This is a genomic window from Promicromonospora sp. NPDC050880, assembly GCF_044456525.1.
Lineage (GTDB): Bacteria > Actinomycetota > Actinomycetes > Actinomycetales > Cellulomonadaceae > Promicromonospora.
On sequence record NZ_JBITFV010000006.1, the window covers coordinates 224,669 to 278,738 of the forward strand.

59 protein-coding genes (2 of these 59 cut by a window edge) are annotated in these 54,070 nt (G+C 71.4%); 31 read left to right on the forward strand and 28 right to left on the reverse strand.

Going from position 1 to position 54,070, the window contains the following annotated elements:
* The 13 genes from ACIBBF_RS13260 to ACIBBF_RS13320 form a co-directional block, all read right to left on the reverse strand.
* Window positions 1–611: the 5' portion of a tyrosine-type recombinase/integrase gene (locus ACIBBF_RS13260; protein ID WP_397413808.1), read on the reverse strand. The gene continues 472 nt to the left of window position 1, outside the view; only the first 611 of its 1,083 coding nucleotides appear in the window; the start codon lies at window positions 609–611; its stop codon lies off the left edge, out of view.
* The gene (locus ACIBBF_RS13265) at window positions 608–781 is read right to left on the reverse strand and encodes a helix-turn-helix transcriptional regulator (protein WP_397413810.1); all 174 of its coding nucleotides are present in this window, start codon (window positions 779–781) and stop codon (window positions 608–610) included. Before ACIBBF_RS13265 ends, ACIBBF_RS13260 begins: the two co-directional genes overlap by 4 nt.
* Before the next feature lie 10 nt (window positions 782–791).
* Entirely contained in the window at window positions 792–2,360 is a 1,569-nt protein-coding gene (locus ACIBBF_RS13270; RefSeq protein ID WP_397413812.1) for a replication initiator, read from the reverse strand.
* Window positions 2,357–2,644, reverse strand: coding sequence for a WhiB family transcriptional regulator (locus tag ACIBBF_RS13275; protein ID WP_397413815.1), 288 nt, complete (start codon window positions 2,642–2,644; stop codon window positions 2,357–2,359). The genes ACIBBF_RS13270 and ACIBBF_RS13275 overlap by 4 nt, the downstream gene beginning before the upstream one ends.
* Window positions 2,641–3,333 (reverse strand): DUF2637 domain-containing protein, encoded by a 693-nt coding sequence (locus ACIBBF_RS13280; protein WP_397413817.1) that lies wholly within the window; start codon window positions 3,331–3,333, stop codon window positions 2,641–2,643. Before ACIBBF_RS13280 ends, ACIBBF_RS13275 begins: the two co-directional genes overlap by 4 nt.
* Before the next feature lie 2 nt (window positions 3,334–3,335).
* Entirely contained in the window at window positions 3,336–4,994 is a 1,659-nt protein-coding gene (locus ACIBBF_RS13285) for an FtsK/SpoIIIE domain-containing protein (protein WP_397413820.1), read from the reverse strand.
* The gene (locus tag ACIBBF_RS13290; RefSeq protein WP_397413822.1) at window positions 4,991–5,239 is read right to left on the reverse strand and encodes a hypothetical protein; all 249 of its coding nucleotides are present in this window, start codon (window positions 5,237–5,239) and stop codon (window positions 4,991–4,993) included. The genes ACIBBF_RS13285 and ACIBBF_RS13290 overlap by 4 nt, the downstream gene beginning before the upstream one ends.
* Window positions 5,239–5,454 (reverse strand): hypothetical protein, encoded by a 216-nt coding sequence (locus tag ACIBBF_RS13295; protein ID WP_397413824.1) that lies wholly within the window; start codon window positions 5,452–5,454, stop codon window positions 5,239–5,241. The genes ACIBBF_RS13290 and ACIBBF_RS13295 overlap by 1 nt, the downstream gene beginning before the upstream one ends.
* Window positions 5,454–5,681: a hypothetical protein gene (locus ACIBBF_RS13300; RefSeq protein ID WP_397413826.1), complete on the reverse strand. Its 228-nt coding sequence runs from the start codon at window positions 5,679–5,681 to the stop codon at window positions 5,454–5,456. Before ACIBBF_RS13300 ends, ACIBBF_RS13295 begins: the two co-directional genes overlap by 1 nt.
* Window positions 5,681–5,926, reverse strand: a complete 246-nt coding sequence (locus ACIBBF_RS13305; RefSeq protein ID WP_397413828.1) for a hypothetical protein — start codon at window positions 5,924–5,926, stop codon at window positions 5,681–5,683. The genes ACIBBF_RS13300 and ACIBBF_RS13305 overlap by 1 nt, the downstream gene beginning before the upstream one ends.
* Window positions 5,926–6,135: a hypothetical protein gene (locus ACIBBF_RS13310; RefSeq protein ID WP_397413830.1), complete on the reverse strand. Its 210-nt coding sequence runs from the start codon at window positions 6,133–6,135 to the stop codon at window positions 5,926–5,928. The genes ACIBBF_RS13305 and ACIBBF_RS13310 overlap by 1 nt, the downstream gene beginning before the upstream one ends.
* Before the next feature lie 50 nt (window positions 6,136–6,185).
* Complete coding sequence (locus ACIBBF_RS13315) at window positions 6,186–6,521, reverse strand: hypothetical protein (RefSeq protein WP_397413833.1); 336 nt, start codon at window positions 6,519–6,521, stop codon at window positions 6,186–6,188.
* A gap of 68 nt (window positions 6,522–6,589) precedes the next feature.
* Complete coding sequence (locus tag ACIBBF_RS13320) at window positions 6,590–7,006, reverse strand: plasmid replication, integration and excision activator (protein ID WP_397413835.1); 417 nt, start codon at window positions 7,004–7,006, stop codon at window positions 6,590–6,592.
* A gap of 189 nt (window positions 7,007–7,195) precedes the next feature.
* Between ACIBBF_RS13320 and ACIBBF_RS13325 the strand changes: the two genes are divergently transcribed.
* Both ACIBBF_RS13325 and ACIBBF_RS13330 read left to right on the forward strand, forming a co-directional pair.
* Window positions 7,196–8,026: a hypothetical protein gene (locus ACIBBF_RS13325; protein WP_397413837.1), complete on the forward strand. Its 831-nt coding sequence runs from the start codon at window positions 7,196–7,198 to the stop codon at window positions 8,024–8,026.
* The gene (locus tag ACIBBF_RS13330; RefSeq protein WP_397413840.1) at window positions 8,023–8,847 is read left to right on the forward strand and encodes a PP2C family serine/threonine-protein phosphatase; all 825 of its coding nucleotides are present in this window, start codon (window positions 8,023–8,025) and stop codon (window positions 8,845–8,847) included. Before ACIBBF_RS13325 ends, ACIBBF_RS13330 begins: the two co-directional genes overlap by 4 nt.
* 549 nt (window positions 8,848–9,396) lie before the next feature.
* Here ACIBBF_RS13330 and ACIBBF_RS13335 read toward each other — a convergent pair.
* Complete coding sequence (locus ACIBBF_RS13335) at window positions 9,397–9,843, reverse strand: hypothetical protein (protein WP_397413843.1); 447 nt, start codon at window positions 9,841–9,843, stop codon at window positions 9,397–9,399.
* Between the two features lie 272 nt (window positions 9,844–10,115).
* Between ACIBBF_RS13335 and ACIBBF_RS13340 the strand changes: the two genes are divergently transcribed.
* From ACIBBF_RS13340 to ACIBBF_RS13355, 4 genes are all read left to right on the forward strand, one after another.
* Window positions 10,116–10,421: a hypothetical protein gene (locus ACIBBF_RS13340; RefSeq protein WP_397413845.1), complete on the forward strand. Its 306-nt coding sequence runs from the start codon at window positions 10,116–10,118 to the stop codon at window positions 10,419–10,421.
* Between the two features lie 566 nt (window positions 10,422–10,987).
* Window positions 10,988–11,389: a nuclear transport factor 2 family protein gene (locus ACIBBF_RS13345; RefSeq protein WP_397413847.1), complete on the forward strand. Its 402-nt coding sequence runs from the start codon at window positions 10,988–10,990 to the stop codon at window positions 11,387–11,389.
* Window positions 11,390–11,431: 42 nt separating this feature from the next.
* Entirely contained in the window at window positions 11,432–12,160 is a 729-nt protein-coding gene (locus ACIBBF_RS13350) for a helix-turn-helix transcriptional regulator (RefSeq protein ID WP_397413849.1), read from the forward strand.
* A 40-nt stretch (window positions 12,161–12,200) separates the two neighbouring features.
* Complete coding sequence (locus ACIBBF_RS13355) at window positions 12,201–12,560, forward strand: cupin domain-containing protein (RefSeq protein WP_397413851.1); 360 nt, start codon at window positions 12,201–12,203, stop codon at window positions 12,558–12,560.
* Here the strand turns inward: ACIBBF_RS13355 and ACIBBF_RS13360 are convergent.
* A complete protein-coding gene (locus ACIBBF_RS13360) occupies window positions 12,538–13,005 on the reverse strand; it encodes a DUF2809 domain-containing protein (RefSeq protein WP_397413853.1) in 468 nt (155 codons plus the stop codon). The genes ACIBBF_RS13355 and ACIBBF_RS13360 overlap by 23 nt on opposite strands.
* Entirely contained in the window at window positions 13,002–14,081 is a 1,080-nt protein-coding gene (gene zapE / locus ACIBBF_RS13365) for a cell division protein ZapE (protein WP_397413855.1), read from the reverse strand. Before zapE ends, ACIBBF_RS13360 begins: the two co-directional genes overlap by 4 nt.
* Window positions 14,082–14,104: 23 nt before the next feature.
* Between zapE and def the strand changes: the two genes are divergently transcribed.
* Window positions 14,105–14,794, forward strand: coding sequence for a peptide deformylase (gene def, locus ACIBBF_RS13370; protein WP_397413857.1), 690 nt, complete (start codon window positions 14,105–14,107; stop codon window positions 14,792–14,794).
* 13 nt (window positions 14,795–14,807) lie between these two features.
* On the opposite strand, the gene ACIBBF_RS13375 is transcribed toward def, so the two are convergent.
* The 3 genes from ACIBBF_RS13375 to ACIBBF_RS13385 are packed head-to-tail and all read right to left on the reverse strand — an operon-like array spanning window position 14,808 to window position 16,963.
* Complete coding sequence (locus ACIBBF_RS13375) at window positions 14,808–15,386, reverse strand: alpha/beta family hydrolase (RefSeq protein ID WP_397413859.1); 579 nt, start codon at window positions 15,384–15,386, stop codon at window positions 14,808–14,810.
* Window positions 15,387–15,439: 53 nt separating this feature from the next.
* The gene (locus ACIBBF_RS13380; RefSeq protein ID WP_397413861.1) at window positions 15,440–16,282 is read right to left on the reverse strand and encodes a hypothetical protein; all 843 of its coding nucleotides are present in this window, start codon (window positions 16,280–16,282) and stop codon (window positions 15,440–15,442) included.
* A gap of 60 nt (window positions 16,283–16,342) precedes the next feature.
* Window positions 16,343–16,963: a hypothetical protein gene (locus ACIBBF_RS13385; RefSeq protein WP_397413863.1), complete on the reverse strand. Its 621-nt coding sequence runs from the start codon at window positions 16,961–16,963 to the stop codon at window positions 16,343–16,345.
* Window positions 16,964–17,270: 307 nt separating this feature from the next.
* Between ACIBBF_RS13385 and ACIBBF_RS13390 the strand changes: the two genes are divergently transcribed.
* Window positions 17,271–19,832 (forward strand): ATP-dependent Clp protease ATP-binding subunit, encoded by a 2,562-nt coding sequence (locus tag ACIBBF_RS13390; protein WP_397413866.1) that lies wholly within the window; start codon window positions 17,271–17,273, stop codon window positions 19,830–19,832.
* A 163-nt stretch (window positions 19,833–19,995) separates the two neighbouring features.
* Here the strand turns inward: ACIBBF_RS13390 and ACIBBF_RS13395 are convergent, their stop codons facing one another.
* Entirely contained in the window at window positions 19,996–20,742 is a 747-nt protein-coding gene (locus ACIBBF_RS13395; RefSeq protein ID WP_397413869.1) for an IclR family transcriptional regulator, read from the reverse strand.
* 69 nt (window positions 20,743–20,811) lie between these two features.
* Here ACIBBF_RS13395 and eda point away from each other — a divergent pair, with 69 nt between their 5' ends.
* The 3 genes from eda (at window position 20,812) to ACIBBF_RS13410 (ending at window position 23,671) form a co-directional block, all read left to right on the forward strand.
* Window positions 20,812–21,474, forward strand: a complete 663-nt coding sequence (gene eda, locus ACIBBF_RS13400) for a bifunctional 4-hydroxy-2-oxoglutarate aldolase/2-dehydro-3-deoxy-phosphogluconate aldolase (protein ID WP_397413871.1) — start codon at window positions 20,812–20,814, stop codon at window positions 21,472–21,474.
* Complete coding sequence (locus ACIBBF_RS13405) at window positions 21,471–22,571, forward strand: sugar kinase (protein WP_397413873.1); 1,101 nt, start codon at window positions 21,471–21,473, stop codon at window positions 22,569–22,571. Before eda ends, ACIBBF_RS13405 begins: the two co-directional genes overlap by 4 nt.
* 107 nt (window positions 22,572–22,678) lie before the next feature.
* Window positions 22,679–23,671: an NAD-dependent epimerase/dehydratase family protein gene (locus ACIBBF_RS13410; protein WP_397413875.1), complete on the forward strand. Its 993-nt coding sequence runs from the start codon at window positions 22,679–22,681 to the stop codon at window positions 23,669–23,671.
* A gap of 7 nt (window positions 23,672–23,678) precedes the next feature.
* Here the strand turns inward: ACIBBF_RS13410 and ACIBBF_RS13415 are convergent, their stop codons facing one another.
* Window positions 23,679–24,695 carry a LacI family DNA-binding transcriptional regulator gene (locus ACIBBF_RS13415; protein WP_397413877.1) on the reverse strand — a complete coding sequence of 339 codons (1,017 nt, stop codon included), beginning with the start codon at window positions 24,693–24,695 and terminating at the stop codon, window positions 23,679–23,681.
* 256 nt (window positions 24,696–24,951) lie between these two features.
* Between ACIBBF_RS13415 and ACIBBF_RS13420 the strand changes: the two genes are divergently transcribed.
* The 6 genes from ACIBBF_RS13420 (at window position 24,952) to ACIBBF_RS13445 (ending at window position 31,890) form a co-directional block, all read left to right on the forward strand.
* Window positions 24,952–25,974: an ABC transporter permease gene (locus ACIBBF_RS13420; RefSeq protein ID WP_397413879.1), complete on the forward strand. Its 1,023-nt coding sequence runs from the start codon at window positions 24,952–24,954 to the stop codon at window positions 25,972–25,974.
* Window positions 25,971–26,882: a carbohydrate ABC transporter permease gene (locus tag ACIBBF_RS13425; RefSeq protein ID WP_397413881.1), complete on the forward strand. Its 912-nt coding sequence runs from the start codon at window positions 25,971–25,973 to the stop codon at window positions 26,880–26,882. The genes ACIBBF_RS13420 and ACIBBF_RS13425 overlap by 4 nt, the downstream gene beginning before the upstream one ends.
* A gap of 81 nt (window positions 26,883–26,963) precedes the next feature.
* Complete coding sequence (locus ACIBBF_RS13430) at window positions 26,964–28,607, forward strand: extracellular solute-binding protein (protein ID WP_397413883.1); 1,644 nt, start codon at window positions 26,964–26,966, stop codon at window positions 28,605–28,607.
* 86 nt (window positions 28,608–28,693) lie between these two features.
* Window positions 28,694–30,250 carry a xylan 1,4-beta-xylosidase gene (locus tag ACIBBF_RS13435; RefSeq protein ID WP_397413885.1) on the forward strand — a complete coding sequence of 519 codons (1,557 nt, stop codon included), beginning with the start codon at window positions 28,694–28,696 and terminating at the stop codon, window positions 30,248–30,250.
* The gene (locus tag ACIBBF_RS13440; protein ID WP_397413888.1) at window positions 30,243–30,923 is read left to right on the forward strand and encodes a DUF624 domain-containing protein; all 681 of its coding nucleotides are present in this window, start codon (window positions 30,243–30,245) and stop codon (window positions 30,921–30,923) included. Before ACIBBF_RS13435 ends, ACIBBF_RS13440 begins: the two co-directional genes overlap by 8 nt.
* Before the next feature lie 46 nt (window positions 30,924–30,969).
* Window positions 30,970–31,890, forward strand: coding sequence for a hypothetical protein (locus ACIBBF_RS13445; RefSeq protein ID WP_397413890.1), 921 nt, complete (start codon window positions 30,970–30,972; stop codon window positions 31,888–31,890).
* A 12-nt stretch (window positions 31,891–31,902) separates the two neighbouring features.
* On the opposite strand, the gene ACIBBF_RS13450 is transcribed toward ACIBBF_RS13445, so the two are convergent.
* On the reverse strand, window positions 31,903–32,649 hold the full coding sequence (locus ACIBBF_RS13450; RefSeq protein WP_397413892.1) for a helix-turn-helix domain-containing protein: 747 nt from the start codon (window positions 32,647–32,649) through the stop codon (window positions 31,903–31,905).
* Window positions 32,650–32,883: 234 nt separating this feature from the next.
* On the opposite strand from ACIBBF_RS13450, the gene ACIBBF_RS13455 reads away from it, so the two are divergent.
* Together ACIBBF_RS13455 and ACIBBF_RS13460 are read left to right on the forward strand one after the other, a co-directional pair.
* Entirely contained in the window at window positions 32,884–33,549 is a 666-nt protein-coding gene (locus tag ACIBBF_RS13455; protein ID WP_397413894.1) for a DUF4097 family beta strand repeat-containing protein, read from the forward strand.
* Window positions 33,550–33,627: 78 nt separating this feature from the next.
* The gene (locus tag ACIBBF_RS13460; RefSeq protein ID WP_397413896.1) at window positions 33,628–34,440 is read left to right on the forward strand and encodes an alpha/beta fold hydrolase; all 813 of its coding nucleotides are present in this window, start codon (window positions 33,628–33,630) and stop codon (window positions 34,438–34,440) included.
* Window positions 34,441–34,526: 86 nt separating this feature from the next.
* Here the strand turns inward: ACIBBF_RS13460 and ACIBBF_RS13465 are convergent, their stop codons facing one another.
* Together ACIBBF_RS13465 and ACIBBF_RS13470 are read right to left on the reverse strand one after the other, a co-directional pair.
* On the reverse strand, window positions 34,527–34,925 hold the full coding sequence (locus ACIBBF_RS13465) for a type II toxin-antitoxin system death-on-curing family toxin (RefSeq protein WP_397413899.1): 399 nt from the start codon (window positions 34,923–34,925) through the stop codon (window positions 34,527–34,529).
* The gene (locus ACIBBF_RS13470) at window positions 34,922–35,161 is read right to left on the reverse strand and encodes an AbrB/MazE/SpoVT family DNA-binding domain-containing protein (protein WP_397413901.1); all 240 of its coding nucleotides are present in this window, start codon (window positions 35,159–35,161) and stop codon (window positions 34,922–34,924) included. The genes ACIBBF_RS13465 and ACIBBF_RS13470 overlap by 4 nt, the downstream gene beginning before the upstream one ends.
* A gap of 98 nt (window positions 35,162–35,259) precedes the next feature.
* On the opposite strand from ACIBBF_RS13470, the gene ACIBBF_RS13475 reads away from it, so the two are divergent.
* Both ACIBBF_RS13475 and ACIBBF_RS13480 read left to right on the forward strand, forming a co-directional pair.
* A complete protein-coding gene (locus ACIBBF_RS13475; protein ID WP_397413904.1) occupies window positions 35,260–35,547 on the forward strand; it encodes a serine hydrolase in 288 nt (95 codons plus the stop codon).
* A 10-nt stretch (window positions 35,548–35,557) separates the two neighbouring features.
* The gene (locus tag ACIBBF_RS13480) at window positions 35,558–36,067 is read left to right on the forward strand and encodes a pyridoxamine 5'-phosphate oxidase family protein (RefSeq protein WP_397413906.1); all 510 of its coding nucleotides are present in this window, start codon (window positions 35,558–35,560) and stop codon (window positions 36,065–36,067) included.
* Window positions 36,068–36,077: 10 nt separating this feature from the next.
* Here the strand turns inward: ACIBBF_RS13480 and ACIBBF_RS13485 are convergent, their stop codons facing one another.
* Window positions 36,078–38,207, reverse strand: coding sequence for an alpha-glucuronidase (locus tag ACIBBF_RS13485; RefSeq protein ID WP_397413909.1), 2,130 nt, complete (start codon window positions 38,205–38,207; stop codon window positions 36,078–36,080).
* Window positions 38,208–38,315: 108 nt separating this feature from the next.
* Window positions 38,316–39,749, reverse strand: a complete 1,434-nt coding sequence (uxaC, locus tag ACIBBF_RS13490; protein WP_397413911.1) for a glucuronate isomerase — start codon at window positions 39,747–39,749, stop codon at window positions 38,316–38,318.
* Between the two features lie 183 nt (window positions 39,750–39,932).
* On the opposite strand from uxaC, the gene ACIBBF_RS13495 reads away from it, so the two are divergent.
* Genes ACIBBF_RS13495 through ACIBBF_RS13520 form a run of 6 tightly spaced genes read left to right on the forward strand, consistent with a single transcriptional unit; the run spans window position 39,933 to window position 46,742 of the window.
* Entirely contained in the window at window positions 39,933–40,937 is a 1,005-nt protein-coding gene (locus tag ACIBBF_RS13495) for a LacI family DNA-binding transcriptional regulator (RefSeq protein ID WP_397413913.1), read from the forward strand.
* A 52-nt stretch (window positions 40,938–40,989) separates the two neighbouring features.
* Window positions 40,990–42,219 carry an extracellular solute-binding protein gene (locus ACIBBF_RS13500; RefSeq protein WP_397413915.1) on the forward strand — a complete coding sequence of 410 codons (1,230 nt, stop codon included), beginning with the start codon at window positions 40,990–40,992 and terminating at the stop codon, window positions 42,217–42,219.
* Window positions 42,216–43,418, forward strand: coding sequence for an ABC transporter ATP-binding protein (locus tag ACIBBF_RS13505; protein WP_397413917.1), 1,203 nt, complete (start codon window positions 42,216–42,218; stop codon window positions 43,416–43,418). The genes ACIBBF_RS13500 and ACIBBF_RS13505 overlap by 4 nt, the downstream gene beginning before the upstream one ends.
* A gap of 48 nt (window positions 43,419–43,466) precedes the next feature.
* A complete protein-coding gene (locus tag ACIBBF_RS13510) occupies window positions 43,467–44,396 on the forward strand; it encodes an ABC transporter permease (protein ID WP_397413920.1) in 930 nt (309 codons plus the stop codon).
* Complete coding sequence (locus ACIBBF_RS13515; RefSeq protein WP_397413922.1) at window positions 44,396–45,256, forward strand: ABC transporter permease; 861 nt, start codon at window positions 44,396–44,398, stop codon at window positions 45,254–45,256. The genes ACIBBF_RS13510 and ACIBBF_RS13515 overlap by 1 nt, the downstream gene beginning before the upstream one ends.
* Window positions 45,249–46,742, forward strand: a complete 1,494-nt coding sequence (locus tag ACIBBF_RS13520; RefSeq protein ID WP_397413925.1) for a mannitol dehydrogenase family protein — start codon at window positions 45,249–45,251, stop codon at window positions 46,740–46,742. Before ACIBBF_RS13515 ends, ACIBBF_RS13520 begins: the two co-directional genes overlap by 8 nt.
* Before the next feature lie 647 nt (window positions 46,743–47,389).
* Here the strand turns inward: ACIBBF_RS13520 and ACIBBF_RS13525 are convergent.
* Window positions 47,390–48,406, reverse strand: coding sequence for a LacI family DNA-binding transcriptional regulator (locus ACIBBF_RS13525; protein WP_397413927.1), 1,017 nt, complete (start codon window positions 48,404–48,406; stop codon window positions 47,390–47,392).
* Between the two features lie 66 nt (window positions 48,407–48,472).
* Here ACIBBF_RS13525 and ACIBBF_RS13530 point away from each other — a divergent pair, with 66 nt between their 5' ends.
* Entirely contained in the window at window positions 48,473–48,835 is a 363-nt protein-coding gene (locus ACIBBF_RS13530; RefSeq protein WP_397413930.1) for an L-rhamnose mutarotase, read from the forward strand.
* A 60-nt stretch (window positions 48,836–48,895) separates the two neighbouring features.
* Here ACIBBF_RS13530 and ACIBBF_RS13535 read toward each other — a convergent pair whose 3' ends face one another.
* Window positions 48,896–50,341, reverse strand: coding sequence for an APC family permease (locus ACIBBF_RS13535; protein ID WP_397413932.1), 1,446 nt, complete (start codon window positions 50,339–50,341; stop codon window positions 48,896–48,898).
* Between the two features lie 242 nt (window positions 50,342–50,583).
* Between ACIBBF_RS13535 and ACIBBF_RS13540 the strand changes: the two genes are divergently transcribed.
* The 3 genes in view from ACIBBF_RS13540 to ACIBBF_RS13550 are tightly spaced (each overlapping or abutting the next) and all read left to right on the forward strand, a layout consistent with a single transcriptional unit that may run on beyond the window.
* The gene (locus tag ACIBBF_RS13540) at window positions 50,584–52,188 is read left to right on the forward strand and encodes a sugar ABC transporter ATP-binding protein (protein ID WP_397413934.1); all 1,605 of its coding nucleotides are present in this window, start codon (window positions 50,584–50,586) and stop codon (window positions 52,186–52,188) included.
* Window positions 52,185–53,255 carry an ABC transporter permease gene (locus tag ACIBBF_RS13545; RefSeq protein WP_397413937.1) on the forward strand — a complete coding sequence of 357 codons (1,071 nt, stop codon included), beginning with the start codon at window positions 52,185–52,187 and terminating at the stop codon, window positions 53,253–53,255. The genes ACIBBF_RS13540 and ACIBBF_RS13545 overlap by 4 nt, the downstream gene beginning before the upstream one ends.
* Window positions 53,252–54,070, forward strand: the 5' portion of a protein-coding gene (locus tag ACIBBF_RS13550; RefSeq protein ID WP_397413939.1) for an ABC transporter permease. The gene runs 174 nt beyond the window's last position; 819 of the gene's 993 nt are visible here — the first part of the coding sequence; its start codon is at window positions 53,252–53,254; the stop codon falls past the right edge of the window. Before ACIBBF_RS13545 ends, ACIBBF_RS13550 begins: the two co-directional genes overlap by 4 nt.

Sequence of the window (54,070 nt, forward strand, 5' to 3'; positions counted from 1 at the left end):
TGCATGGAGCGCATCTCGCCCCAGCGCAGACCCGTCCAGCCCATCACGAGCAGGATGTCCGCCAGGCGGGCGTCCTTCATCCGCCAGGTCAGGTACGCGGCCTCCAACCCGTTCTCAGTGAACGGATCCATCTCGTCCACCTCGTCCGAACCCTTCGGCACCTTGACCCCCGTCACCGGGTTCTTCCCGATCAGCCGCTCACGCACACACCAGGCGAAGAACACCGACAGGCTTGCCCGGTACCGGACCACGGAGGAGTCAGCGAGCCCGCTGGCAAGGAGCGTCTCGAAGGACCGGGCAACCTCGCGGTCAGTGACCGACGACAGGTGCACGTTCTGCATGCTGGTGGGGATCAGCCGACGCAGGTCCAGGTCTGCCGTGTAGGTCTTCTTCGCCACGGTGATCTTGCGAACGGCCAGCCACCGGTCCAGCACGAGCCGGAGACGTTCCTTGCCTGCGCGGGGATCGATGCCGCCGTCGAGTGCAGCTCGTTCCCGGGCAAGCCAGTTCTTGGCCTCGGTCTTGGTGTCGAACGTGCGCGACCCGACGAACTGTCGGCCGTTCTTCAACTGGGCGCGGAAGCGCCCCTTCGCAGTCTTGGTGATGCTCACGCCGCCACCGCCTCCAGCCAGACCATCACGTGGTCACGGCGGTAGCGCGGCAGCGACGGGGACAGCCACGTCACGCGCGGACCCTTCCCAGCCATTCGCCACCGGCACACCGTGGACGGCGCGACCTTCAACCAGGCCGCCACTTCCTCAGTCGTCATGTACTCGTCCATCGCTTCCCCCTCACCGTCGTGTTTCACGTGGAGCCTTCTGTCCTGCCTTCCACTGGGCGTATTCGCGGGCGCGAGCTGCGGCAGCCTCGGCGAGCTCCTTTTCGCCGGTGGTGGCCCAGCCGGTTCCGGCGTAGGACCAGGAGCCCTCGACGACGAGGGTGGTTTCTTCGTCGTCGGCAAGCAGGCGGCGTTCCAGGTCGGCCACGTCCAGCGGTTCCCCGGCCCTCTCGGCAGCGGCAGCCAGGCGGGCGTACCGGGCCCGGGCGGTGCGCAGGCGGCCGAGGGTGACGGAGTAGCGGCGTGACTTGCTGGAGAAGTGGCCCCGGAAGCCGAGCATGTGTGCCCACTTGGCCAGCAGCCGGTAGGGCGAGTCGATGCAGGTCCCGCAGACGCACCCGTCTTCGTCCTCTTCGGGTTCGTACCCGTCGGGGCGGCAGGCGGTGGCGGCGCGGTCGGCCAGGCGGCGGCACTGCCGGATCAGGCGGGCCAGGTGCGCGCGGGGCGCGGCGGGGTCGACGTCGGTGGACTTGGTGGCGTACTTGGCCAGGTACCCGGCGACCTGTTCCGGGGTCAGGGTGTCGGTGGAGTGGGCTTCGTCGGTGATGCTGCCCGGTAGGCCAGTGCTCACGATCCGCGTATCGACCTGGACCCCGAAGGCCAGGTTGCGCGGCACGTCGGCACCATCGACCGGGGCAGCGGTGTACTCCACACCCAGCGCAGCGGACACGATCAGTTCTTCCAGTGTGTCCCCGTCGACCGGAGCCATGGACCCGGGACCGTCGGGGCCGTCCAGCCGGATCAGGGCGTGGAAGTGGACGGACCCGCGTGCCTGGTACTCAGCGACCTTGGCGTACTGCACCGACACCACCGACTTGAGCTCGGTGTCCGTGAGGCCGAGATAGCTGGCGAGGGCGCGGCGGAGGGCGATGGTGAAGCGTCGCCAGAGTTCGGGGGCGTGCCACTGCCAGACGATGGCGGTGTCCCAGTCGTAGCAGTCCCAGCACAGGGGTGCACCGACGTGGGGGTCGTTCTCGGTGTGGATACGCATGCAGGACTTGGACCGGCCGTGGGGGCAGGTCTTGGCCCGGTCGAAGGGGCGGCAGATCCCACCGGTCTTGTGCCCGTCCTTCTTGCGGATGCCGTGGACGTGCCCGAACGAGGGGGCGGTCAGGGTCGCGAATACCAGGGGTGCGTCCTTCACCGACTCGGGCACGGTCTTGCCGCCCAGGAGGCCGGATCGGATCATCGCGAACGTGTCGCGGGCATACACGCGGGAGCAGGCGGGGCAGATGTCGGCACGACGGTTGCCGCAGGGCCGGTAGAGCTGGCCCATGGGTGCGTCGGCCGAGTGGTACTCGCTGACGACCTCACCAGTGGTGGTGTCGATGGTCATGGAGGACCCGTTGAGCTTGATCGGGTGCGAGCAGTACCCCACCGACGCCGCGGTGTCAGCGAAGGTGTCCAGGGCGGTGCGGAAGGTGCGGCCCCGGGCGGCCTGGGTAGCGAACCCCAGAACGCCCGGAGCCACATCCAGTGGTGCGTGCTCCCCGAACCCAGGGAACGTCAGTGCCTCGCTCATGCTGCGGCCTGGTCGGTCAGTTCGAGGCCGGGCAGGGTGTCCTGCACCGCGACCCGGGCAGACGACTCAGGCCACACCGTGAGGTCGCGACCGGCCCAGAAACCAGCCGTGGTCTCCGTCGTGATGGTGGAGACCTCACACGCGGCCAGGACCGGGCAGGCGGCACACACCCGGGCCATGCGGGCACGGTCAGCCGGGGAGGTGTCCTCGACGGTCCAGGGCAGGTCCCGCAGGACCGGGCGGGCGCACAGGGCGCCGAGCATCCACGACGTGGCCGGGATCATGCCTCAGCCCCCACGGTCAGGCCGGGCAGGTCCAGGGCGTCCTGCGTGATCGGGCGGACCCGGGCCAGACGCGGACGCCGAGCCACCGTAGGAGATGAAGCCGGAGCCGGAGCGGGGGCCGGAGCGGTCTCAAGGACCGGGGTAGGCGATTCGGCCGGCAAAACCTCAGGGACCGTGACCGGCTCGGGGTCGAGCTCGACCGGAGCAGGGACAGCAACGGACTCAGGCACCGGCTCGGCGGCCGGGGCGGGCTCGTCGGTGACCACGAGGGAGGCCAGGGCGTGGGTCGAGGTGAGCACGGACAGGGGTGCGAGGGCCACGAGGACGACGCCGACGATGGTGCGCAGCTCGGGGCCGACGTCGTAGGCGTGGGCGGCGTTGGCGCCGATGGACACGACGGTGAACAGGAGCATCAGCGTCCAGGCCCAGGCGGAGGAGCGTCCCCGGGCGCGGAGCACGAGGGCAACCAGGCCGTAGACGAGCACGGACGCGTCGATCACGACGGGGACGAGGAACGCGAGCCCCTCGGGCACCCGACCCCACAGGGCAGCGTCCCGCAGCGACGCGAACGACAGCGCGAACGACGCCAGCGCGACGGCGGCGGTGGTGATGACGGTGACGATCAGGACGGGCCGGGAGTCGGCCGCGATCCGGGCCACAGGCCCAGCAGCACGAGCGGTGCGGTTCATGGTCATGCCTCCTCACTGGTAGCGGCCTCAGCGGCCGGACGGGCAGCACGCGGGGCACGGGGTGCCCGGGGTGCGCGGGGCTTGCGGGGGGACCGAGGCTTGCGCGGGCGAGGCGCCGGAGCCTCGGCGGGCGCGTCGTCCTCGACGACAGCGAGGTGGCCACGGGCGCGCGCCCAGGCGTTGGCCGCGTCCATCCCGTCACGAGGAGCCGGAGCCACCGGGGCGGCTGGGGCGGGTGCGGGGTAGGTGGCTGCGACGTGGCGGATCAGGTCATCGGCCCAGTAGTCGAACCGGATCAGGGACGGCATCCCGTCCTCACCCACGAGGTAGGCCGTACCCGGCTCCGTCGGGGCAATCTCGTGGGCGGGAGCCAGGCGTGCCTGCGGTCCCAGGACCATGTCCGACTCGATGTCGGAGTCCAGGCGCAGGGCGATCTTCTGGGGGTAGAGGTTGCGCTGCCCCACGGCCTCCTGTCGGGGGTTCTGCACACAGGAGACGACCACCACACCGAGGGCCCGGCCCTGGGTCAGGATCTTGGACATGAGCCGGTCGGCCTCCCGCCGCACGTCGAACTCCGCATACGCCATGAGGTCAGCGAGTTCATCGATCACCAGGACGTGCAGCGGGTCCCCGGGGGCCGGGACGTGCAGGCGGGAAATGCCGCGCATGGTCGCCTTGCGGGACTCGATCACGGTCAGCAGCTCACGCAGGACCGGGACGGCGTCTTCGGCGTTGTACGCGAGGCGGGCGAACAGTCTCTTGCCCATCTCCAGTTCGATGCCGCCCTTGAGGTCCAGGCCCCAGAACTGCACCAGCCCGGAGGGGACGGCGGGGGCGAGGTTGCCCACGACCGACCACAGGGCCGAGCCCTTACCGGCGCCCGTGGCACCCACCACGAGGGTGTGTTGTCCCCGGATCTGGACCGTGGCGGGCAGTCCGGCGCGGGAGCGGCCCACCGGGACGTTGTCCGGGGTGGCGTTCTCGATGCCGGGCATGGCGGCGACGGCGGGGGCGATGGTGGCGGTGGTGAACAGCGCGAGGTCCAGGACACCGGGCTTGACCCGGGAGGGCTCGAACCCGTGCGCCCGAAGCGCCGTGGTGATCGCCGGAGCAGCGCGGTACAGGTCGTCGGGGGTCTGGCCGGTGAACGTCTCGATCCGCAGCACCACCGCACCCGGCACCCGGCGCACATGCACCAACTTGGAGATGACCGTGGTGCCGTCGGGGCGGTGCGCGGACAGGCCGCAGGAGGTGGCGACCTTGGGCCAGGCGTCGCGGACCTTCCACGCGTACTGGACCAGCAGGTAGCGGCGCGGGGTCAGCATGGCCCACAGGCCCATGACCAGCCCGGGGGACAGGAACACGACCAGCAGGAGCACGGGGCCGGTGATCCGGTCCCCGGGCAGGTCCGCCAGGGTCAGGACGCCCCACCACGCCAGCGCGAGCAGGACACCCAGGATCACCAGGAGGGGGTGCTTGCCTGCCCAGGTGAACAGGCCACGGGCGAACATCCATGCCCGGTAGGCGAACCACGCGGCAATCCGCCAGGCGCGACCAGCCCAGCCGGGACGCTCGACGGTGGCGGCACGCAGCCGGGCACGGACCTTGGTGATCTTGGTGTTCCAGGCGGTACGGATGCCGCCCGTGGCCAGTGTGTTCATCGGTCCCGTGCCTCCTTCTCCAACTCGTCAGCGACCTTGCGGGCGGCACGCTCGGCGTCGCCCTGCGCGTCCTTGAGCGACTGGCCCGCCTCGTACAGGCCATCGGCCAGGTCGCCCTGATCGATCTGGTCAGCCCAGTCGTTCATCCGCCCGACCATGACCCGGACGTTCTCCAGGTCCCGGGCCATCTCCATCAGCAGGTCCGGGTAGTCCTTCTTCGTGATCTGCCGTCGTCGTCCGAACATCAGCGGTTCTCCCTGTCTGTGCGGTTGCTGTTCTCGGTGGTGGCGGTCTCCAGCAGCTCGACCACGAGGCGGAAGGTCTCGGTGGCCTGAGCGGTCAGCGCGGGGGATAGGACCGGGTTGGTGCGCAGGGTGTGCAGGCACTCGGCGGCCGAGTCCATCCGGCCCAGCGCCACCCGGGCGGCCTCCTGCCGGGGGTCCCGGGTGCGGGCGAACATCACTGCCGCCCTTCGGCCAGGTCGGTCAGTTCCCGGCGTACGGCCGCGTCCAGGTCACTGGTCGCGGTGGTGGCCCGGGACAGCAGGTCCATGACCTGCGGGCTGAACCCCGCCTCTGTGGTGCGGGCGGTGTCGAGCTGGGCGGCGGCACGGGCGGACAGGTGCAACGCGTCCTCGGCCATGCGGCGGGCCTTGGGCTTGGTGAGCCGTTCGAATAGCGTGGACATCACTCGCCCTCGCTCTCCGCGAGCAGCCGCCGTGCCACGTCCTCCTGCACGTCGCGGACCTTGCCGACCAGGCCCCGCAGGTTCTCCAGGGCCGGGTCGTGCGCGTTCGTGTACCGGGACAGGCCCTCCAGGGGACTCATCGCGAGGTTGACTTCCGAGGTCGCTTCGCGCAGCCGGTGATCGGCCTCCTCCAACGCATCGATCGCGCGCTTGTTGACCTGCCGGGTCGTCTCATCCAGTGCCATCAGTCCTGCCCCTTCCCGTCCTGGCGTCCGACCCACCGGCCGGTGTGGTCGTAGAACTCGGGCCGCTCGGCCCGGTGCGCGACGCGTGCCGCGCGACTGATCTCGGTGTGCAGGTCCCGGGTGCGGTCGTGCAGTCCCCAGGCCTGGTCAGCGGCACCCAGGGCGCCGGTGTCGTTCAAGGTCCGGGCAGCGCTCTCCAGCCCGTTCACGGCCCGGAACAGAGAGTCAGCAGCCGATCCCAGGGCTTCGGCCCGCGACATCACGCGCCCCCGGTCAGCGCGTAGGGCACCGGGACGTCGAGGTGATCCAGGTCGCCAGGCCGGACCGGGAACGCACGCACCGGGCGCACCTGCCCGGACAGCGGGCACAGGACCGTGAACCGGACACCGGTCCAGGACCGGCCAGACCAGGACGAGAACCCGCCGTGCTCCTCCCTGGCCGCGAAGTCGTCCACGTGCCCGAGCCGCAGCAGCCGCGCCAGGTGCTCCGCATCGGCCTGACACTCGACGTGGACAGCGATGGAGCCCGTGTCCGAGACCGCCACGTACGTCGCGCGGTCGTTGACCATCGCCACCACGTCAGCGGCGACCGTCATCAGTTCCCCCGTCGAGGGGGCCGACACCACTGCATCGGCCTCCCCCGACCTGTGCAGGGCCGCGGTCATCACGCAGCCGCCTTACCGGCATCAGGGCGGGCCGAGGTCGGCACGTCGGCCTTGCCCGGCTCGCACAGGTCCTCGGCCTTGTACGACCACGCCAGGCGCGGCCGGGACCCGTTGTCGTCCACGTACGGCAGAGCCGTCAGACCCACGAACTCCACCGGCGTCCACGGGAACGGCGTGTTGTTGACCGGGGGCACCGGCTGGTGCGGGGCCGCGATCTTGACCGTGACGGCGGTGTCCTTCTTGCCCGCCTCCTCATCCGCGTCCAGGACCACCACCTGCCACAGCAGCAGGCCCGTGTCCTTGTCCCGCTGCTGCGGACGCGACCCGTCCGGGCGCTTGTCGGCCTGGAAGTCCTGCACGGGCTCGACCTCGCCCTTCAGGAACGCGCCCTTGGGGAACACGTCCTCGTGAGTCACTGCAAACCGTCGCTGCATCGCCATCGTCTTCTCCTCGGTCGTTGAGGGGTCTAAACAACCGACCCGTCGTGTGACCCTTCAAAGTTGAGGGGTCTAAATACGAAGGTAAGCCCCTCCGGGCGATCCGTCAAGGGGTCTAAACTCGCACACATACGTGTGCACCCTTCAACAGACGTGTGAGCAGAGCCTATGAACGAGAGCCCCGATGAGTTCGAGCGCGTCAGGACGGATGGTGACCCCATCCGTCAGGCCCGACGCGCCACGGAACTGCTGGTGATCTACGGCCAGCGAACTAGCGAGCTCGCGCGGCTACGCAAGGCCGCGATCGACCGTGCCCACGACGAACTCGGCATGTCGTACACCGAGGTTGCGAACCAGGTCGGCATCTCCAAAGGCCGCATCACGCAGCTACGCAAGAGCGCTCCGCCCGTCGAGCGCGCGTTCTTCGGCGTCGGTCCTGTCACCGTGGCCATCCCGCTTCGCGCGATGGGTGACCGGCCCCACGGCGTCATCGCCGCAGAGGACGACGCCGCAGCGAAGGGACTTACCGGCATCCTCGAATCACTCAGCCTCGCGGCCGACGTCTTCCAGATCCCGACCAGCGGCGAGTGGGAGCCCCCGGCCGACGCTGTAGCGATCTGCGGGCCGAAGTCGTCCCGCGTCACTGCCGAGGCGATCGAAGCCGACCCCTACCTCTCGTTCGAACCCGACAGCGACGACCGATGGGTCATCACCGATCGGGCCACCGGCGAAGTGTTCCTCTCCCCCGCTGACATCGGGGACCCCACCGGGGACATCGCCTACATCGCCCGCATCCACCGCCACGGCCGAATCCTGCTGATCGTCGCAGGCGTGCACGCCCTCGGATCGGTCGGAGCCGTTGAGTACCTGCGACGGCACCTCTCCGAGGTCTACGCAGCCGTCGGTGACAACCCGTTCTCGCTCGTCGTCACGAGCACCTTTGAAGGCGCCGCCGTCAAGGACACGGCCGCAGCCTGGGGCCCGAAGGTTCATTCATGAGCGAGTCGCATTGGGTACTCCACGCGACCCTCGCGGGAGGCACGAACAACCAGGACCGCTACGTCATCGGAGACGGATTCGCCGCCGTGCTCGACGGAGCAACCTCCGTCGCTGGCGACCGCTCGCACGATCCCGGCTGGTACGCCGAACAACTGGCACAAGCGATCAGCGAAACCGTGCCACAGAGCGGCACATTGGCTGACGCCGTCACGGAAGCAATCCGCAGGGTCCGCGATGGACACCACCTGACGCCGGCCACGACCCCGACGAGCACGGTGGCCCTCGCGCGATGGAACCAAGAAATCGTGGAGACCTACGTCCTAGGCGACAGCTACGTCGTTCTCCTCCGAGCCGACGGAACCGAGACTGTGCACACCGATGACCGGTTGGACCACGTCGCAACTTCGGAACGGGCCGCCTACCGCAAGCGACTCGGTGACGGTCACGGTTACGACGACGGGCACCGGGCACTTCTTCTCAAGCTCCAGGCGGAGCAGGCACGGCGGGCCAACCGGCCAAGCGGCTACTGGATAGCAGGAGCCGACCCCGAGGCCGCACAACATGGCATCACGACAATCGAGGAGCGAGCAGCGATATCCGCGCTCTTGCTCGCAAGCGACGGCGTGGACCCCGCCCGATACCCCGACATCACGGGGTGGCGTGACCTCTACGACGAGGTTGCTGTGCACGGCCCTGACTATGCGCTTCGACAAATTCATAAGGCCGAACTTGCTGACCCCGGCGGTCGGCGGTGGCCGCGATCGAAGCCACATGACGACAAGACAGTCGTTACCATCACACTCGACCCTTCCAACCATTAGCCCTGCGCTAGTCCCGTTACATGTCGGGATGATCATAACGCGAGAACTGCCGAATTGGCCGCCCCTGCCTCAAGTGATTTGAGATGGGGGAATGCGAGATGGCTCACGATAATCCAATTCAGCATCCGTCTCGTAGACGCTTCCATCCCAATCACTTCGCCAATTGACGCCACCCATGCTAAATAGCATGTAAATGCCGTCTTGGGGAAAGCCATGAGTACCTGGCACGCGAATCGACTCCCCCGGTTTCACAACGCGAATCCTAACCCATTGCTCATTAGTATCTGTGTCGTGAACCTGGACCCAGAATGCAGGGCGGTCAGCTCCGTTGTAGAGCCCGATACGCCCGTCGGGGTCTACCCACGCTGCCATTCTGCTGGGCTGCTCCCGCTCGTTCCTCGCCCGGATTGCTCGCAGTTCGGCCTCAGCGGCCCGGCGGTCGCGGCGCTCGAAGAACCAGAGCACTGCCGGCACCAGACCCGCGGCCACGCCGCCAGCCGCACTAATCCACTCACCCCAGGTACCTAGTTCCACGCGTGACCGCCGTTCCTATGTCTCATCGGTCAGATTGCGCAACTCACCATCCGACGAACGTTCCCAGCGCACGCCCGAGGAGTCGCGAAACTTGACGTAACACGTCAGGACGTGGGGCGGCCGGTAATCCGTATCCCTCACTTCGTCACCAGGGCCAAGCGCTTCCCACTCCCCAATGTCAAATCCGTACGGCTCATCGTCAACCGGATAAAGCATGGCTCCGGCACGCACGTCGAAGATCGGCAGACTTGATCCGTTGCGGAGTGTGAAGTTGCCATTCGAGTCAATCCATCCAGCGATTGCGCGGGCCTGAGACTCTGTTTCCGCTTTATCCGTCTTTTCGCGTAATTCCTTGAGTTGATCCTCTGCCGCCTTGCGGTCTCTTCGGTCGAAGAACCACAGCACGGCAGGCACGATCGCAGCGAGGCTGCCAACCCACTCTCCCCATGAGCCCAATGACATGCGTAGACGCTACCGCTGACATGGCACGACTTGGAGGTCTCCGTGAGGATTTTCTTTACTGGCTCAAGGCGCCGCTGCGCGGCGCTGGGCCGTCCGGCCGGCGGGGCCCCGCGATGGGGCCCCGCGCTCCGGGCGCTTCGCGCCCTGCGCGCACCCCACCGCACCCCGACGGCCTACCGGCCCCGAACATGACGAAGACGGTCCCGACTCCAGCAGTCAGGACCGTCTCTCATTCCTCAGCCCGGGTAACGGGCTGTGCCACTCTGGCTCCCGTGAACCCACCAGCGATACTCGCCATCGACGACCTACGCCGAGCGATCAACCGAGCACTCGATGACACGGCAGCAACTCTCGGCGATCAGGTCCAGCTCGACGGTGGGCTCTACTGGCAGGTACCCGCCCACCAGCTCCATGCCATGGACCCCGACGAAGTCACCATCACGGCCGGTGACCTGGACGACGACATCCAAACCATGCGCGAGTACCTCGGCAGCGACGGCCCAACGCCTGCTCTCTGGCACGAGCTGAACCACCTGATCGGCATTCTCCGCACCCTTGAAGCGAGGACGCTTCCCTAACGCCTCTGGCAGGCACCCGGGAATCAAGAGGAACAGGGGAGCCGCGGTGCCCCTGTTCCTCCGTCATCCATTGGCTTCACCGGGACCCTGACACCGAACCCGCCGCCAGCGCAACAGGTCCCGCCGACACCCAGCACCACCGCACCAGATCTGATGAGCGGGACCTGTTGCACTACCGGCAGAACCGATGTCCGAGACGTGCCCCGCGCCAACGGATGACGGAGGAACAGGGACCCCGAAGCAGGAGCATGGTGAGGTCACAGACCCGCGACGACAGCTCCGAATCCGCGCACCCCCCGCGCACCCCCAGCGAGCGACGGAGTGGTTCGAGCGCACCGTATGCACGCGGAACGAGGCGAGGAATCCGGCCCGCAGGGCTCCGGGACGTTCTCGTAATGAGAAGGTCGTGGGTTCGATTCCCACAGGCGGCTCAGACAGGCCCGGAATCTCAACAATTCCGGGCCTTGCTGTTTCTGCTCCACGGTGCGGGCCCAGCGATGACCCCGGCGCAATCACCCGGGGAACACCGACACACAGCTGTCGCGTCGTCGACCGACGGTGGGTGCATGACCGACACCACGAACCTGATCACGCCCAGCTCCACCGCCCGGCACGCGCTCGACGTGTGGCTGACGATGTGGAACACGGACGGCGACATCGCACGACAGATCTGCGCGGACGACTTCCGCATCCACTTCGCCGTGACGGAGCCCGACGGGTCGACACCCGCGGACGACATCCGCACCGCCGAGGACTTCGTGCGCTATCTCGACTGGTGGCACGGGCAGAACCCGGGCGTCGTCTTCACGAGGATCGCCGATGCCATCGACGGCGACCATGGCCGCCTGCTGTGGGATGTCGATGCGAACGGCCAGCAGGCAGGCGGCGTGGACGTCTTCGACTTCGACGAGGACGGTCGGGTCACTCGCGTCTGGTCCGTGGGCGGGCAGCGCAGCATGCGCAGCTGACCCGCCCCGTCCGGATCTCCTCGCCCTGGGAGAATAGGGAGCATGAAGCGAGCCGAGCGGCAGTACGCCCTGGTCGACCTGCTTCGCGGCGCACGGCGCCCCTGGTCCGCCGCTCGGCTCGCCCGCGAGTTCGGTGTGTCCGCACGGACGATCGAACGAGACATCGGCTCGCTCCAGGTGGCCGGCGTCCCCATCTATGCGGACCACGGGGCCGCGGGCGGCTACTCGATCCTCCGGGAGTACTCCCTGCCGCCCCTGAACCTCTCTGCCGCCGAGTCGTTGGCGGTGCTCGCGGGTCTCGGGCTGCTCGAGTCCTCGCCCTACCAGGGCGCTGCGCGCCGCGCGAGCGCCAAGATCACTGCGGTCATGGACGAGGCGCATCGCGCGCCCGTGCGGGAGCTGCTCGGGACGATGCACGTCATCGACGCCGCCCCCGCCACGGGCGGCGCCGTGCCGCTCGGGATCCTCTCCGACGCGATCGCCGCACGTCGCGTGGTGCGGCTCACCTACGTGGGCGAGGGCGCCGACGGCAGCCCGGACCACTCCGCCACGACCGTCCGCGAGGTCGAGACCATGGGTCTTCTCCGTGCCGCCGACACGTGGCTCCTCTCCGGCTGGTGCCGGCTGCGTGACGCGATCCGCGGGTTCCGCATCGAGCGGATCACGCGACTCGAGATCCTCGACGAGGTGCCGCCGCGGCGCGACCCGGCGCTCCTCGAGGCGGACCTGGCCCGGTGGTCGGCGCGGCGGCTCCTGTCCGCACCGGAGTAGCCGGTCAGGCAGTAGGCCCTGACCCTGTCAGACTGCCCGGATGTCGTTCAGCAGGATCTCCTTGGACGGTCGGCTCACGGTGGTCGCCGGCCCGCGACCGCCGTCGGGCGACGGCTTCTGCTCGGACCGGCTCCAGGTGCTGCACTGGCGCGTCGACGAGCCGTACGGCGACGACGGCACCCACCTCCATCGTGCGAGCGACGAGGTCTACGTGGTGCTCGAGGGCGCCGTGGACCTGGAGGTCGACGGATCGCGGATCACGGTGGAGGCCGGCGAAGCGGCCACCGTCGGCGCCGGCGTCCCGCACGCGCTCGTCGCCGTCCGGTACCCGGCGCGGGGCCTGACTATTCGGGGACCCGCGGCCGACGACAAGGTGATCATCGACCAGCGTTCTCCGTGAGACCGCCGGACCGCGCACGGGAGAGCGCCCCGGCCGCCCCGGCCAGGGTCCACCCCAGCGCCGCCCCCACCGCGTAGAACGGCAGGTCCGGTGCGTTGAAGGTCGTGCCGAGCACCAGGCGGGCGAGGGCGCTGTGCGCGCCCAGCGCGGCGGGTATGCCGGTGAGCTGGAAGAGCTCCACGGCCGTGCTCACCCCGAGGGCCACGGCTGCTGCCACCCAGCCCCGGGTCCGTGGTGCGACCACGAGCACGAGCCAGAAGATCAGCAGCGCGTAGAGCGTGTCCCCGGCGTACTTGCCCGCGGCGCCGTCGAGCACCGACCGCGCGGACAGGCCGGCCACCACCGTGAGCACGGCCGCCAGGGCGGGGGCCGCCCGCCGTCGGACCGCCTGCCGTCCGGTCTCGCGGGGAACGCGCATCGCGTGGCCGGCCCGCCGGGACCTCACCTGCGTCCCGTCCGCCCGGCGGGCGCAGGCCGGCCGCTGCCGAGCTGGTGCAGCCGGCTGACCGCGCGGGCCAGGTCGGGCGGCGCCGGACGCCCCGGGGGTACCGAGAGCACCTCGTCCAGCGGACCCGGCGCCGTCAGCACGAGCGGCAGGTCGCGGTCGTGGAGCACGTCCACGAGGCTGACGAACCGCTGCTGCGTGTTCACGTGGCAGTCGGCGAACGGCACGACGTCGGACAGCACCCACCGGTCGAACCGTTCCGCCAGCGACAGCATGTCCAGCGCGGACACCGGCGCCGCGCACAGCCCGGCGAAGTCGAACCAGACGGCGCCGTCGGCGGCGCGGAGAGCGCGGACGCTCCGGCCGCCGCTCAGCGGCACGTCGGTCGCCTCGTGCGGTGCGGGCCGGTCCGGGAGGTCCGTGCGCACCAGCGCGGCGCCGTCCCGCCATCGGGGTGCGGACGGCGCCCCCGGCACGGCCGTCCCGTGCACCGGGCGGAGCGTGCGGTAGTCGACCGGTCCGGCCACCTCCAGCACGTCCAGCGACGACTCCAGCAGCGCGATGAGCGGCTCCGCGAGCTCGTGGAACAGCGGGTCGGGCAGCAGACCCTGCGGCGGATAGTTGGAGGTCGCCACGAGCGTGACCCGTCGGCCCAGCAGCGTGCGCAGCGCGCGGGAGAGCAGCATCGCGTCCCCGGCGTCGTGCAGGTGGAGCTCGTCGAAGCACAGCACGCGGGCGTCGCCGAGCAGGGCGTCCAGGGCGCGGTCCATCGCGTCCGGGGTGCCGGTCCGTGCCCACACCTCGGCGTGCAGCGCGCGGTAGAACTCGTGGAAGTGGAAGCGCGGGCCGCCGGACTGCTCGTGGAAGCGGTCCAGGAGCCAGGTCTTGCCGCGGCCCACCGGACCCCAGAGATAGACGCCGCGCCCGGTCCCGCCGTCGCGGGGCAGGATGTCGCGGGCCCGTGCGTGCTCCGTCGCGGCCAGCAGCGCCTCCAGGCGTTCCGCCGCGACTCGCTGGGCGTCGTCGAGCACGTACCCCGCCGTGCGCGCCGCGTCACGGACCGGGGTGGGGTGCATGCGTCGAAGGTACCCTCTGTCCCATGGCATGGACCCGTCCCCGGCGGCGCAAGCCCGTCACCTACCTGCTCGGCGAGCCGGTCGAGGAGTACCCCGCGATCGCTCCCGAGGTGGAGCGCGGCCGCGTGCTGCGCATCACCGAGATCGGCGAACCGGTGCTGCACAGCCCGGCGCGCACCGTCGAGGAGTTCTCCACCCCGGAGCTGGCCCGGCTGATCGACGACCTGTTCGCCACCATGGAGTCGGCGCAGGGCGTCGGCCTGGCGGCGCCCCAGGTGGGCGTGGACCTGCGGGTGTTCGTGTACGACCTGACGGACTCGGCGGGCGACCGGCACGTCGGCCACGTGGTGAACCCGGTGCTCGAGATGGACCTCGACGCCGAGCCGGAGACGGAGGAGGAAGGCTGCCTGTCCGTGCCGGGTGCCTACGAGCCGCTGGAGCGGCCGGGCCGGGCGACCGTGAAGGGCGTCGACCAGCACGGTGCGCCGGTCCAGCTCTCGGGCGCCGGCTACCTGGCCCGCTGCTTCATCCACGAGTCGCAGCACCTCGACGGCACCCTCTACTGGGACCACCTGAGCGCCGACCTGCAGACCGACGCGCTGAAGCAGCGCGACGAGGAGCGCGCGCACATCGTCGCGGAGCGCCGCGAGATCGCGATCGAGCTGGACAAGACCCCGCCCGAGTACCCGGAGAAGCCGGCGGGCGGGCGCTGACCGTCGGGCAGCGTCAGAGGGTCGCGACCCAGGCCGCCACGGCCTCGGCCACGGCCTTCTCGCGCCCGACGCCGCGCATGTCGTGGGCGCCGGACAGCGTCACCGAGGTGACCGGTCCCGGGATCGCCGCGACGTGCTCGGCGAGCTCCTCGGGGGTGCCGAACTGGTCCTTGTCGCCGGACACGAACAGCGTGGGCACCCGGATCCCGCCGAAGTGCTCCACGCGGAGCTTGTCCGGCCTGCCGGGCGGGTGCAGCGGGTAGCTGAGCAGCACCAGCCCCGCCGCCGGCAGACCCTCCGCCACGGCCATCGAGCACATCCGCCCGCCGTAGGACCGGCCGCCGAGCAGCAGGCGGTCCGTGGGCACGCCGAGCTCGTCCGCCCAGGCCGTGGCCACGGCCCGCAGGTGCGCGACGGCGACCGGCGGCCGGTCCGGCATGCGCCGCCCCTCCAGGCGGTACGGGAAGTCGGCGCGCCGCGTGGGTACCGGCGGATCGGCGTCCGCCAGGGTGCGCTCCACCGCGACGAGCGCCGGGCTCTCCCGGTTCGCGCCCGCGCCGGGCGTCAGGAGCAGGCCTGCGGGAGTGGTCACGGGGCCAGTCTGCCGTGCGCGGACGACGCCGCACGCCGGGGCCCGGCCGATCGTCAGGTGAGGCGGCGCCAGAGCATGAGCAGGCCGCCCGCCGTGAGGGCCGCGCCGGTGGCGAGCACGGCCACCCAGCCGAGCGGCGTGACGACCTCCTGCTCCTGGCCCGCGTCGACGCTCGCCCGGACCGGCGACTGCGGCGGGATGCTCGGCATGAGCGCCCCGCTCAGCGCCGTCAGGGAGGGCGACGGGCTCGGTGACGCCGAGGCGGACGGTGACGCCGACGGGCTGGGCGACGGCGACGCGGACGGCGTGGGTGCCGGGCTGGACGGCTCGGCCTCGGCCGGGTCGCTGGTGACTGGCGTCGGCGTGGATCCCGGCTGACCGGCTCCGGGCTTGGGGGTGGCCGCCTGGGTGGGCCGGGTCTTCGTCGCCGTCGGCGTGGGGGTGGACGTGGGCTCGGTGCTCTCGGCCGGCTCCGTGGCGGTGCACACGGCCTGTTCGTCCGACTCGTGCCAGCTGCTCGCGTCCTCGACCTCGACCCACACCACGCAGTAGCCGTCCGGGAAGGACCGGCGGGCCTCCGTGAACGCGGCCCAGCCGCTGCGCTGCTCGTCCCGGGTCAGGTCACGGTCGTACGCCTGCCCGCCGTAGCGGGAACCGACGGGCCGCACGACGTACGCCAGCTCGTCGCTCTCCCGGCCGGGCTCGAAGGCGACACCGTCCACGCTCACCCAGATCTCGTCGCCCGAGACCTCGGCCGTCGCGGTGGTCCCGCCCACGGCGGTGCCGGCGAGGGCCAGCAGTGCCGTCAGCAGGAGCGACAGGGTGCCGGCACGCCGGGTCCGGGCGCTGCGCGCCGTCGGCCGCGAGGGCGCGACGGGGGCGGTGGCACGGATCACAGCGGCGATCCTACCGCCGTACCGCCCGGGTTCCGGGGCCTTGCGCGGGTGAGGTGCGGGTCAGAACCGCGGCCCTTCCTCCCCGTGGAGCAGGTTGCGGATGGGCCGGGTGACGACGTCGACCCGGTCCACCAGGTCGGCGGGGCCGGTCACGACCACCGCCCGGTCGGCCGCCGGGGAGTACACGGCGGTCACGTTGCGCACCGTCACGCGCATGCAGCGCTTGGTCTCCCCGTCGACCCGGAACTGGCGCGTCTCGCACGGCACGTCGTCGACCTCGGCGACGATCGCGCGCATCGCGCTGCGATAGTCCTGGTAGGACTCCGCGAGGTCCGCGACGTCGGTGATCTCCGGCGGTGCCGCCGGGTCGACGTCGGCGTGCAGGGGCGCGACGAGCGCCCCGCTGCAGGCGGCGCGGACGATGTCCTCGATCTGGGCCGGGGTGGCCGGCACGCGCAGCGTCTCGACCTCGACGGTCTCGCCGGAGAACGTGCGGTAGGACCGCAGGAAGCGTTCCTCGGTGGGGTCGGCGCTGTCGGAGACCCCGGTGACCTCTTCCTCGACGAGGTCCAGTCCCCACGTCAGGGGGTCGTCCACTTCGCCGACGACGCCGGAGAACCGGGCGAATCGCGCGACGATCTGTTCCCAGGACTCGGGGGTCGGGCTCGGTTCGTCCGCCATGTGGCCTCCCCGGGGCGGGTTCGCGTAGACACGAGACTGCCGGGTAGCGCGTGAGGCGTCAACGACCACGGCCAGAATCGGCACGTAATCGGGGAAGAATCGGCCCGGACTCGCCGTCGGACCGCTGTGCCCGGGCGTGTCGCGCCGGGGCGGGACGTCCTGTGCCGTCCGCACACCCTCCATCGTCACGCCCCTGGCGAACATGGGCATCAACCGGTAGGTCGCCGCGTTGGGAGCGCATAGAGTCGTTGCGGTCAGGCCTGGTACCGCCGGTGCAGGTGCCCGCCGCCCGCGTGAGGAGCAGCACATGTTCGAGAGATTTACGGATCGCGCCCGTCGCGTCGTCGTCCTCGCCCAGGAAGAGGCGCGGATGCTGAACCACAACTACATCGGCACGGAGCACATCCTGCTCGGCCTCATCCACGAGGGTGAGGGCGTTGCCGCCAAGGCGCTGGAGTCGCTCGGGATCTCGCTCGACGGCGTCCGCACGCAGGTCACCGAGATCATCGGTGAGGGGCAGCAGGCGCCGAGCGGGCACATCCCGTTCACGCCGCGCGCCAAGAAGGTGCTGGAGCTGTCGCTGCGCGAGGCGCTGCAGCTCGGCCACAACTACATCGGCACGGAGCACATCCTGCTCGGTCTCATCCGCGAGGGTGAGGGCGTGGCGGCGCAGGTGCTCACCAAGATGGGTGCCGACCTCAACAAGGTGCGCCAGCAGGTCATCCAGCTGCTGAGCGGCTACCAGGGCAAGGAGCCCGTCTCCGCCGGTGGTCCTCAGGAGGGTCAGCCCGCGGGCTCGGCCGTGCTCGACCAGTTCGGTCGCAACCTGACCCAGGCTGCGCGCGAGGGCAAGCTCGACCCGGTCATCGGGCGCACGCAGGAGATCGAGCGGGTCATGCAGGTGCTGTCCCGCCGCACCAAGAACAACCCGGTCCTGATCGGTGAGCCGGGCGTCGGCAAGACGGCCGTCGTCGAGGGTCTCGCGCAGGACATCGTGAAGGGCGACGTCCCCGAGACGCTCAAGGACAAGCAGCTCTACACGCTTGACCTGGGCGCCCTGGTGGCCGGCTCGCGCTACCGCGGTGACTTCGAGGAGCGCCTCAAGAAGGTGCTCAAGGAGATCCGCACCCGCGGCGACATCATCCTGTTCATCGACGAGATCCACACCCTGGTGGGTGCGGGTGCCGCCGAGGGCGCGATCGACGCCGCCTCCATCCTGAAGCCCATGCTGGCGCGCGGTGAGCTCCAGACCATCGGCGCCACCACCCTCGACGAGTACCGCAAGTACGTCGAGAAGGACCCGGCCCTGGAGCGTCGCTTCCAGCCGATCCAGGTGTCGGAGCCGTCGCTCGAGCACGCCATCGAGATCCTCAAGGGTCTGCGCGACCGCTACGAGGCGCACCACCGCGTGTCCATCACGGACTCCGCCCTGGTCTCCGCCGCGACGCTGGCCGACCGGTACATCAACGACCGGTTCCTCCCGGACAAGGCGATCGACCTGATCGACGAGGCCGGTGCCCGGCTGCGCATCCGTCGCATGACGGCGCCGCCGGAGCTCAAGGAGCTCGACGAGTCCATCGCCGAGGCGCGCCGCGAGAAGGAGTCGGCGATCGACGAGCAGGACTTCGAGAAGGCCGCCGGTCTGCGTGACAAGGAGAAGCAGCTCACGCAGGTCCGCGCGGACAAGGAGAAGGCCTGGAAGTCGGGCGACCTCGACACGGTCGCGGAGGTCGACGACGAGCTGATCGCCGAGGTGCTGGCGATGTCCACGGGCATCCCGGTCGTCAAGCTCACCGAGGAGGAGTCCAGCCGGCTGCTCCACATGGAGGACGAGCTGCACAAGCGGGTCGTCGGCCAGGAGGCCGCGATCAAGGCCCTGTCGCAGGCGATCCGCCGTACGCGGGCCGGCCTCAAGGACCCGAAGCGTCCCGGTGGCTCGTTCATCTTCGCCGGCCCCACGGGTGTCGGTAAGACCGAGCTCGCCAAGGCGCTCGCCGAGTTCCTGTTCGGCGACGAGGACGCGCTCATCCAGCTCGACATGTCCGAGTTCTCGGAGAAGCACACGGTCTCGCGACTGTTCGGTTCCCCGCCCGGATACGTCGGCTACGACGAGGGTGGCCAGCTGACCGAGAAGGTGCGGCGCAAGCCGTTCTCCGTGGTCCTGTTCGACGAGGTGGAGAAGGCGCACGCCGACATCTTCAACTCGCTGCTGCAGGTGCTCGAGGACGGTCGCCTCACGGACTCGCAGGGTCGCGTGGTCGACTTCAAGAACACCGTGATCATCATGACCACCAACCTGGGCACGCGGGACATCGCCAAGGGCGTCCAGACCGGCTTCAACTCCGGCGGCGACCTGGTGACCTCCTACGAGCGCATGAAGGCCAAGGTCAACGAGGAGCTCAAGCAGCACTTCCGGCCCGAGTTCCTCAACCGTGTGGACGACACGGTCGTGTTCCCGCAGCTCTCGCAGGACGAGATCATCCAGATCGTCGACCTCGAGATCGCGAAGCTCGACCGTCGCCTGCGCGACCGGGACATGGGCATCGAGCTCACCCCCGCCGCGAAGCACCTGCTGGCGGAGAAGGGCTACGACCCGGTGCTCGGCGCCCGTCCGCTGAAGCGAGCCATCCAGCGGGAGATCGAGGACACGCTGTCCGAGAAGATCCTGTTCGGCGAGCTCACGGCGGGTCAGCTGGTGATCGTCGACGGCGAGGGCGAGGGCATCCTCGGCGAGTTCACGTTCCGCGGTGTGGAGCGCGACGAGCGTCGTCGGCCGACCCAGGCCGAGCCCCAGTCGGTGCCCGCGGGCGCCGGTCTGGTGCCGCGCGACCTGCCGCCGTCGGGCCAGATGGCGGCCGGCGGGGCGTGATCGCCCGGTAGGACCCGGTCCTGACACAAGGCCCGGCCATCCCGTGAGGGGTGGCCGGGCCTTTGTCGTGGCCGGTGGGGGCCTGGTCGCCTGACCGGCTCGGCCTCCTCGGACCCCCACACCGGCTCAGCCTCGTCGGGAGAGGGCGTCAGCCAGGTTGCCCTCACGCCGTCGGCGGGATCGTCAGGCCCGCCGGGAGCAGCCCCGGCAGCATCTCGCGCAGCGCGCCGACCCGCTCGGCCCGTGACGCGCCCTGCAGCCGCTCGACTGGCGCCGTGATGCTGACCGCCGCGACGGCACGGCCCGCCCGGAGCAGCGGCACCGCGACGCAGGCGATGCCACGCTCGTTCTCCTCGGTCTCGCTGCCGACTCCGGTGCGCCGGGCCTCCGCGAGCACGTCGCGCAGGCGCTCCGCCGGAGTGCTGCCCTCGGCGAACCGTTCCAGCGCCGCGTCGTCCAGCTCCTGGACCGACAGGAGCGCCCGCCCCAGAGCGGTGGTCGCGGCCGCCCGCCGCCGTCCGACGGCGGACCACACCCGGACCGCGCGCTGCGGCTCCACCTTGTCGAGGTAGACCACCTCGCGTCCGGCGAGCACCCCGAGGTGCACCAGCTCGTCGACCGCCTCGCTGAGCGCCGTCAGGGCGGGGTGCAGCAGCGCGGGGAGGTTCTCCTCGGCCAGGTAGGAGCTGCCCAGGGCCAGGGCGGAAGGGCCGAGCCGGTAGGCGCCGTCCGGCGTCTGCTCGGCGTAGCCGCGGTGTCGCAGCGCGGCGAGCGTGCGGTGCAGCGTCGGCTTGCTGACGCCCACGGCCTGGGCCAGCGTGGCCAGCGGCGCGCCCGCGGCGCCGAAGCCCGCGAGGGTGTCGAGCGCCAGCAGCGCCTTGTCGACGCTGCCGAGCGGACTGGCTTCCATGGGACTCCCTCACGTAGCATGCGTTTCGCAGTGAACAACAGGCGTTCACCATAGCGAAACGGAGCACGCATGTCATCCCCCGACAACCCGGTCCTCGACGCGCTGGCCGCGCACCGGCTCGTGCCGGTCGTCGTGGTCGACGGCGCCGACGAGGGCGCCCGCCTCGCCGACGCGCTCGTCGCCGGCGGCCTGCCCGTCGCCGAGATCACCCTGCGGCTCGCGGGCGGCCTCGACGCCATCCGCGCGGTCGCCAAGAACCACCCCGACGTCGTGGTCGGTGCCGGCACCGTCACCACGGTCGCGCAGGTGGACGACGTCGTCGAGGCCGGTGCGCGCTACATCGTCTCCCCGGGGCTGTCGGCCGCCGTCGTGCGCCGCGCGCAGGAGCACGGCCTGCCCGTGCTGCCCGGTGTCGCCACGCCGTCGGAGATCATGGCCGCGCTCGACCTGGGGGTCGACGTCGTCAAGCTGTTCCCCGCCTCCGTGGTCGGCGGGCCCGCCGCGATCAAGGCGTTCTCCGCGCCGTTCCCGGGCCTGCGGTTCGTGCCGACGGGCGGCGTCAGCGCCGCCAACCTCGGCGACTACCTGGGCCTGGCCCCGGTCCTCGCCGTCGGCGGCTCCTGGATGGTGGACCGCACGCTCGTCACCGCGGGGGACTGGGACGGGATCACCAGCCGCACCCGCGACGCCGTGGCCCTTGCCGCCCAGATCGACCAGGAGAAGAACCGATGAGCTCGCTGACCGTCCGCCCCGCCGCCGAGAGCGCCTACGACGTCGTCGCGCTCGGCGAGGTCATGCTCCGCCTCGACCCGGGCGACCGCCGGGTGCGCACCGCCCGCAGCTTCGACGTGTGGGAGGGCGGCGGCGAGTACAACGTGGCCCGTGGCCTGCGCCGCTGCTTCGGCCTGCGCGGCGCGATCGTCACCGCGCTCGCCGACAACGAGATCGGCCGCCTGGTCGAGGACTTCATGCTCACCGGCGGTCTCGACACGCAGTACGTGCAGTGGGTGCCCTACGACGGCATCGGCCGCACGGTGCGCAACGGTCTGAACTTCACCGAGCGCGGCTTCGGCGTGCGCGGCGCGGTGGGCGTGAGCGACCGCGGCAACACCGCCATCTCACAGCTGAAGCCCGAGGACGTGGACTGGGACGCGCTGTTCTCGCGCGGTGTGCGCTGGCTGCACACGGGCGGCATCTTCGCCGCGCTCTCCGAGAGCAGCGCGGACGTCGCGGAGGCCGCCATGTCCGCGGCCCGCCGGCACGGCACCATCGTGTCCTACGACCTGAACTACCGGCCCTCCCTGTGGAAGGGCATCGGCGGCGAGGAGCGTGCGCGCGAGGTCAACCGGCGCCTGGCGCAGCACGTTGACGTCATGATCGGCAACGAGGAGGACTTCACGGCCTCGCTCGGCTTCGAGGTCGAGGGTGTCGACGAGAACCTCACCGACCTGGACACGGGCGCGTTCCGCGCGATGATCAAGACCGCGTCGGAGGCGTACCCGAACTTCCAGGTGATCGCGACGACGCTGCGCGGCGTGCGCTCGGCGTCCCGCAACGACTGGGGTGCCATCGCCTGGTCGCGCGCGGAGGGCTTCGCCGAGGCCACGCACCGGGCCGACCTGGAGATCTTCGACCGCGTGGGCGGCGGCGACTCCTTCGCGTCCGGCCTGGCCTACGGGCTCATGGAGCTCGGCTCGCTCCAGGAGGCCGTCGAGTACGGCGCGGCGCACGGCGCGCTCGCCATGACCACCCCGGGCGACACCACGATGGCGACGCTCGCCGAGGTGGCCAAGCTGGCCGGCGGGGGCAGCGCGCGCGTACAGCGCTGACCTGCTGCTGGACGTGGCTCGGGGGCGAGATCGGCGGGTGTCCGCACCTCGGACCGATCTTGCCCCCGACCAGCGCAGACAGGGTGCTCGGTGCAAGGATTGGGGGCATGTCCCAGAGCATCCTGTTCATCGGCGGAAGCGGAATCATCAGTCATGCCTCGGTGGCCCGGGCCGCGCGGCTCGGACACCGGGTGACCGTGCTCAACCGAGGCAGATCCACGACCCGTCCGGTGCCGGCCGGGGTGGAGACGCTCGTCGCCGACGCGAACGACGCGGAGGCCGTCGCCGCCGCTGTGGGCAGCCGGGAGTTCGACGTCGTGGCGCAGTTCCGGGCGTTCAGCCCCGAGCACGTGGCGCGTGACGTCGCCCAGTTCTCCGGGCGGACGGGGCAGTACGTGTTCATCTCCTCGGCGTCGGCCTACCAGACGCCGCCGTCGCGGCTGCCCGTCCGGGAGTCGACGCCGCTGCGCAACCCGTTCTGGCAGTACTCCCGCGACAAGATCGCGTGCGAGGACCTGCTCGTGCGCGAGTACCGCGAGAACGGGTTCCCCGCCACGATCGTCCGGCCGTCGCACACCTACGACCGGACGCTGCTGCCGACCTCGGGCGGCTGGACCGACGTGGCCCGGATGCGGGCGGGCAAGCCCGTCGTCGTCCACGGCGACGGCACCTCCCTGTGGACCATCACGCACACCGAGGACTTCGCGGTCGGGTTCGTGGGCCTGCTGGGCAACCCGCTGGCCGTGGGGGACACCTTCCACATCACCGGGACGCACGCCCCCACCTGGGACCAGATCTACACCTGGCTGGCCGAGGCCGCGGGCGTGCGCAGCCCCGACCTGGTGCACGTCGCGTCCGAGACCATCGCCCGCGTGCTGCCCGACCTGGGTCCCGGCCTGGTGGGCGACAAGGCGCACTCGATGGTCTTCGACAGCTCGAAGGTGCGCACGCTCGTGCCCGAGTTCGGCACCACCATCACCTACGACGTCGGGGCGCAGGAGCAGGTGTCCTGGTTCGACGCCCATCCCGAGGCGCAGGTCGTGGACACCGAGCTGGACGCGGCCTTCGACCGGCTCGCGGCGCACGCGCGCTCGATCTGACGGCCGGTCACCCCGCAGGCGCCGTCGACTCCCGCACGACCAGCTCCGTCGACAGGTTGAGCCGGCGCACCGTCGGCGACCGGCCCTGGGCGAGCTCCAGCAGGATCTGCGTGGCGGCCGCTCCCATCTCGCGGAGCGGCTGCCGCACGGTGGTCAGCGGCGGCCCGACCCAGGAGGCCAGCGGCAGGTCGTCGTAGCCCACCACCGACAGGTCCTCGGGCACCCGCAGCCCGAGCTGGTGCGCGGCGCGGAGCAGCCCCAGGGCCTGCATGTCCGACCCGGCGAACACCGCGGTGGGCCGGTCGGGGAGCGACAGGAGCTCCAGCCCGTGCTCGAACCCGGCCTCCACGTAGAAGTTGCCCTGGCGCATGAGCGCCGGGTCGACGGCGACGCCCGCCTCCTCGTGCGCCGAACGGAACCCGTCCACGCGCGCGCGGCTGCACAGCATGTCGCCGGGCCCGCCGATCATCGCGATGCGGCGGTGCCCCAGGGCGAGCAGGTGGCGCGTGGCCTGCAGCCCGCCGTTCCAGTTGTCCGAGCCCACGGAGGCGACGTCGGCGGGTGGCTCGCCGTCGGTGTCGATCACCACGTACGGGATGCCCCGGCGGTCGAGCTGGTGGTGCTGCCCGTCCGACAGGTTGGCCGCCACGAGCAGCACACCCAGCGGCGGCCGCGCCATCGTGGTGTCGAGCCACCGGGCGGGCGGGCGGTGCTCGCCGCCCAGCTCGGACAGGATCACGCTGAGGTGCGACTCGGCGGCCGCGTCCTCGACGCCGCGGATGATCTCCATGGACCAGGCCGAGCCCAGGCGGTGGAAGACGAGGTCGATCAGCCCGGTGCCCGCCGGCGCGCCGGTCTGTCGCCGCCGCCGGTACTGGTGCTTCTCCAGCGCGGCCTCGACCCGGTCGCGGGTGGCGGGGGCCACGTCGGCCCGGCCGTTGAGCACCTTGGAGACCGTCGGCACCGACAGGCCGAGCTCGTTCGCGATCGACGCGATGGTGGGGCCGGGCCGCGTGCCGGTCATTCCGTAGGCCTTTCGATCTCACGTCGAAACTTTCCCTGCTGACGGTACACCAGTACGGGACCAGTCCCTGGCCGCCTGCGGCGTGATCGCATCGTGACACCCGATGATCGAGGGATGCCCTTGACGTGACGGTGATTATCACCCTAATGTCCCAGCCACAGACTATCGGTAAAGGTGTCGATAGTTTCGAAAACGTTCCACGACGACGTGGCGTCCTCGGACGAGGCCCGGCACGGCGCGGTGACCGGAGGACTTGATGGCACGAGGCACGGGAACGGTCGATGCCGTACCGCGGACCGGTGGCGGGCTGCCCGGGGGCGCGGGTGGCGCCGTCGTCGGCGCAGGGCTCAGGCCGCCGCAGCAGCTCCGGGACAACGAGACGTGGCGCGTGTCCCTGCGCCGGCACTGGCGCCTGTACACGTTCGTGCTCCTGCCGGTGATCTTCCTCCTGGTGTTCCGCTACGTGCCCATGATCGGGAACGTGATCGCCTTCCGGAGGTACCGGCCGGGCGGGTCGATGTTCGGCGACGAGTGGGTCGGCCTCTACTACTTCCAGATGTTCATCCAGAGCAAGCCGTTCTGGGACGTCTTCTGGAACACGGTCGTCCTCGGCGGCCTGACCCTGGCGATCTGCTTCCCGCTGCCGATCATCCTCGCGCTCCTGCTCAACGAGCTGCGGTCGCGGCTGTTCAAGCGGGTGGTCCAGACCATCACCTACCTGCCGCACTTCATGTCGATAGTGATCGTGGCGGGCATGGTCTTCCAGCTCACCGCGATCAACGGCACCATCAACCAGATCATCGAGGGGTTCGGCGGCGAGGCGATCCCGTTCATGCAGCGGGCCGACTGGTTCCGCACCATCTACCTGACGTCCGAGGTGTGGCAGACGGTCGGCTGGGGCACCATCCTCTACCTCGCCGCGCTGACCACCATCGACGACCAGCTCTACGAGGCGTCGCGGATCGACGGGGCCAACAGGTGGCAGCAGACCTGGCACATCACGCTCCCCGGCATCCGGCCCACGATGATGGTGCTGCTCATCCTCAACATCGGCACCTTCATGGCGGTCGGGTTCGAGAAGGTGCTGCTGCTGTACAACCCCCTCACCTACGACACGGCCGACGTGCTCTCCACGTACCTGTACCGCGTGGGGATCGGTGAGGGCGGCAACTACTCGTTCGCCGCCGCGATCGGCCTGTTCGAGGCGCTGATCGGCGTCGCCCTGGTCGTCACGGCCAACCAGATCTCGAAGCGAGCGGTGGGAGCCTCCCTGTGGTGACGACGAACACCCCTGACATCACGGCGGTCCGTCCCGCCACCACCACGGTCAAGGACACGCCCGGCTACCGGGCGTTCCGGATCGTCAACGGGCTCGTGCTGGTGGTGATCACGTTCCTCACGCTGTACCCCTTCCTCAACATGGTGGCGAAGGCGTTCAGCTCCCAGGCCTACATCGCCGCCGGCGCGGTCAACCTGTGGCCGCGCGGGTTCAACCTGACGACCTTCGCGAGCGTGATGGGCGACTCGATCTTCTGGGTCAACTACCGCAACACGGTCGTGTACACGCTGCTCGCCACGGCCATCGCGATGGCGCTCACCACGACGTTCGCGTACGCGCTGTCCAAGCCGTACCTGAAGGGCCGAGGGGTCCTCATCGGCCTCGCCATGGTGACCATGCTGTACGCGGGCGGGCTGATCCCGAACTACCTGCTCATCGACGCCCTCGGGTTCAAGAACACGATCTGGGCGATCGTCGTGCCGGGCGCGATCAACGTCTTCAACCTGCTCGTCATGAAGTCGTTCTTCGACAACTTCCCCCAGGAGCTAGAGGAAGCCGCAGAGATCGACGGCATGTCGCAGTACGGCGTGTTCTTCCGCATCGTGCTGCCGCTGTCCAAGGCGGTCATCGCCACGATGACCCTCTTCTACGCCGTCCAGTTCTGGAACTCGTGGTTCCAGGCGTACCTGTACCTGAACGACCGCGACATGTACCCGGTCACGCTCTACCTCCGCAACCTGCTCGCCGCGGCCACGTCCACGACGGACCTCGGCAGCGACACGGTGCAGATCCAGGCGAACGTCCAGTCCGTGGCGATGCTGCTCACGGTCCTGCCCATCGTCTGCGTGTACCCGTTCATCCAGAAGTACTTCGTGTCCGGCGTGATGCTCGGCTCCGTCAAGGGCTGACCGCACGCCGCCGGTGCACGACGACCACCCGAACCATCCTGACCGTCAGAGGCGACGGCGTTCACACCCTGAAGGAGAACCATGAGGATCACCCCGAGGAGGGCCGCCGCGGGCCTGGCGGCGTCGGCCCTGGTCGTCACGCTCACCGCGTGCTCGACCAGCGGCGGCGGCGCGGAGGAGTCCGGCGAGATCGACATGGAGTCGCAGGTCGGCTACATGGAGGACTTCGAGGTCGGCACCACGTTCAAGGCGACGGAGCCCGTCGACTTCAGCCTGCTGTACCGCGACCACCCGGACTACCCGTTCAAGGAGGACTGGCCGATGGTCGAGCACCTCAAGAACGACCAGAACGTCGAGTTCGAGTACGTGAACGTGCCGCTCGCCGACCTGGCGACGCGGCGGTCGGTGCTCATCAGCTCGGGGGACGCGCCCGACATCATGCCCTCGATCTACGCGGGCGAGGAGACGCAGTTCCGCAACGCCCTGCTGCCGATCTCGGACTACGTGGAGCACATGCCGAACTTCCTCGACAAGATCGAGAAGTGGGGCCTCGAGGCCGAGGTCGAGCAGCTCCGGCAGGAGGACGGCAAGTACTACATCCTGCCCGGCATCCACGAGATCGCGAAGCCGCAGTACTCCATCGCCGTGCGCTCGGACCTGTGGGAGAAGGCCGGGATCACCGAGGACCCCGAGACCTGGGACGAGTTCAAGGAGCAGCTCGAGGCCGTCAAGGAGGCCAACCCGGACATCAAGTACCCGTTCAGCGACAAGTGGTCCATCAACAGCCCGATGGAGCAGACGCTCAACGCGGCGGCGCCCAACTTCGGCACGTCGGCGGGCACCGGCTTCATCAACGGCCTGTGGTGGGACGAGGAGGCCGGTGAGTTCACCTACGCCGGCGCCTCCGACGGCTACCGGGAGCTGGTGACCTACTTCGCCTCGCTCGTGGAGGAAGGCCTGATGGACCCCGAGTCCGTCACCCAGGAGATGGAGCAGGGCGAGCAGAAGTTCGCGTCCGGCAGCGTCGCCGCCATCAGCTCGAACGACCAGGAGCTCGTGAAGTACCGCGACAACTTCGACCAGCTCGGTACCAAGGACGCCGAGGTGCACCAGATCGTCGTGCCCGCCGGCCCCTACGGGAGCTACCTGTCGGCGGGCTCGCGCCGCGAGTCGGGCATCGTGTTCGGTGCCGAGGCGGCCAAGCAGGACGACTTCCTCGCGATGCTGCAGTTCGTCGACTGGCTGTACTACTCGGACGAGGGCCTGGAGTTCGCCAAGTGGGGCGTCGAGGGCGAGACGTTCGAGTGGGACGGCGACAAGCGCGTCCTCGACGAGGACATCGACGTCAACGGCCTGAACCCCGGCGCACCCCAGGAGCTCCGCAAGGACTTCGGCTACCACAACGGCGTCTGGATGCTGGCCCACGGGTCCACCGAGGAGCTGGACAAGTCGATGCTGCGCGACGAGGTCGTCGAGTTCCTCGACGGGATGAACGAGAAGGAGGAGCTGCCCCTCCCGCCCGCCATCACCTACGACGAGATGGAGCAGGAGCAGGCAACCCTCTACCTGACGAACCTGCAGGACATCGTGTACCAGAACACCGCCCAGTTCATCGTGGGCGATCGGCCGCTCAGCGAGTGGGACGACTACGTGGCCGAGCTCGAGGCAGCCGGCATGACCGACTACGTGGAGCTCGCCAACAGCGCCGTCGACGGCGGCGAGTGACAGCAGTCCTTCCCCGGGCCGGGTGCGCGGTGCGTCGACCACGCCCGCGCACCCGGCCGCGCTCGACCGAACGACCGAGGAGATACGTGCCCCGCACCATCGTGCCGACCGAGCCCGCCGGAACCCTCAGCGACGCCTGGCGCACGTGCGTCGGCACCGGGCGGTTCAACCTCGCGCTGCGGCGCGACTACCAGGACTCCCTGGCCCTGGTGCAGCGTGAGATCGGCTTCCGGTACATCCGCGGCCACGGCATCCTGCACGACGACGTCGCCGTCCACCGGCCGTACGACGTCGCAGGTCACCGGGGTACCGCCTACGTCTTCACCTACGTGGACCAGGTGGTCGACGCGTACCTGGAGCTGGGGATCAAGCCGTTCCTGGAGCTCGGGTTCATGCCCCGGGCCCTCGCCTCGGGCGACCAGACGGTGTTCTGGTGGCTCGGCAACGTGACCCCGCCGCGCGACCACACCGAGTGGGCGGCCCTCGTGCGCGCCCTCCTGCGGCACCTCGTCGGCCGGTACGGTCTCGACGAGGTGCGGACCTGGCCGGTCGAGGTGTGGAACGAGCCCAACCTGACCCACTTCTGGGCCGGCGCGGACCAGGAGGCGTACTTCCGCCTCTACGAGGCGTCCGCGCTCGCGGTGAAGGACGTCGACGCCGAGCTCCAGGTGGGCGGCCCCGCGCTCTCCCCGGGTGCCGACGACTGGTGGAAGCCCTTCGCGGACTTCGTCGCCGAACGCGACCTTCCGGCGGACTTCCTGTCCGTGCACGCCTACACCTCCGGGCCCGCGCAGCACGTGCCGTTCGGCGTCTACCAGACCCTGGGGCGTCCGCAGGAGCTGCTGGACCAGTTCGCCAGGCCGCGGACGATCCTGTCGGGGACGGCGCTCGCGGACCGGCCGCTGCACGTCACGGAGTTCAACACGAGCTACCGGCCCGACAACCCGGTGCACGACACGGCGTACAACGCCGCCTGTCTCGCGCCCGTGCTCGCGGGCGGCGGGCAGCACGCCGACTCGTTCGCGTACTGGACGTTCAGCGACGTCTTCGAGGAGGAGGGTGTCCCGGCGTCGTTCTTCCATGGCGGGTTCGGCATGCTGGCGCACCGTCAGGTGCGCAAGCCGACCTACCACCTGTACACGTTCATGGCGCGGATGGGGCGGGAGGTGCTCGCGCGCGGCGCCGACCACCTGGTCACGCGGCATCCCGGGACGGGACGGGTGACGGTGCTCGCCTGGCAGCCGGTGGGCGGCTCGGCCGACCCGGTCGAGCCCGACCGGCACGAGGTGCGGCTCAGCGTCCCGGTCGGCCCCGCCGGGGCCGACGCGAGTCCCGCCACGGCGGGCGGCCGCGTGTTCGTCCTGCGGTACGACGTCGACGAGTCCGCCGGCAACGCCTGGGCCGCCTGGCGCGAGATGGGTCGGCCGGCGTCGCCGTCGGCCAGGCAGCTCGACGCGCTGCACGACGCGAGCGAGCCCGCGCGACGGGCGTTCTCCCTGCCCGTGGTGCCGACGGCGGACGGCGGCCGCGCCGACCTCGACCTGACGCTCGGCCGCCACGGCGTGACCCTGGTGACCCTCGACCCCGTCCGCGACGAGACCCCGCCCTGGCTCGACGACGCGAGGATCGTGGCCCGTGGCTGAGCGCAGGGAGTACGGCGACGGCCCCCTGGGGCGCGGCGCGAACGCGGTCTACTGGTATCTCGTGGTCGAGCTGCTGCTCGTGCTGACCTCGCTGCCCGGCCTGGTCGCCCTGGCGCTGCTCGACCGGTCGGTCGGCAACGCCCCGCTGGTCGTGCTGTGCCTGGTGCCGCTGGGCCCGGCGGCGTCGGCGGGACTGTTCGCGCTCCGGGACCGCACCAGGACCGAGGGGCTCGCACCGGCCGCGTCCTTCTGGCGCGGATACCGCCTGAACTGGGCCGACGCGTTACGGGTGTGGACGCCCGCGGTCGTGGTGCTCGGCGTGGTGGCGGTCTCGCTCGGGAACCTCGACGCGGCCGGCGTGCCCGGCTGGTTCGCGCCCGCGCTCGTGGTGATCGGGGCCGGTCTTCTGCTCTGGTCCGTGAACGTGCTGGTCATCGTCTCGTTCTTCGGTTTCCGGACGCGTGACGTCGCACGGCTCGCCGCCTACTACCTCGCGGCCCGCCCGCTGGTCACGCTGGGGACCCTCTCCCTGCTGGTGCTCGCGGGAGGGGTGATCGTGCTGACGACGGAGGTGCTGTTCGGCCTGCTCGCGGTCGTCTGGCTCGCGCTCGTGCTGCGCAACGCCGGGCCGCTGCTGACCGACGTCGAGGAGCGTTTCACCGCCGCGGCATGACCGTGCAACATTGTCCGATCTGAGGCACTTGCGCCAGGGTGTGCCCATGGTGATCAAGCAGGGGGACCCGGCACGGCTGACGTATCGCTACCTGCGCGTGGCGATCGTCGCGGTGGTGCTGGTGCTGTTCGTGTCGCTGGGCCTGCAGATCGTGGCCGACCACGGCCGGCTCGGGTCGGGAGAGGAGTGGTGGCACGCGTCGATCAGCGCGTACTTCTACTCGCCCGTGCAGAGCGTGTTCGTGGGCTCGCTCGTCGGCATCGGCACGTGCCTTGTCGCGATCAAGGGCCGGCACGGTGCCGAGGAGGTACTGCTCAACGTCGCGGGCCTGCTGGCGCTCGTCGTGGCCCTGGTGCCGACGCCGCTCGACGCCACACTGTGCACGGCCGAGCCGTACTGCGTCGACATGCCCGAGCGGGTGGGCAACAACATCGGGACCCTGCTGCTCGTCGGCGGTCCGGTGCTCCTGCTGGCCACCTGGCCGCGCCGTCGTGACCTCGCCGGACCGGCGGGCTGGGACCTCTGGCTCACCTGGCTGACCTGGGCGGCGACCGGTGTCTGGCTCCTGGCCTGGCCCGCGAGCTTCCTCCAGGTGGCGCACTACGCGGCGGCCGTGCTGCTGTTCGCGTGCCTGGTGGCGGTCGCCTGGATCAACGGCTCCGACCGGGCGGTCACCGCGCAGGCCCTGGAACGGTTGCGTGGCATGTCGGCGGCCGCCTTCCGGGCCTGGTACCGGACGATCGCCGTGGTGATGGCGGTGGTGCTGGTCGGCGGTCTCACGATGATGGTCGTGCTCGACCGGTTCTTCCCCGCGGTCTTCCCGCAGACGCTGTTCGTGGTCGAGGCCGTGCTGATGCTCGTCTTCGCCCTCTTCTGGGTGCTGCAGACCATCCAGTTCTGGGACATCGGCCTGCCGGCCCGGGCCCGCGTCGAGGACGTGAAGGTCCCGGGCGACACGCCGCTCTGACGAGCCTGTGCGTCAGCGGCCGGCGTCCGGCTCGTCGTCCGACGCCGGCGCGGGGCCCGTGTGCAGCACCGCGCGGGCCTGCTCGGCGGCCCGGACGATGCTCTCGCTGATGAAGTCGAGGAACCGCGCGATGTTCTCCAGCCGGTCGGCGGCGGGCGTGTGCGCACCGAGCACGGAGACGCCCTGCCGCGCCGTCGCGGCGAGCTGGTCGTTGGACCGGGCGCTGGCGAGCGTGGACTGGTACCAGACGTCGTTGTCAGCGAAGTAGCGCTCGCGGCGCCCCTCGCCGCGTTCCCGGCGGACGAGTCCCTGGCTCTCGAGGTACGTGATCGCCTTGGAGACGGACGCCGGGCTGACCTGGAGGCGACGCACGAGGTCGGCCGCGGTGAGGCTGCCGGCGTCGGTGGTGAACAGGCACGTCAGCACCCCGGCCGGGATCCTGGACAGGCCCGAGGCCATGAGCACCCCGGTCAGCGTCTCCTCGTAGACGGCCACCGCGGCGGCGTCCCGCCCGTCGGGCTGGGCGGGCGCCTGTGCCGGCCGGGGCGCGGCGGGCCGCTTGCGGCGGACGCGTCGCTCGGTCGCGTGGTGGGCCAGGTCGGCGCGGTACGAGGTGGGGCCGCCGTTGCGCAGCACCTCGCGCGTGACCGTCGACGTCGGCCGGTCCAGACGCCGGGCGATCTCGGCGTACGGGAGGCTGTCGGCCAGCCCCAGCGCGATCTGCTGGCGTTCCTGCTTGGTGAGCCTGCCTCCGGGCATCGCGGTCTCCTCGTCGTGGTCCTGCCGGCCAGCATAGCGTTCACACCTCATCCATTGCAACGGGCTCGCGAGCGCATCGTTGCTTTAACATCACGACTGTTGCAACAATATATGTGTCCTGACCTGGTAAAACGTGCTTCCAACGCAACAAGTGTGTTGCCACGGTATGGAATGCAACGTAGCGTTTCCCACATCAGAAACCACGAGCACCACCGAGCACAGGAGCAGGTCATCATGCAGAACTTCACCACCCCCGCCCCCATCTCCGCCGTCCTCGACATCCCGGCCGGCCGGGTCCAGATCATCGCCGCGGACCGCACCGACACCACGGTCGAGGTCCGGCCGGCCGACGCGGGCAAGAGCCGCGACGTGGCCACCGCCGAGGGCACCACGGTCACCCTCACCGAGGGTGTGCTGCGGGTCGCCACCCCCGAGCCGAAGAACAAGCTCGTGGGCACCGCGGGCGCCGTCGAGGTCACGGTCCAGCTTCCCGCCGGGTCGGCCGTCGAGACGCGGTCCGCCAGCACCGAGCTCCGCGTCGTCGGCCGCCTGGGCGACGTCGTCGCCGAGGGCGTCTACCGCCAGATCAAGATCGACGAGGCGGACAGCGTGCGGCTCAGCGCGGTGGACGGCGACGTCGAGGTGGGCCGGCTCAACGGTCCCGCCGAGATCAGCACCCAGCGCGGTGCCGTCCGGATCGCCGAGGCGGCGCGCGGCACGGTCGTGCTGAGCACGCAGCAGGGCGACATCTCGGTCGGGGCCGCGGCCGGCGTCTCCGCGACGCTCGACGCCGGGACCAGCCTCGGCCGCGTCAGCAACGGCCTGAAGAACGACGGCGCCCCGGTGCTCGACATCCGCGCCACCACGATGCAGGGCGACATCACGGCCCGCAGCCTCTGACGCCGTCCCGCACCACCGGGCCGTCAGGTCGCCCGACCTGACGGCCCGGCCCCACGACCCACTGATCCAGGAGGCACCATGACGAACGACAGCACGTCCCCGAAGACCTCGGCGTGGTCCGGCATGGTGCCGGTCGACGACACGGCCCTGCACGTCACCGACACCGGCGGCACGGGCGTCCCCGTGATCTATCTCAACGGCCAGTTCGCCACCCAGGGCTACTGGCGGCGCACGGTCGCCGAGCTGGGCCCGGGCTGGCGGCACATCACCTACGACGAGCGCGCCCGCGGCAGGAGGTCGGGCACGTCGGCGGACTACTCCTTCGAGGCCGCGGTCCGCGACGTCGACGCCGTCCTGGCCGCGCGCGGCGTCGAGCGGGCGGTGGTCGTCGGGTGGTCGTACGGCGCGGTCGTCGCGGCGCACTGGGCCCACCGCAACCCGGGCCGCACCCTGGGCGCCGTGCTGGTCGACGGGGCCTTCCCCTACGACTGGCTGGACGACGCCATGGCGGACCGCATCCGCACGATGTTCCGCCGGATGCGCTGGATGACGGTCCCGCTGCGCATCACCGGCCTGACCCCGCGCATGACGGCGGACCAGCAGGCGGAGAGCAACATCGAGCTCGGCGTGCTCTCCCGGGAGGCCGAGCTGGGTCCGGTGCTGGACGGGCTCACCGTGCCCACGCGGTACGTGGTGGCCTCGGGCACGTCGCTCGGCAGCAAGGGCGACGAGCAGGAGCGCATCCGCACCAGCCTCGACGGCGTGACGGCCCGCAACCCGCACATCACCGTCGGTGCGAAGGTGTCGAGCAACCACGGCGCGATCCTCAGCAAGGACTTCCGGGCGATCGCCGCCTCGGTCCGCGAGGTGGCCTCCCTGGCCGCGCGCTGACCCTGGCACGCCAGACCCTCAGGTCACTCCGGTGACCTGAGGGTCTGGCGCGTTGCCGAGGGCGTGCTGCCTCTGGTCGAGGGCGGTCAGGGTCGGTGAAGCTTCTCGGGTGGGTCGAACATCGACGCCAGCTGGTCGGCGATCCAGTCCAGCTCGGGATGATCGGAAGCGACCTTCAGCACGAGCGCCTCCTGCTCGTCGACCGTGCCGGCGAGGCCGGGGAAGCCGTTCACACGGTACGTCGCTGCGACGACGATCCACGCGAGGCGCTTGTTCCCGTCGATGAGCGGGTGGTTGCGGTTCACCGAGTCGAGCGTGGCCGCCATCTTCAGATGAATCCCGGGGTAGAGCTCCTGGCCGTACGACGTCATGCCTGCGCGGGTCAACGAGGACTCGAGCAGCCCCAGATCGCGGACCACCGGCTTGATCTGCTCGGCGGCCTCGAACATCCGCAACGCGATGTGCGGCGGGACCAGGTGGGTCACTGGGCGAGTCTGTTCAGGAGCTCACGGTCACGCGTGCCGACATAGTCGGCTGCGGCGAGCCAGTCCTCGGCGGTGGGGCGTTCCTCCGACCGGCGCCCGAGCTCCACCTTCGAGATCACCACCGTCCCGTCGACCACCGCGAAGTCCAGGGCGTCACCGACGTGCAGGCCAGCCGCCTCGGCGATCTCCTTGGGGACGGTGACCTGGTTCTTGGGGCGAAGAGTCAGGATGGTCATGCCGGCCTCCGGTGAGAGATTCCTACTGTCCGACCATCGTACTCCGCCGCATCGGCCCGGAGCGATGAGTCGCCGGGGCGCCCGTCGTCGGCCCTGGTATGACCGACCTCGCCAAGCAGGTGCAGACGCGCGCCCGGGCCCTCGTCGACCGGCTCGTGGCCGAGGGCGACGAGGTCGGCCTGCAGGTCGCGGTGGTGCACCGGGGCCGGCTCGTCGTCGACGCCGCGGGCGGCCCGGCCGACCCCGAGCGCGGCCTGCCCGCCACACCCGGCACCCTGTTCTTCGCCGCGTCGGCGGCCAAGAGCATGGCCTCCACCGTCGCGCACGTGCTCGCGGAGCTCTTCCCGGCCCCGTCCGCCGAGCACCACCCGTCCGACCGACCCTGAGGAGCAGGCCATGGACGACCCGATCACCACCCTCGACGCCCGGTTCAGCGACCCCGGCGCCGCGCCGACCACCTGGCAGGCGGCCGTCGAGGTGCTGGAGAACGCCCAGATCACCTGGCTGACGACGGTCCGCGCCGACGGCCGGCCGCACGTCACCCCGCTGGTCGCCGTCTGGCTCGACGGGGCGCTGCACTTCACCACCGGCCCCGAGGAGCAGAAGGCGGTCAACCTGGCCGTGAACCCGAACGTGGTGCTGACCACGGGCACGAGCGCGTGGGACCGGGGCCTCGACGTGATGGTCGAGGGCCCGGCGGTCCGTGTCACCGAGGCAGCGCAGCTGGAGCGCCTGGCGGACGCCTGGCGCGGCAAGTGGACCGGTCAGTGGCAGTACGAGGTGGGTGACGGCGCCTTCCGCAACGACGTCGGCGGCACCGCGCTGGTGTTCGCGGTGGACCCGGCCAAGGTGCTGGCCTTCGGCAAGGGGACGTACACCCACACCCGGCACGTGCCGCGCGGCTGACCGGTCCCGCTCAGTAGATCGTGCGCCCCTGCTCGTCCGGGATGCCGGACTTCCGCAGGAAGTAGGTGTTGACCTGGTCCCGCCACTCGGTGGCGCTGCGGAGCTGTTCCGCGAACCGCTCCGCCACCCGCTCGGCGAGGCGGGGCTCGACCAGTGGTGCCGCCGCCGACCATGCGGCGATCATCCGCTCCACGCGGGACACACCCTCGAAGTGGGTGTCGTAGATGTGCTGGACCACGGTCCTGCCGCTGTGCAGCACGTGCGTGTACGGCACGTGGTGGAAGAACAGCAGCAGCTCGTCCGGGCACGTCGCCGTCGACCCGTACGTCTCGCGCCACGGCGAGGGGTACTGCCCCGCGAACCCGGTCCCCGTGCGCACGGTCCGGTCGACGCCGATCCCGTCGCGGTCGGCGAAGTGGTAGGTGCCCCACGGGGTGTACTCGTACCCGTCGACATCGGGCCCGTAGTGGTGGCCGGGGCGCACCATGAAGCCGACACCCAGCGGCGCCGTGTACTGCTCGTACGTCTCCCACGACCGGTCGAGCACGGCGTGCAGCGCCTGCCGGACGGTGTCCGGCGCACCCGGGAACGTCAGGCCCGCCCACTCGTCGAGCAGGTCGGCCGGGTCCAGCGCCGGGTCCCAGCACAGCCGCCCGTAGGCGTAGAGGTTGGCCTGGGCGAACGGGTGGCCGGTCCAGAACTCGTCGTCGCCCGCGCTGGACACGGCGGCGAACCCGCCGGCGGGCTTGTGCCAGGTGCCGGTGCCCGGGTCCTCGACGGCCTTGGCGCGCCCGGTGGCCAGGTCGGCGACCGTCGGGGAGCCGCCCGTGCGGTCGGCGGACCAGAACCGGAAGCCGAGGATCTCGCTCCACTGCGGGCCGAGGTACACGGCGTGCCGCTGCTGGCCGGTGTACTCCTGCGTGACCTGCAGCTCCAGCGCGATCCGGGTGCGCGGCATCGCGGCCAGGACGGGAGAGACCGGCTCGCGCACCTGGAAGTCCATGGGCCCGTACTTGATCTGCACGATCACGGCGTCCGCGAACGCGCCGTCGAGCGGGTGGAAGTGGTCGTACGCGGCGCGGGCGCGGTCGGTCGACCGGTCGCGCCAGTCCTGGTGGTGGTCGTAGACGAACGCCCGCCAGTGGACCAGACCGTCGTGCGGCGCGACGGCGGCGGCCAGCATGTTCGCGCCGTCGGCGTGCGTGCGGCCGTACGCGAACGGGCCCGGCTGACCCTCCGAGTCGGCCTTGACGACGAAGCCGCCGAAGTCCGGGATCGCCGCCCACACGCGTGCCGCGGCGCGCACCCACCAGTGGGCCACGTCCGGGTCCAGCGGGTCCGAGGTGGGCAGCCCGCCGAGCGTGATCGGGGACGCGAACGACACCGACAGGTGCACGCGGATGCCCCAGCGCCGGAAGACGGCGGCGATCCGGACGACGTCGCCCAGGTCGTCGGTGAGCAGGCGGGTCTCGCGCTCGTGCACGTTGACGTTGTTGATCGCGATGCGGTTGATGCCCACGGCGGCCAGCAGCCGGGCGTACCGCTCGACGCGCGAGAGGTCCGCGCGGACGAAACCGTTGTCGTAGAAGAGCGAGCCCCCGGAGTACCCGCGTTCGACCTGACCCATGACGGGGTGCGGGGCCATGTTGTCCCAGTGGTCGAGCATGCGCAGGTGGGTGGCAGGCGCGTGGGTCTGGTCGGTGTCCGGCCCGGCGAACGCCGCCTCGCCCAGGCGCACCACGTGGAACAGGCCGTGCAGCAGCCCCGCGTCGCACCGTGCCTGCACGACGACGGCCCCCGCCTCGCGCGTGAACCGGAACGTCTCGTCGGGCACGGGTTCGCCGCCGGCGCCGTCCGGGTCGTCGGGCCCGGGCGGACCGTCGGGCCGGGGCGGACCGTCGGACGCGGCCGGTGCCAGCGTGAGCACGAGCTCGGCGTCGGCCACGCCGTCGCCCACCTCGAGGCGGGAGAACGAGCCACCGAACCGGGCCGTGGCCGCCGCCACCTCCTCCGCGACGGTGCCGGCCAGGACGCCGTCGCCCGCGACCACCACCCGGCGTCGGCCGAGCGCGGCGAACGCGTCGTCGGGCAGCCAGGCCGGGTGGGGCGCGGGGGCGGTGCCCGGTACGTCAGCGGTCATGAGGTCGTCGTCCTGCCCGTCTCGCGGTGATGTACGGATGTGCGCCTGTACCCGGCACTCTGCCTCAGCGGCGCCGCCGAGGTCCACCTGTCCTGCTGGGCAACCCGGTCAGAGGCGGGCATAGGCCAGCTTCGGGAGGTGGTAGGCCAGGTCGGCGGCGGTGTCGACGGCCTCGTCCAGGTCGAGCCGGTGCTCCGCGACCAGCCGGGCGAGGTACCCGGCGTCGACCCGGCGGGCCAGGTCGTGGCGTGCGGGGATCGAGCAGAACGCGCGGGTGTCGTCCACGAACCCCGACATGTTCGAGAAGCCGGTGGTCTCCGTGGCCGCCTCCCGGAACCGGCGCATCGCGTCCGGCGCGTCCAGGAACCACCACGGCGCACCCAGGCGGAGCGACGGGTACACCCCGGCCAGCGGCGCGAGCTCACGCGAGTACACGTCCTCGTCGATCGTGAACGCGATCAGCCGGAAGCGTTCCGCGTGACCGAAGGCCTCCAGCACCGGCCGCAGGCCACGGGCGAACTCGACCGCGACCGGGATGTCGTACCCCTTGTCCGGGCCGAACGCGGCGGCGACCGCGGGGTCGTGGTCGCGCAGCACGCCCGGGTGCAGCTGCATGACGAGGCCGTCCTCGGCCGACATCGCCGCCATCTGGAACAGCATGTGCGCGGAGAAGGCGGCCTCCTCCTGGGCGCTGATCCCGGGCTCGCCCGTCCCCGCGGCGTCGAAGGCCGTGCGGAACAGGGCGCGGGCCACGTCGTCGGGCAGCGGGGTGGTGTCCGCGGCGAGGTGCCCGTGGTCCGTGGCCAGGCCGCCCGCCGCGACGAAGGCCGCGCGCCGCTCGCGGAGCGCGGCCAGGTAGCCCTCGTAGGTGTCGGTGGCGATGCCCGACGCCGCGGCGAGCCGCTCCAGGTCGCCCCGCCAGGTCTTCCGGGCCGGGTGCAGCAGCGGGTCCGGGCGGAAGGTCGGCAGCACGCGTCCCGGCAGGTCGGCGGCGAGGCGGGCGTGGTCCTTCAGGTCGCTCCACGCCGGGTCGGTGGTGGTGATCGTCTCGATGCGGAACCGCTCCAGCAGCGCCCGCGGGCGGAACGCCGGGTCGGCGATGGCCGCCGCGACCTGGTCGTAGACCTGGTCGGCCGTCTCCGCGGACGGCCGCACGGTCACGCCGAAGATCTCGACGAGCTCGTGCTCCGTCCAGTACCGCGTCGGGGTGCCGCGGAAGTGCTTCCAGCCCGCGCAGAACCGCCGGAAGATCTCGCGCGGGTCCGTCTCGAAGCCCGGTCCGTCGGCCGGGCCCACGCCCAGCTCCGGGAGCCGTGCGCCCTGGGACACGAGCATGCGCGTCAGGTAGTGGTCGGGCACCACGAGGAGCTGGGCGGGGTCGGGAAAGGCCTCGTCGTCGGCGAAGGCTGTGACGTCGACGTGGCCGTGCATCGAGACGATCGGGAGGTCCCTCGTGGCGGCGTAGATCTCGCGGGCGATCGGCCTGGTGACCGGGTCGGCGGGCAGGGCACGGTCGGGGTGCAGCGTCCAGGTCTCGGTCACGGTGGTCCTCCTGAGGCATCGTCGCCGGGGTGGGTAAGCGCTTCCACATCCTAGGGGGCTGCCCGCGCGGCTCGTGGTGCCAGGTCTTGACGCGGGAGGCATCGGACTGCAAACGTTTGCGGTCAAACCTTGCTATAAAGCACAAACGTTTGCAACGTAGTAATCCGGTCACGAGGGGGTGCCATGGTCACGGTGCACGACGTCGCGCGCGCCGCCGGGGTCTCGATCTCCACCGTCTCGCGCGCCCTCTCCGACCCCGACCGGGTGGCCGCCGCGACCCGCGACCGGGTGACCCGCGCCGCCGCCGAGCTCGGCTACCGCCCCAACCGGGCGGCCAGCGGACTGCGGAAGGGGCGCACGCACGCCGTCGGGCTGCTGGTGCCCGACCTGGAGAACCCCTACTTCGCCGCCGTGACCAAGGCCGTCCAGGCGCGCGCCCGCGCCGAGGGCTACGAGATGTTCGTGGCCGACTCCGACGAGGACGCCGACGTCGAGGCCGAGCTCATCGGCGCCCTCGCCGCCCGCACCGACGGACTGCTCGTCGCCTCGCCCCGCTGCAGCGAGGCCGGGCTGCGGGCGGCGCTCGCGGGCGTGACCGCCGTCCTGGCCAACCGGGAGCTGCCCGCCGAGCCGGGGGCGACCGCGGTCCCGTCCGTCCACGTGGACGACGCCGACGGCGCCGCCCAGGTCATGGGACACCTCTCGGCGCTGGGGCACCGGACGGTGGCGCTCGCGGCCGGACCGCCGTCGTCGTGGTCGGGCCGCCGGCGTGTCGCCGGGCTGGTCGCCGCGGCCGCGCACCGGGACGTCGAGCTGGTCGAGCTGGGCACGTTCCAGCCCTACTTCGCCGGTGGCGTCCAGGCGGCCGACCACGCGGTGGCGAGCGGCGCGACCGCCGTCGTCGCCTTCAACGACCTCATGGCGCTGGGCATCCTGGACCGGCTGCGGCAGCGCGGCGTCGACGTGCCGGGCCGGATGACGGTGGTGGGGTTCGACGACGTGCCCCAGGCCACCCTCGTCTCACCGGCGCTCACGACGGTCCGTGCGCCGCTCGCGCGGCTCGGCCGGCGTGCCGTCGACCTCCTGCTCGCCCGGCTGCGCGGCGACCTGCCGGCGGGCGTACAGCTCCCCGTGGAGCTCACGATCCGCGGGTCCTCCGGACCTGCCCCCGCCGGGGCGGCCGGCTGACGCCGGTCCCGGCGACCAACCCGGGCGACGATGCCCGAGAGAGGAAGGCACCATGCGCACCTCGAAGAAGGTCGCGGCGCTCGTCGGCGCCGTGGCGCTGTCCCTGCTGACCGCCTGTGCCCCGCCCGCGCCCCCGGGCGGTGACGGCGGAGCCGCCGTCACGGACCCGGCCGACGTGCCCGACACCCCGTCGGAGCCCGTCACCCTGAACATCCTCGACGTCGCGGGCAACCAGCGGCTGACCGAGGGCATGGTCGAGGAGTTCGTCGAGAACAACCCGGACGTCATCGAGTCGGTGACCTGGGAGACCGGCGGTGCCCCCGACGTCACGGGCATCGTCAAGCCCCAGGTGGACAGCGGCAACCTGTCCGTCGACGTGGTCTTCACCGGGAACGACGGGCTCGCGGCGGGCATCAGCCAGGACCTGTGGCTCCCGATCGTGGAGGACTACGGCGACCGCGTGTCCAACCAGGACACCTACCTGGAGGCGGCCGCGAACATGCAGGAGCTCGCCCAGGGCTACGGCGTGGTGACCACGTACTACCCGTCCGGGCCGCTGCTGCAGTACGACCCGGAGGTGGTCGGCACGCCGCCGGCGACGCCGCAGGAGCTGCTGGAGTGGGCCGAGGCCCACCCGGGCAAGTTCGGGTACGCCCGCCCCGCCAACTCGGGTCCGGGCCGCACGTTCCTGATGGGCCTGCCCTACCTCCTGGGTGACGAGGACCCGGCCGACCCCGAGAACGGCTGGGACAAGACCTGGGCGTACCTCGAGGAGCTCGGCCAGTACGTCGACACCTATCCCACGGGCACCGGCCAGGTGATCACCAACATGGCCGACGGCACCTGGTCGATGATCCCGACCACGACGGGCTGGGACATCGCGCCGCGCGCCGAGGGGCAGCTCCCGGACACGCTGGAGGCCGCCGCGTTCGACGACTTCACCTGGGTCACCGACGCGCACTACGCCGCGATCCCGAAGGGGCAGAGCGCGGACAAGATCAGCGCGATCATGCTGCTGCTGCAGGACATGCTCACCCCGGAGCAGAACGCCAAGGCGTACGACGCCGGCTACTTCTACCCGGGCCCGGCCGTCGAGGGTGCCACGCTCGACCTCGCACCGCAGGAGTCGCAGGACGTGATCGAGGAGTTCGGCCGGCCCCTGTTCGACGAGCTCATCGAGTCGCAGGACGCCGTGGTGCCGCTCGACGCCGACTCCATGGTCACGGCGTTCGACATCTGGGACCGCGAGGTGGGCGGCGGCAAGGTGGAGGACGAGGAGTGAGCGGCTTCGAGACGCTGGAGCTGCGCGGCGTCGGCCGGCGCTTCGGCGGGGTGGACGCGCTGTCCGGGCTGGACCTGACCATCCGGTCGGGCGAGTTCGTCGCCCTGCTCGGCCCCTCGGGCTGCGGCAAGTCGACGGCGCTGAACTGTCTGGCGGGCCTGCTCCCGCTCACGCACGGCGAGATCCTGCTCGACGGCCGGCGCATCGACACGCTGCCCCCGGAGCGCCGCGGGTTCGGCATGGTGTTCCAGTCGTACGCGCTGTTCCCGCACCTGTCCGTGGAGAAGAACGTCGCGTTCGGCCTCCAGATGCAGGGGCTGCCGCGCGCCGAGATCGACGCCCGGGTGCGGGCGGCGATCGAGCTGGTCAAGCTCGGTGAGCACGCGCGGAAGCTGCCCGGTCAGCTCTCGGGCGGGCAGCAGCAGCGCGTGGCCATCGCGCGGGCCGTGGTGCTCGAGCCGTCGCTCGTGCTCATGGACGAGCCGCTGTCGAACCTCGACGCCAAGCTGCGGCTCGACATGCGCACCGAGATCCGCCGGCTGCACCAGTCCCTCGGGCTCACCACCATCTACGTGACGCACGACCAGGAGGAGGCGCTCTCCCTGGCCGACCGCCTGGTCGTCATGCGCGAGGGCCGGGTGCAGCAGGTGGGCACGCCCGACGAGCTCTACGAGAGCCCGGCGAGCTGGTACGTCGCCGACTTCATGGGGTACCGGAACATCCTGCCCGCGACGGTCGTCTCGGTGTCCGGGGGCGAGGTCGTGGTGGAGCTGCCGGGTGCGGCGGGTTCTGGTGACGACAACGGCGGCGGCGTCCGGCTCACCGGGCGCGCGGTCGGCGCCCTGCGTGCGGGGGACCGCGTGCGGGTGGCGGTGCGGCCGGAGGACTTCTCCGTGGTGGCGTCGGGTTCGGGCACCGGTGCGGGCTCGGCGGGTGGTGCGGGCGGCTCGGTCGGTGCGGGCGGCTCGGTGGGTGCGGGCGGCTCGGCCGGCGCCGTGCCGGGCACCGTGTCCGTGGTCGAGTACCACGGCCGCGAGTTCGCCGTCGGCGTGCAGGCCGGCGAGACCATGCTGCACGCGCGTGCGACGTCGGCGCCCGCCGTCGGCGGCGTCGTGCGGCTGACGGCCCCGGTCGAGCGGGTCCTGGTGTTCCCGGAGGCGCTGGACGCCGCCGTCGTGCCGCAGGGGGTGGCGGCGTGAGGCGCGGTCCGGGCGTGGCCGGCCGGACCGGCGTCGGGCGGGGGCGCCATGAGTAGCGTTCTCGGGCAGCGGCCCGGACGAGCGACCGCGAGCCTGCGGCACCGGCTCGCCGAACGCGGCGTGGACCCGGCGCTCCTGCTGCTCGTGCCCGGGCTCGTGGTGGCGGTCGCGCTGTTCGTCTACCCGTTCTCCTACGGGATCGGGCTCACGATCCAGCCCACGGCCGCGATGCAGGAGCAGTGGGGCGGCGGCATCTTCGCCAACTACGTGGCGTTCTTCAGCGACCCGTTCGTGTTCGACTCGGTCGGGATCACGATGCGGCTCGCCCTGCCCGCCGCGCTGTTCAACGTGCTCGCGTCGATCCCGGTCGCGATGGTGCTGCGGCACCGGTTCCGGGGCAAGCGGCTGCTGACGTCGCTGCTCGTGCTGCCGATCACGCTCGGCACGGTGCTCACGGCACAGGGCCTGCTGATCTTCGCGGGGCGGCAGGGCTGGCTCAACCGGGCGCTGCTCGCCTCCGGCCTGATCGACGAGCCGCTCCAGCTCGTGAACAACTCCCTGGGCGTGATGTTCTCCCTGGTCATCACGGGCTTCCCGTTCGCGTTCCTGCTCATCTCGTCCTACCTCTCGGGCATCGACCCGTCGCTGGAGCAGGCCGCCCGGACGCTCGGCGCGGGCTGGTGGCAGCGGTTCCGGCGGATCGTGCTGCCCCTGCTCGCCCCGGGCCTGGCCACCACGTTCGTGCTCACGTTCGTGCTCGCGTTCTCGGTGTTCCCCTCCGCGCGGCTGGTCGGCGACGCCATGGGAGAGACGCGAGTCATGTCGCTCATGGCGTTCCGGGCGTTCGGGGAGCAGAACGACTACGCGATGGCGTCCACCATCGCGCTCATGATGGGTGCGGTCGAGCTGGTGGTCGTGGTCGCCGTGCTGGGCCTGCGCTCGCTGCTGTACCGCGGCACCACGGGAGGAAAGGGCTGATGGCCGCAACCGTCGCACCGGGGGAGCGGTCGCTCGCCGCCCGCCCGTCCACCTGGTTCGTCTGGGCCGGCATGACGGCGTTCGGGGTGTTCCTGCTCGGCATCCTCGTCGCCGTGGTGGTCGACTCGTTCGGCCGCCAGTGGTTCGACACCTGGCTGCCCGACGGCCCCACCGTCGACCGCTACGTCGAGGCCTGGGACCGGTTCTCGCTGGGCGAGGTGGTCGGCGTCACCGTCGGCGTGGCCCTGCTCGTCGTCGTGATCTCCGTGCTCGTGGGCGTGCCCGCCGCGTACGTGCTGGCCCGCCGCGACTTCCCGGGCAAGCGCGTGGTCATGCTGCTGTTCCTGCTGCCCGTGCTCATGCCGCCCATCACGTACGGCATCCCGCTCGCGACCGTCATGTACTCGTTCGGGCTGGGGCGCACGCTCACCGCCGTCGTGCTGGTCAACCTGGTCCCGTCGGTGCCGTTCGTGATCCTGACGATGACGCCGTTCATCGAGCAGATCAACCCTGCCATCGAGTCCGCGGCCCGCATGTGCGGGGCCCGGACCCGGCAGATCTTCACGCGGATCCTCGCACCGCTGCTCGTCCCGGGGATCCTCGCGGCGGCCATCCTGGTGCTCGTCCGGACGGTCGGGCTCTTCGAGCTGACCTTCCTCGTGTCGGGCCCTGGTTCGGACACGCTCGTCGTGGCGATCTACCGTGGCATGACAGCAGCCGGCGGCGGCGAGGCGAGACAGCTCATCTCGGCCATGTCGGTGATCTACACCGCGACCATGCTCGTCATGCTCGTGGTGGCGCTGCGGTTCGTGAACCCGACGCAGCTCGTGGCACAGGTGAAGGAGACACGCGATGACTGACCGCCTGCACAGGGACCATGTCCCCGCAGGGATCGACGCGCCCGTGACGCCGACGGCGGTGGGCATCGTCCACCTCGGCATCGGGGCGTTCCACCGGGCCCACCAGGCCGTCTACACGGAGCGCGCCGCGATAGCCACCGGCGACACCGTGTGGGGCATCCTCGGGGTGACCCAGCGGTCCGCGCGGGTGCGGGACCAGCTCCGTCCCCAGGGCGGGGTGTACTCGGTGCTGACCGCGGGGGAGAAGGAGTCGTCGGTCGAGCTGATCGGGTCCGTCGTCGACGTCGCGTACCCGGCCGAGGAGACCGGTCTGGTGCTGGCGGCGCTCGCGGCGCCGTCGACCCACGTGGTGACGCTGACCATCACCGAGAAGGGGTACGCGCGGCAGCCCGACGGATCGCTCGACGTGACCGCCGTGGCCCCGGACCTGGAGGCACTGACGGTGGAGCACGGCGGTGCCGTCGACGCGCCCCGGCCCGCGTCGTCGGCGATCGGGCTGCTGGTCCGCGGCCTCGCGGCGCGCGCCGCGTCCGGAGCGCCGATCACCGTACTGACCTGCGACAACATGGTGGACAACGGGCACGTGCTCGAACGTCTGGTGCGCGAGGCCGTCGACGCCGCGCTGCCGGGTGCCGAGGGCGACACGCTGCGCGGCTTCCTCGACGCGCGGGTCACGTTCCCGTGCTCGATGGTGGACCGCATCGTGCCCGCCACCACCGCGGAGCAGCGCGACGAGGTGGGCCGGCTGCTCGGCGTCCGGGACGAGGGCCTCGTGGTGGGCGAACCGTTCGCGCAGTGGGTGATCGAGGACCGGTTCGCCGGGCCGCGGCCCGCGTGGGAGGCCGCCGGTGCAACCCTGACCAAGGACGTGGCACCGTTCGAGCAGGCCAAGCTGCGGCTGCTCAACGGCACGCACTCCCTGGTCGCCTACTCCGGCTGGCTCGCCGGGCACGCGACGATCGCCGAGGCGGTGACCGACCCCGAGATCGCCGCCCGCGCACGGCAGTACCTGTTCGAGGACGCGCTGCCGACGCTCACCGCGCCCGAGGGCCTGGACCTCCGCCAGTACGGCGAGCAGATCCTGACCCGGTTCGCCAACCCGCACACCGGTCACACCACCGTGCAGGTGGCGATGGACGGCACGCAGAAGATCCCGTTCCGCTGGGGCGGCGTGCTCGCCGAGTCCCTGGCCGCGGGGCGGGAGCCGCTGGGGGTGGCGTTCGGCCTGGCCGCGTGGGCCGAGTTCGTGCGACGCCGGCTCGTGACCGGGGAAGGCGTGGACGACCCGCGGGCCGCTGAGCTGGCGAACCTGGTGAACGCCGCCGACGTGCCGGGCGGGTCCGACGGCCTCGGCGACGTCGAGGGCCTGGCCGGCGCCGAGGAGGACCTGCGGGCGCTGCTGGCACTGCCGGGGCTGCTGCCGGAGGGGACGCCGGACGGGTTCGTGGACCGGGTCGCGGAGGAGCTGGAGTCGGTGCTGGGCTGAGGTGGTGCTGGGGTGGGGTGGGGCTGGGGTGCGGTGGGTTCGCGCTGGCCACGGCGTCCCGAGGCCTGCCGCTTCCTCGTGACGGGGGGCCGGGTGTCCGGGTGTGTGGGGCCGTGCGGCGCCGTGCGGTGGCGCGCGGCGCCGTGCGGTGGCATGCGGTGTCCGTGCGTGCCGACGCCGCGCCCGGGCTGCACCGCTCACGAATGTGCGCTTCTACCCAGCGATCAGGCCCAGAATCAGGCTGGGATCTGGGCCTGATCGCTGGGCAGAAGCGCACTTTTGCCGAGCCGAGCCGGGCCAGGCCGGGTCGGGCCGAGCCGGGACGGGCCAGGCCGGGTCGGGCCGGGTCGGGCCGGGTCGGGCCGGGTCGGTTGGCGGTCAGCGGCCGCGGTGGTCGTGACCGGGCGTTTGCGTGCATCGCGCGCCAGGCCGCGGCGTCGTCGACCGGTCGCGCTGGCCACCGGTCACGCTGTCGACCGGCCACACCGGCACGGGGTCACACCGGCACGGGGCCACGCCAGCATTGGCCCACACCGGCAACGGCCCACACCAGCCCCCGTGCACACCGGCAACGGCCCACACCAGCCCCCGTGCACACCGGCATCGGCCCACACCAGCCCCCGTGCGCACCGGCACCCGGGCCCCGGTCACGCCGTCGCGCTCGACCCCCGCACCACCAGCGTCGGCTGGAACATCACGTGTTCCGCCGTGTCAGCCCCCGTGAGCAGCAGGTCCGCCGCGCGCACGCCCAGCTCGTGGGTCGGCTGGCGCACCGAGGTCAGGGGGGTGGACAGCTCGGCGGCGAAGGCGACGTCGTCGTACCCCACCACCGCCATGTCCGTGGGGACGGCGATGTTCTCGGTGCGGAGCGTGCGCAGCACGCCGAGGGCGACCAGGTCGTTGACGCAGAACACGGCGGTGGGCTGGTCGCCGGACTCCAGCAGCCCCCGGATCGCCGCCTCGCCGCCCTCGGCGTTGAGGCTGGTCACGGTGGTCTCGGTGAGTGCCTGCTCGGGGTCCAGACCGGCGGCCACCAGTGCCTTGACCACGCCCTCGTGCCGGTCGGCGCACTGCCGGATCGTGTGCGGACCGTTGAGGAACGCGATGCGTGTGTGCCCCTGGTCCAGCAGGTGGCGGGCGGCGAGCTCGCCGCCGCGCACGTCGTCGACGGCGACCGACGAGATGCTCGGATCCGGCGAGGGGCGGTCCAGCAGCACGACGCCGGTGCCGCGCCGGCGGACCGCCAGGAGGTGCTCGATCTCGTCGGTGGTCGGCACGACCATGATGCCCTGCACGCCGTGCTCCTCGAACAGCCGCAGGTAGCGCTGCTCCCGGCCGAGGTCGTCGTCGGAGGAGGCGACCATGAGCGTGAAGTCGTCGCGGTCGAGGCGCTCCTCGATGCCGCGGGCGACGTCGGTGAAGAACGGGTTGGCGATGTCCAGGACGATGGCGCCGATGGTCGTGATGGTGCCCGCCCGGAGCTGCCGCGCGGACCCGTTGCGCACGAAGCTCAGCTCCGCGATGGCGGCCTCTACGCGCTCGCGGGTGCCGGGCAGCACCCGGTCGGGCCGGTTGAGCACGTTGGACACGGTGCCGACGGAGACGCCGGCGGTCCGGGCGACGTCGGCGATGGATGCTCGGCGGTGAGCAGCCGGTCGGGTCATGGAGCACCTCCTGCTTCGGGCTACATTATGAACCGTTTCATGGGCGCCGGGTCGAGGAGGACCGACATGACGAGCGGGACGAGGGGCGGGCGCGTGTGCTTCACGTCCCGGGTGCGGGCGGACCGGCTGGACGAGTACCGCGCGGCGCACGCCGCCGTCTGGCCGGAGATGCTGGAGGCGCTGCGGGACACGGGCTGGCGCGACTACCACCTGTTCCTGCGGGACGACGGCCTCCTGGTCGGCATCCTGGAGACCGACGACTACGACGGGGCGCAGCGGGCGATGGCGGCCACCGAGGTCAACGGGAGGTGGCAGGCGGCGATGTCGGGGTTCTTCGTCGACGAGGGCAACCCCGACGAGGCGTTCGTGCTCCTGGACGAGGTCTTCCACCTGGAGTCCCAGCTGGCGGCGCTGCGCGACGACAGGTGACGTGCCGGACGTGCAGGTCACCTTGGTGATCCGCACGTCCGGCACCGGGGGAAGGAGCGACTAGTTGACCCCGCCCTCCGGCTCGTTGATCGCCTCCAGGTCGCTGATCTCGCTGCGCTGCCCCAGCAGGCGGTTGGTGATCCACGTCAGCACCCAGAGCACGAAGCCGATGCCGAGCAGCCAGCCCGCGATCTGGTACTGGATGACGTCGCGCCCGGTCCACGGCCCCACGAGGAACAGGCAGCACAGCGCCCCGAGGATCGGCAGCACCGTGGGGGCCACGAAGTGCCGGCGCTCGATCGGGTCGCGCCGCAGCACCAGCACGCAGACGTTCACCACGGCGAACACGGCGAGCAGCAGCAGCGCGGTGGTGCCGCCGAGCGCGGCGACGACGTCGTTCTCCGGGTCGCGGCTGACGAAGTAGATCAGCCCGAACGAGATGGCGGTGGTCACCAGGATCGACACCCACGGCGTCTGCCGCCGGGCGCCCACGCGGCCCAGCGCGCCGGGCAGCACGTTCTGCTTGGCCATGCCGTACAGGAGACGGCTGGCCATGAGCATGTTGATGAGCGCGGAGTTGGCGACGGCGAACATCGAGATGAACGGCAGGATCGTCGCCGCGGGGATCCCCGGGGCGGCGGTCTCGACCACCGTGACCAGCGGGGTGTCGCTCTCGGCCAGCACGCCCACGGGGACGATCGCCACCGCGAACAGGGAGACCAGCACGTAGATGACGCCGGTGATGCCGATGCCGGTGATCATCATCTTGGGGAAGTTGCGGACCGGGTCGTGGGTCTCCTCCGCCATGTTGACCGAGTCCTCGAACCCGACCATCGCGAAGAATGCCAGCGAGGTCGCCGCGGTGACGGCGAAGAACGCGCCCTTGTCGCCCGGGTCGTCGAACACGACGGTCCGGGAGAAGTCGACGTTGCCGGCGAACGCCGCGTAGAAGCCGATCAGGATCACGAGCAGCAGACCCGACAGCTCCACCAGGGTGAGGAACACGTTGGCCTTGACGCTCTCGCCCACGCCCCGCAGGTTGATCGCCGCGACCAGGGCCATGAAGATCAGCGCGACCGTGATGATCAGGGTCGCGTTCGTCTCGTCGAGCCCGAAGCCCACCGCGAGGTTCGAGGCGAAGGCGCGGGCCGCCGTCGACGCCGAGGTGATGCCCGAGCACATGACCGTGAAGCACACCATGAAGGTGAACAGGTGGATGCCGAAGGCCTTGTGCGTGTACAGCGCGGCGCCGGCCGCCCGCGGGTACTTGGTGACCAGCTCCAGGTAGGAGAAGGCCGTGATCAGCGCCACGAGGAACGCGACGATGAAGGGTGCCCACGCGGCACCGCCGACCTCGGCCGCGACGTCACCCGTCAGGGCGTAGACGCCGGTGCCGAGGATGTCGCCCACGATGAAGAGCAGGAGCAGCTTGGGCCCCATCACGCGCTTGAGCTCGGTGGGCTCCTCGCCGAGGGCTGCGTGCTCCTCGGCCGTTGGCTGGCTCATCCGATCGCCTCCGTTTCTGAGGCGGCACGTCGTCGGGTCGCCTCGGTGAGCTGCGGGCAGTCGATCACCCCTGATCGCCCAAGGGTTCCGCAACTGCCACGGCACGGCAACGGACGCGCCGGTACTTCTTGACGCTCTGACCTGGCGGGTCTATCTTCCCAACTACCTGTTTGAACGATTCAAACGAGTGGCAGGACAGCCTCGCGGTCACCGCCGACCGCCCGCACCCTCGACGGAGAGAGATGCCCGACGCCGCACCGACGCTGCGCCTCGACAGGGTGGCCAAGTCCTTCGGACCCGTGGCCGCGCTCCGGTCCGGGTCCCTCGTGGTCCGGCCCGGCAGCATCCATGCCCTCGTGGGGGAGAACGGGGCGGGCAAGTCCACGCTGGTCAAGATCGTGGGCGGGGTGCACCGTCGCGACGCGGGCCTCGTCGAGCTCGACGGCGAGCCCGTGGACTTCGCCGGGCCCGCCGAGGCCAAGGCGGCCGGCGTCGCCGTCATCCACCAGGAGCCCGCGACCTTTCCCGACCTCACGGTCACCGAGAACATCTTCCTGGGACGCGAGCCGCTCGGCCGGTTCCGGCGGATCGACCGCCGGGCCATGCGTGACGGCGCGCGCGAGCTGTTCCGCAGCCTCGGCGTCGACCTCGACCCGGACCGGCCCGCCGAGGGCCTGTCCATCGCGGACCAGCAGATCGTCGAGATCGCCAAGGCGATCTCGGTGGACGCCCGCGTGCTGGTCATGGACGAGCCGACGGCGGCGCTGAGCGCCGTCGAGGTGGCCCGGCTGTTCACCGTCGCCCGTGGCCTGCGCGACGCCGGCCGCGCCGTCGTCTTCATCTCGCACCGCCTCGACGAGGTCGCCGACCTCTGCGACACCGTCACCGTGATGCGCGACGGCGAGCACGTCTCCACCGACGCCGTCGCCGACGTCACGCCCGACGAGCTGGTGCGGCGCATGGTGGGTCGCGAGGTCGCCGAGCTCTACCCGAAGGTGCCGAGCGCCCCCGGCGACGTGGCGCTGCACGTCGAGGGGCTGGAGTCCGCCGGCACGTTCCACGACGTGTCCTTCGAGGTGCGGGCGGGCGAGATCGTCGGCCTGGCGGGACTGGTCGGCGCGGGGCGCAGCGAGATCGCCCGGGCCGTGTTCGGCGTCGACCGGTACGACGCGGGACGGGTCGTCGTCGGCGGGCGGACCCTGCGGCCGGGCGACCCGGCCGCGGCCATCGCCGCCGGCCTGGCCCTCGTCCCCGAGGACCGGCGCCTGCAGGGCCTGGTCACCGAGTCGTCGGTGGCGCGGAACGTGTCGGCGGTCGCCCGTGGGCGGCTCGCGCGGTTCGGGGTGCTGCTCCCCGGCGCCGAGGCAGGCCTCGCCCGTGACTGGGCCGGCCGGCTCGCCGTCAAGGCCGGGGCGCTGGACGCGCTCGCCACCACCATGAGCGGGGGCAACCAGCAGAAGGTGGTGCTCGCCAAGTGGCTGGCCACGGGGCCCACGGTGCTGATCGTCGACGAGCCGACGCGCGGCATCGACGTCGGCACCAAGGCCGAGGTGCACCGCCTGCTGTCCACCCTGGCCGCGGAGGGTCTGGCCGTCCTGATGATCTCGTCCGAGCTGCCGGAGGTGCTGGGCATGGCCGACCGCGTGCTGGTGGTCCGCGAGGGGCGCGTGGTCGCCGAGCTGGACCGGGCCGAGGCGACGGCCGAGGCGGTGATGCGGGCCGCCACACCGGGAGCGTCCGGCCAGGACGCCGCCCCCGGGACAGGCTCGGACGCCGCCGCCGCGAACGAGGGCACCAGGAACGAGGGCGCCGCGAACGGGGGCACCAGGAGCGAGGGCACCGCATGAGCCTCCTGCGCCGTCGCGAGGCCGCCATCGCCCTCGCCCTGCTGGTCGTGATCGGCGTGACCACGGCCGTCCAGCCCGGCTTCCTGCTCAGCGCGGGCGGCTGGCGGGACCTGTTGCTCACCCCGGCGATCCTCGTCGTGCTCGCCGTGGGGCAGGCCGTGGTGGTCATCACGCGCAACGTCGACCTGTCGGTCGGCTCGGTGCTCGGCCTCACGGCCTACCTGACGGGACGCCTGTTCCTCGACGCACCGAACCTGCCGATCGCCGTGGTCGCGCTCGTCGCCGTCGCGACCGGGACCCTGCTCGGCCTGGTCAACGGGGCGATCGTGGCGTTCGCCCGCGTGCCCGCGCTCGTCATCACCCTCGGCACCCTGTACGTCTACCGCGGCGTGACCCTGACCTGGGCCGGGAGCGACCGGATCGACGCCGGGGACATGCCGCGCGCCTTCCTGCGGCTCGGCACCCAGCAGGTGCTGGGCGTGCCCGTGCTGACGATCGTCGCCGTGGTCGTGCTGGCGGTCGTGGCGCACTACCTGCACACCTCGCGCGGCGGCCGCCAGCTCTACGCCATCGGCTCCGACCCGGACGCCGCGGCCCTGGCGGGGCTGCCCGTCCGGCGCCGGCTGCTCGGTGCGTTCGCGCTGGGTGGCGCGCTGGCCGGGCTGGCCGGCGTGATGTTCGCCGCCCGCTACGGCACCGTGTCCTCCGGTGCGGGGACGGGGATGGAGCTCCAGGTCGTGGGCGCCGTGGTGGTGGGCGGCGTCGCGATCTTCGGCGGCAGCGGCACGGTGGCGGGCGCCGCGCTGGGCGCGATGCTGCTGCTCACCATCAACCGGGCCCTTCCCGTGGTGGGCATCCCCGACTTCTGGCAGCGCGCCGTCGTGGGCGCGCTCATCATCGGCGCCATCGCGCTCGACCGCGTGCTCGCAGGCCGGCGCTCGCGGCGCCTGGCGCAGGCGCGCGACACCGACCCGCCCGGAGGCTCCGGCGTCGGCCCACCGTCCGCAGGCCCGCCGCCCGGGCCACGCCCGGACGGCCCGCCCGACCGTGAGGAGGCGACCGCATGAGGACCCACGCCCGCCCCTGGTGGCACCGCGCGCTGCTCACCCGCGAGATGCTGACGATCCTGATCCTGATGGCGGCCTGGGTGGTCGCCTCCGCCGCCGTGCGGGGCTTCGACGGCCCGCTCACCATCACCTACCTGGTGCTCGACGTCGCCCCCGTGCTGCTCATCGCCCTGCCCATGACGCTGATCGTCGCCACGGGCGAGATCGACCTGTCGGTCGCGTCCGTGGTCGGGCTGTCGAGCGTCACCTTCGGGCTGCTGTACCAGGCCGGGTTCGGGCTCTGGTCCGCCCTGCTGGTGTCGGTGCTGCTCGGCGCGGTGTGCGGCGCGGTCAACGGCGCGCTCGTCGCGTACGCGGGCCTGCCGTCGCTCGCGGTCACCATCGGTTCGCTCGCCCTCTACCGTGGCCTCGCCGTGGGCCTGCTCGGCACGACGGCGGTCACCGGGTTCCCCGACGCCTGGACCGACGGCGCCACCGAGAACCTGGGCGAGTCGCCCTACCCGGTGATCACGCTCGGGCTGCTCCTCCTGGTCGGCGTGTTCGCGGTGCTGCTGCACGCCACGCCGTTCGGCCGGAACGTGCTGGACATCGGCCGCAGCAGCGAGGCCGCCCGGTTCTCCGGGGTGGACGTGAAGCGGACCCTGCTGATCCTGTTCGTGCTGTCCGGGGCGGTGTCGGCGCTCGCCGGCGTCTACTACACGCTCCGTTACGGCAGCGCCCGTGGCGACAACGCGACCGGCCTCGAGCTGCAGGTCGTCGCGGCCGTGCTGCTCGGCGGCGTGTCGATCTTCGGCGGCCGCGGTGCGATCCACGGC

Coding starts and splice junctions, on each gene's coding strand:
- ACIBBF_RS13330 (WP_397413840.1), top strand. CDS start 8,023: ATGAGCGAGTCGCATTGGGTACTCCACGCGACCCTCGCGGGAGGCACG.
- ACIBBF_RS13355 (WP_397413851.1), top strand. CDS start 12,201: ATGTCGTTCAGCAGGATCTCCTTGGACGGTCGGCTCACGGTGGTCGCC.
- ACIBBF_RS13515 (WP_397413922.1), top strand. CDS start 44,396: ATGGCCGCAACCGTCGCACCGGGGGAGCGGTCGCTCGCCGCCCGCCCG.
- ACIBBF_RS13415 (WP_397413877.1), bottom strand. CDS start 24,695: ATGACCGGCACGCGGCCCGGCCCCACCATCGCGTCGATCGCGAACGAG.
- ACIBBF_RS13535 (WP_397413932.1), bottom strand. CDS start 50,341: ATGAGCCAGCCAACGGCCGAGGAGCACGCAGCCCTCGGCGAGGAGCCC.
- ACIBBF_RS13335 (WP_397413843.1), bottom strand. CDS start 9,843: ATGTCATTGGGCTCATGGGGAGAGTGGGTTGGCAGCCTCGCTGCGATC.
- ACIBBF_RS13445 (WP_397413890.1), top strand. CDS start 30,970: ATGGTGATCAAGCAGGGGGACCCGGCACGGCTGACGTATCGCTACCTG.
- ACIBBF_RS13545 (WP_397413937.1), top strand. CDS start 52,185: ATGAGCCTCCTGCGCCGTCGCGAGGCCGCCATCGCCCTCGCCCTGCTG.
- ACIBBF_RS13280 (WP_397413817.1), bottom strand. CDS start 3,333: ATGAACCGCACCGCTCGTGCTGCTGGGCCTGTGGCCCGGATCGCGGCC.
- zapE (WP_397413855.1), bottom strand. CDS start 14,081: ATGCACCCCACCCCGGTCCGTGACGCGGCGCGCACGGCGGGGTACGTG.
- ACIBBF_RS13530 (WP_397413930.1), top strand. CDS start 48,473: ATGACGAGCGGGACGAGGGGCGGGCGCGTGTGCTTCACGTCCCGGGTG.
- ACIBBF_RS13410 (WP_397413875.1), top strand. CDS start 22,679: ATGTCCCAGAGCATCCTGTTCATCGGCGGAAGCGGAATCATCAGTCAT.
- ACIBBF_RS13295 (WP_397413824.1), bottom strand. CDS start 5,454: ATGTTCGCCCGCACCCGGGACCCCCGGCAGGAGGCCGCCCGGGTGGCG.
- ACIBBF_RS13480 (WP_397413906.1), top strand. CDS start 35,558: ATGGACGACCCGATCACCACCCTCGACGCCCGGTTCAGCGACCCCGGC.
- ACIBBF_RS13265 (WP_397413810.1), bottom strand. CDS start 781: ATGGACGAGTACATGACGACTGAGGAAGTGGCGGCCTGGTTGAAGGTC.
- ACIBBF_RS13495 (WP_397413913.1), top strand. CDS start 39,933: ATGGTCACGGTGCACGACGTCGCGCGCGCCGCCGGGGTCTCGATCTCC.
- ACIBBF_RS13315 (WP_397413833.1), bottom strand. CDS start 6,521: ATGACGGTCGCCGCTGACGTGGTGGCGATGGTCAACGACCGCGCGACG.
- ACIBBF_RS13430 (WP_397413883.1), top strand. CDS start 26,964: ATGAGGATCACCCCGAGGAGGGCCGCCGCGGGCCTGGCGGCGTCGGCC.
- ACIBBF_RS13385 (WP_397413863.1), bottom strand. CDS start 16,963: ATGGCGGACGAACCGAGCCCGACCCCCGAGTCCTGGGAACAGATCGTC.
- ACIBBF_RS13500 (WP_397413915.1), top strand. CDS start 40,990: ATGCGCACCTCGAAGAAGGTCGCGGCGCTCGTCGGCGCCGTGGCGCTG.
- ACIBBF_RS13420 (WP_397413879.1), top strand. CDS start 24,952: ATGGCACGAGGCACGGGAACGGTCGATGCCGTACCGCGGACCGGTGGC.
- ACIBBF_RS13350 (WP_397413849.1), top strand. CDS start 11,432: ATGAAGCGAGCCGAGCGGCAGTACGCCCTGGTCGACCTGCTTCGCGGC.
- ACIBBF_RS13405 (WP_397413873.1), top strand. CDS start 21,471: ATGAGCTCGCTGACCGTCCGCCCCGCCGCCGAGAGCGCCTACGACGTC.
- ACIBBF_RS13285 (WP_397413820.1), bottom strand. CDS start 4,994: ATGAACACACTGGCCACGGGCGGCATCCGTACCGCCTGGAACACCAAG.
- ACIBBF_RS13325 (WP_397413837.1), top strand. CDS start 7,196: ATGAACGAGAGCCCCGATGAGTTCGAGCGCGTCAGGACGGATGGTGAC.
- ACIBBF_RS13540 (WP_397413934.1), top strand. CDS start 50,584: ATGCCCGACGCCGCACCGACGCTGCGCCTCGACAGGGTGGCCAAGTCC.
- ACIBBF_RS13455 (WP_397413894.1), top strand. CDS start 32,884: ATGCAGAACTTCACCACCCCCGCCCCCATCTCCGCCGTCCTCGACATC.
- ACIBBF_RS13450 (WP_397413892.1), bottom strand. CDS start 32,649: ATGCCCGGAGGCAGGCTCACCAAGCAGGAACGCCAGCAGATCGCGCTG.
- ACIBBF_RS13510 (WP_397413920.1), top strand. CDS start 43,467: ATGAGTAGCGTTCTCGGGCAGCGGCCCGGACGAGCGACCGCGAGCCTG.
- ACIBBF_RS13300 (WP_397413826.1), bottom strand. CDS start 5,681: ATGTCCACGCTATTCGAACGGCTCACCAAGCCCAAGGCCCGCCGCATG.
- ACIBBF_RS13485 (WP_397413909.1), bottom strand. CDS start 38,207: ATGACCGCTGACGTACCGGGCACCGCCCCCGCGCCCCACCCGGCCTGG.
- ACIBBF_RS13475 (WP_397413904.1), top strand. CDS start 35,260: ATGACCGACCTCGCCAAGCAGGTGCAGACGCGCGCCCGGGCCCTCGTC.
- eda (WP_397413871.1), top strand. CDS start 20,812: ATGTCATCCCCCGACAACCCGGTCCTCGACGCGCTGGCCGCGCACCGG.
- ACIBBF_RS13275 (WP_397413815.1), bottom strand. CDS start 2,644: ATGATCCCGGCCACGTCGTGGATGCTCGGCGCCCTGTGCGCCCGCCCG.
- def (WP_397413857.1), top strand. CDS start 14,105: ATGGCATGGACCCGTCCCCGGCGGCGCAAGCCCGTCACCTACCTGCTC.
- ACIBBF_RS13525 (WP_397413927.1), bottom strand. CDS start 48,406: ATGACCCGACCGGCTGCTCACCGCCGAGCATCCATCGCCGACGTCGCC.
- ACIBBF_RS13305 (WP_397413828.1), bottom strand. CDS start 5,926: ATGGCACTGGATGAGACGACCCGGCAGGTCAACAAGCGCGCGATCGAT.
- ACIBBF_RS13470 (WP_397413901.1), bottom strand. CDS start 35,161: ATGACCATCCTGACTCTTCGCCCCAAGAACCAGGTCACCGTCCCCAAG.
- ACIBBF_RS13290 (WP_397413822.1), bottom strand. CDS start 5,239: ATGTTCGGACGACGACGGCAGATCACGAAGAAGGACTACCCGGACCTG.
- ACIBBF_RS13345 (WP_397413847.1), top strand. CDS start 10,988: ATGACCGACACCACGAACCTGATCACGCCCAGCTCCACCGCCCGGCAC.
- ACIBBF_RS13390 (WP_397413866.1), top strand. CDS start 17,271: ATGTTCGAGAGATTTACGGATCGCGCCCGTCGCGTCGTCGTCCTCGCC.
- ACIBBF_RS13270 (WP_397413812.1), bottom strand. CDS start 2,360: ATGAGCGAGGCACTGACGTTCCCTGGGTTCGGGGAGCACGCACCACTG.
- ACIBBF_RS13520 (WP_397413925.1), top strand. CDS start 45,249: ATGACTGACCGCCTGCACAGGGACCATGTCCCCGCAGGGATCGACGCG.
- ACIBBF_RS13460 (WP_397413896.1), top strand. CDS start 33,628: ATGACGAACGACAGCACGTCCCCGAAGACCTCGGCGTGGTCCGGCATG.
- ACIBBF_RS13395 (WP_397413869.1), bottom strand. CDS start 20,742: ATGGAAGCCAGTCCGCTCGGCAGCGTCGACAAGGCGCTGCTGGCGCTC.